General features: G+C 54.7%; 53 protein-coding genes (2 of these 53 running past the window's edge). 46 read left to right on the top strand and 7 right to left on the bottom strand.

Annotated elements, in window-relative coordinates:
- From rsmH to lpxC, 15 genes are all read left to right on the top strand, one after another.
- A protein-coding gene (rsmH, locus tag ACT3T6_RS07350) for a 16S rRNA (cytosine(1402)-N(4))-methyltransferase RsmH (RefSeq protein WP_193053790.1) crosses the window boundary here: on the top strand, positions 1–49 show its final stretch. Its footprint begins 908 nt before the window's first position; the window shows 49 of its 957 coding nt (coding positions 909–957); the start codon falls outside the window, past its left edge; its stop codon occupies positions 47–49.
- Between the two features lie 2 nt (positions 50–51).
- Positions 52–387, top strand: a complete 336-nt coding sequence (ftsL, locus tag ACT3T6_RS07345; RefSeq protein ID WP_172116339.1) for a cell division protein FtsL — start codon at positions 52–54, stop codon at positions 385–387.
- Positions 384–2093 (top strand): peptidoglycan D,D-transpeptidase FtsI family protein, encoded by a 1710-nt coding sequence (locus tag ACT3T6_RS07340; protein ID WP_172116340.1) that lies wholly within the window; start codon positions 384–386, stop codon positions 2091–2093. The genes ftsL and ACT3T6_RS07340 overlap by 4 nt, the downstream gene beginning before the upstream one ends.
- A gap of 19 nt (positions 2094–2112) precedes the next feature.
- Positions 2113–3609 (top strand): UDP-N-acetylmuramoyl-L-alanyl-D-glutamate--2,6-diaminopimelate ligase, encoded by a 1497-nt coding sequence (locus ACT3T6_RS07335; RefSeq protein ID WP_193053789.1) that lies wholly within the window; start codon positions 2113–2115, stop codon positions 3607–3609.
- Entirely contained in the window at positions 3606–4964 is a 1359-nt protein-coding gene (locus ACT3T6_RS07330; protein WP_193053788.1) for a UDP-N-acetylmuramoyl-tripeptide--D-alanyl-D-alanine ligase, read from the top strand. The genes ACT3T6_RS07335 and ACT3T6_RS07330 overlap by 4 nt, the downstream gene beginning before the upstream one ends.
- Positions 4965–4973: 9 nt before the next feature.
- Complete coding sequence (gene mraY, locus ACT3T6_RS07325; RefSeq protein WP_087109356.1) at positions 4974–6056, top strand: phospho-N-acetylmuramoyl-pentapeptide-transferase; 1083 nt, start codon at positions 4974–4976, stop codon at positions 6054–6056.
- 45 nt (positions 6057–6101) lie between these two features.
- Complete coding sequence (gene murD / locus ACT3T6_RS07320) at positions 6102–7481, top strand: UDP-N-acetylmuramoyl-L-alanine--D-glutamate ligase (RefSeq protein WP_193053787.1); 1380 nt, start codon at positions 6102–6104, stop codon at positions 7479–7481.
- Positions 7478–8662, top strand: a complete 1185-nt coding sequence (ftsW, locus tag ACT3T6_RS07315) for a putative lipid II flippase FtsW (protein ID WP_193053786.1) — start codon at positions 7478–7480, stop codon at positions 8660–8662. Before murD ends, ftsW begins: the two co-directional genes overlap by 4 nt.
- 17 nt (positions 8663–8679) lie before the next feature.
- Positions 8680–9777 (top strand): undecaprenyldiphospho-muramoylpentapeptide beta-N-acetylglucosaminyltransferase, encoded by a 1098-nt coding sequence (murG, locus tag ACT3T6_RS07310; protein WP_193053785.1) that lies wholly within the window; start codon positions 8680–8682, stop codon positions 9775–9777.
- 53 nt (positions 9778–9830) lie between these two features.
- Positions 9831–11243 carry a UDP-N-acetylmuramate--L-alanine ligase gene (murC, locus tag ACT3T6_RS07305; RefSeq protein WP_226913474.1) on the top strand — a complete coding sequence of 471 codons (1413 nt, stop codon included), beginning with the start codon at positions 9831–9833 and terminating at the stop codon, positions 11241–11243.
- Positions 11240–12178: a D-alanine--D-alanine ligase gene (locus ACT3T6_RS07300; RefSeq protein ID WP_287077841.1), complete on the top strand. Its 939-nt coding sequence runs from the start codon at positions 11240–11242 to the stop codon at positions 12176–12178. The genes murC and ACT3T6_RS07300 overlap by 4 nt, the downstream gene beginning before the upstream one ends.
- Before the next feature lie 9 nt (positions 12179–12187).
- Positions 12188–12901, top strand: a complete 714-nt coding sequence (locus ACT3T6_RS07295; protein ID WP_193053783.1) for a cell division protein FtsQ/DivIB — start codon at positions 12188–12190, stop codon at positions 12899–12901.
- Between the two features lie 301 nt (positions 12902–13202).
- Positions 13203–14492, top strand: a complete 1290-nt coding sequence (gene ftsA / locus ACT3T6_RS07290) for a cell division protein FtsA (protein WP_193053782.1) — start codon at positions 13203–13205, stop codon at positions 14490–14492.
- Positions 14493–14526: 34 nt separating this feature from the next.
- The gene (gene ftsZ, locus ACT3T6_RS07285) at positions 14527–15705 is read left to right on the top strand and encodes a cell division protein FtsZ (protein ID WP_172116350.1); all 1179 of its coding nucleotides are present in this window, start codon (positions 14527–14529) and stop codon (positions 15703–15705) included.
- 135 nt (positions 15706–15840) lie between these two features.
- Positions 15841–16752, top strand: coding sequence for a UDP-3-O-acyl-N-acetylglucosamine deacetylase (gene lpxC / locus ACT3T6_RS07280; RefSeq protein ID WP_172116351.1), 912 nt, complete (start codon positions 15841–15843; stop codon positions 16750–16752).
- Between the two features lie 157 nt (positions 16753–16909).
- Here lpxC and ACT3T6_RS07275 read toward each other — a convergent pair whose 3' ends face one another.
- On the bottom strand, positions 16910–17365 hold the full coding sequence (locus ACT3T6_RS07275) for a DUF721 domain-containing protein (protein WP_193053781.1): 456 nt from the start codon (positions 17363–17365) through the stop codon (positions 16910–16912).
- A gap of 107 nt (positions 17366–17472) precedes the next feature.
- On the opposite strand from ACT3T6_RS07275, the gene ACT3T6_RS07270 reads away from it, so the two are divergent.
- From ACT3T6_RS07270 to ACT3T6_RS07255, 4 genes are all read left to right on the top strand, one after another.
- Entirely contained in the window at positions 17473–17820 is a 348-nt protein-coding gene (locus ACT3T6_RS07270) for a hypothetical protein (protein WP_172116353.1), read from the top strand.
- A gap of 86 nt (positions 17821–17906) precedes the next feature.
- Positions 17907–20654, top strand: coding sequence for a preprotein translocase subunit SecA (secA, locus tag ACT3T6_RS07265; protein WP_193053780.1), 2748 nt, complete (start codon positions 17907–17909; stop codon positions 20652–20654).
- 36 nt (positions 20655–20690) lie between these two features.
- Positions 20691–21920: a bifunctional glutamate N-acetyltransferase/amino-acid acetyltransferase ArgJ gene (gene argJ / locus ACT3T6_RS07260; protein WP_193053779.1), complete on the top strand. Its 1230-nt coding sequence runs from the start codon at positions 20691–20693 to the stop codon at positions 21918–21920.
- A 109-nt stretch (positions 21921–22029) separates the two neighbouring features.
- Positions 22030–22977: a Nudix family hydrolase gene (locus ACT3T6_RS07255; protein WP_193053778.1), complete on the top strand. Its 948-nt coding sequence runs from the start codon at positions 22030–22032 to the stop codon at positions 22975–22977.
- Between the two features lie 147 nt (positions 22978–23124).
- Here the strand turns inward: ACT3T6_RS07255 and ACT3T6_RS07250 are convergent, their stop codons facing one another.
- Positions 23125–24039 carry a carbon-nitrogen hydrolase gene (locus ACT3T6_RS07250; protein ID WP_193053777.1) on the bottom strand — a complete coding sequence of 305 codons (915 nt, stop codon included), beginning with the start codon at positions 24037–24039 and terminating at the stop codon, positions 23125–23127.
- Positions 24040–24048: 9 nt separating this feature from the next.
- A complete protein-coding gene (locus tag ACT3T6_RS07245; protein ID WP_193053883.1) occupies positions 24049–25101 on the bottom strand; it encodes an agmatine deiminase family protein in 1053 nt (350 codons plus the stop codon).
- Positions 25102–25323: 222 nt separating this feature from the next.
- Between ACT3T6_RS07245 and ACT3T6_RS07240 the strand changes: the two genes are divergently transcribed.
- Complete coding sequence (locus ACT3T6_RS07240) at positions 25324–26565, top strand: lipoprotein-releasing ABC transporter permease subunit (RefSeq protein WP_193053776.1); 1242 nt, start codon at positions 25324–25326, stop codon at positions 26563–26565.
- Between the two features lie 106 nt (positions 26566–26671).
- Positions 26672–27352, top strand: a complete 681-nt coding sequence (locus tag ACT3T6_RS07235) for an ABC transporter ATP-binding protein (protein ID WP_193053882.1) — start codon at positions 26672–26674, stop codon at positions 27350–27352.
- On the opposite strand, the gene ACT3T6_RS07230 is transcribed toward ACT3T6_RS07235, so the two are convergent.
- Positions 27349–27900: a DUF2062 domain-containing protein gene (locus tag ACT3T6_RS07230; protein ID WP_172116359.1), complete on the bottom strand. Its 552-nt coding sequence runs from the start codon at positions 27898–27900 to the stop codon at positions 27349–27351. The two genes, ACT3T6_RS07235 and ACT3T6_RS07230, sit on opposite strands and share 4 nt — an antisense overlap.
- A 97-nt stretch (positions 27901–27997) precedes the next feature.
- Here ACT3T6_RS07230 and ACT3T6_RS07225 point away from each other — a divergent pair, with 97 nt between their 5' ends.
- From ACT3T6_RS07225 to murB, 7 genes are read left to right on the top strand one after another with little or no spacing between them, the layout of a single operon-like run.
- A complete protein-coding gene (locus ACT3T6_RS07225) occupies positions 27998–30280 on the top strand; it encodes a DNA internalization-related competence protein ComEC/Rec2 (RefSeq protein WP_193053775.1) in 2283 nt (760 codons plus the stop codon).
- Positions 30281–30336: 56 nt separating this feature from the next.
- The gene (msbA, locus tag ACT3T6_RS07220) at positions 30337–32070 is read left to right on the top strand and encodes a lipid A export permease/ATP-binding protein MsbA (protein ID WP_193053774.1); all 1734 of its coding nucleotides are present in this window, start codon (positions 30337–30339) and stop codon (positions 32068–32070) included.
- Entirely contained in the window at positions 32070–33095 is a 1026-nt protein-coding gene (gene lpxK, locus ACT3T6_RS07215; protein ID WP_193053773.1) for a tetraacyldisaccharide 4'-kinase, read from the top strand. Before msbA ends, lpxK begins: the two co-directional genes overlap by 1 nt.
- Before the next feature lie 13 nt (positions 33096–33108).
- Entirely contained in the window at positions 33109–33318 is a 210-nt protein-coding gene (locus ACT3T6_RS07210; RefSeq protein ID WP_172116363.1) for a Trm112 family protein, read from the top strand.
- Complete coding sequence (kdsB, locus tag ACT3T6_RS07205) at positions 33318–34088, top strand: 3-deoxy-manno-octulosonate cytidylyltransferase (RefSeq protein WP_193053772.1); 771 nt, start codon at positions 33318–33320, stop codon at positions 34086–34088. The genes ACT3T6_RS07210 and kdsB overlap by 1 nt, the downstream gene beginning before the upstream one ends.
- Before the next feature lie 27 nt (positions 34089–34115).
- Positions 34116–34586, top strand: coding sequence for a low molecular weight protein-tyrosine-phosphatase (locus ACT3T6_RS07200; protein WP_193053771.1), 471 nt, complete (start codon positions 34116–34118; stop codon positions 34584–34586).
- Positions 34583–35620 carry a UDP-N-acetylmuramate dehydrogenase gene (gene murB / locus ACT3T6_RS07195; RefSeq protein ID WP_287077850.1) on the top strand — a complete coding sequence of 346 codons (1038 nt, stop codon included), beginning with the start codon at positions 34583–34585 and terminating at the stop codon, positions 35618–35620. Before ACT3T6_RS07200 ends, murB begins: the two co-directional genes overlap by 4 nt.
- Before the next feature lie 65 nt (positions 35621–35685).
- Here murB and rne read toward each other — a convergent pair whose 3' ends face one another.
- On the bottom strand, positions 35686–38901 hold the full coding sequence (gene rne, locus ACT3T6_RS07190; RefSeq protein ID WP_193053770.1) for a ribonuclease E: 3216 nt from the start codon (positions 38899–38901) through the stop codon (positions 35686–35688).
- Between the two features lie 673 nt (positions 38902–39574).
- Here rne and ACT3T6_RS07185 point away from each other — a divergent pair.
- The 3 genes from ACT3T6_RS07185 (at position 39575) to sppA (ending at position 42387) form a co-directional block, all read left to right on the top strand.
- A complete protein-coding gene (locus tag ACT3T6_RS07185) occupies positions 39575–40516 on the top strand; it encodes an RluA family pseudouridine synthase (RefSeq protein WP_193053769.1) in 942 nt (313 codons plus the stop codon).
- A 32-nt stretch (positions 40517–40548) separates the two neighbouring features.
- On the top strand, positions 40549–41199 hold the full coding sequence (locus ACT3T6_RS07180) for an HAD-IA family hydrolase (RefSeq protein WP_193053768.1): 651 nt from the start codon (positions 40549–40551) through the stop codon (positions 41197–41199).
- Between the two features lie 63 nt (positions 41200–41262).
- Positions 41263–42387 carry a signal peptide peptidase SppA gene (gene sppA / locus ACT3T6_RS07175; RefSeq protein WP_193053767.1) on the top strand — a complete coding sequence of 375 codons (1125 nt, stop codon included), beginning with the start codon at positions 41263–41265 and terminating at the stop codon, positions 42385–42387.
- A gap of 8 nt (positions 42388–42395) precedes the next feature.
- Here the strand turns inward: sppA and ACT3T6_RS07170 are convergent, their stop codons facing one another.
- A complete protein-coding gene (locus ACT3T6_RS07170; RefSeq protein WP_193053766.1) occupies positions 42396–42995 on the bottom strand; it encodes a Maf family protein in 600 nt (199 codons plus the stop codon).
- Between the two features lie 168 nt (positions 42996–43163).
- Here ACT3T6_RS07170 and ACT3T6_RS07165 point away from each other — a divergent pair, with 168 nt between their 5' ends.
- From ACT3T6_RS07165 to ACT3T6_RS07095, 15 genes are all read left to right on the top strand, one after another.
- A complete protein-coding gene (locus tag ACT3T6_RS07165) occupies positions 43164–43694 on the top strand; it encodes a YceD family protein (RefSeq protein ID WP_172116370.1) in 531 nt (176 codons plus the stop codon).
- A 36-nt stretch (positions 43695–43730) separates the two neighbouring features.
- Positions 43731–43901 (top strand): 50S ribosomal protein L32, encoded by a 171-nt coding sequence (gene rpmF, locus ACT3T6_RS07160; protein ID WP_087109291.1) that lies wholly within the window; start codon positions 43731–43733, stop codon positions 43899–43901.
- Between the two features lie 43 nt (positions 43902–43944).
- Positions 43945–44964: a phosphate acyltransferase PlsX gene (plsX, locus tag ACT3T6_RS07155; protein WP_193053765.1), complete on the top strand. Its 1020-nt coding sequence runs from the start codon at positions 43945–43947 to the stop codon at positions 44962–44964.
- Between the two features lie 196 nt (positions 44965–45160).
- Positions 45161–46120, top strand: a complete 960-nt coding sequence (gene fabD, locus ACT3T6_RS07150) for an ACP S-malonyltransferase (RefSeq protein ID WP_193053764.1) — start codon at positions 45161–45163, stop codon at positions 46118–46120.
- Between the two features lie 69 nt (positions 46121–46189).
- On the top strand, positions 46190–46933 hold the full coding sequence (gene fabG / locus ACT3T6_RS07145; RefSeq protein WP_172116373.1) for a 3-oxoacyl-ACP reductase FabG: 744 nt from the start codon (positions 46190–46192) through the stop codon (positions 46931–46933).
- Positions 46934–47057: 124 nt separating this feature from the next.
- On the top strand, positions 47058–47291 hold the full coding sequence (acpP, locus tag ACT3T6_RS07140; protein ID WP_008956801.1) for an acyl carrier protein: 234 nt from the start codon (positions 47058–47060) through the stop codon (positions 47289–47291).
- A gap of 191 nt (positions 47292–47482) precedes the next feature.
- Positions 47483–48721: a beta-ketoacyl-ACP synthase II gene (fabF, locus tag ACT3T6_RS07135; RefSeq protein WP_172116374.1), complete on the top strand. Its 1239-nt coding sequence runs from the start codon at positions 47483–47485 to the stop codon at positions 48719–48721.
- Positions 48722–48727: 6 nt separating this feature from the next.
- Positions 48728–49555: an aminodeoxychorismate lyase gene (pabC, locus tag ACT3T6_RS07130; RefSeq protein WP_172116375.1), complete on the top strand. Its 828-nt coding sequence runs from the start codon at positions 48728–48730 to the stop codon at positions 49553–49555.
- 9 nt (positions 49556–49564) lie between these two features.
- Positions 49565–50569 (top strand): endolytic transglycosylase MltG, encoded by a 1005-nt coding sequence (mltG, locus tag ACT3T6_RS07125; protein ID WP_172116376.1) that lies wholly within the window; start codon positions 49565–49567, stop codon positions 50567–50569.
- Positions 50570–50632: 63 nt separating this feature from the next.
- Entirely contained in the window at positions 50633–51286 is a 654-nt protein-coding gene (tmk, locus tag ACT3T6_RS07120) for a dTMP kinase (RefSeq protein WP_193053763.1), read from the top strand.
- Complete coding sequence (locus ACT3T6_RS07115) at positions 51277–52263, top strand: DNA polymerase III subunit delta' (RefSeq protein ID WP_193053762.1); 987 nt, start codon at positions 51277–51279, stop codon at positions 52261–52263. Before tmk ends, ACT3T6_RS07115 begins: the two co-directional genes overlap by 10 nt.
- A gap of 90 nt (positions 52264–52353) precedes the next feature.
- Positions 52354–52686, top strand: coding sequence for a PilZ domain-containing protein (locus ACT3T6_RS07110; RefSeq protein WP_193053761.1), 333 nt, complete (start codon positions 52354–52356; stop codon positions 52684–52686).
- Between the two features lie 45 nt (positions 52687–52731).
- The gene (locus tag ACT3T6_RS07105) at positions 52732–53571 is read left to right on the top strand and encodes a TatD family hydrolase (RefSeq protein ID WP_193053760.1); all 840 of its coding nucleotides are present in this window, start codon (positions 52732–52734) and stop codon (positions 53569–53571) included.
- A 25-nt stretch (positions 53572–53596) separates the two neighbouring features.
- Entirely contained in the window at positions 53597–54181 is a 585-nt protein-coding gene (locus ACT3T6_RS07100) for a DUF1285 domain-containing protein (RefSeq protein WP_193053759.1), read from the top strand.
- Positions 54178–56385 carry an ATP-dependent helicase gene (locus ACT3T6_RS07095; RefSeq protein ID WP_193053758.1) on the top strand — a complete coding sequence of 736 codons (2208 nt, stop codon included), beginning with the start codon at positions 54178–54180 and terminating at the stop codon, positions 56383–56385. Before ACT3T6_RS07100 ends, ACT3T6_RS07095 begins: the two co-directional genes overlap by 4 nt.
- A gap of 47 nt (positions 56386–56432) precedes the next feature.
- On the opposite strand, the gene ACT3T6_RS07090 is transcribed toward ACT3T6_RS07095, so the two are convergent.
- A protein-coding gene (locus tag ACT3T6_RS07090) for an electron transfer flavoprotein-ubiquinone oxidoreductase (protein WP_192526375.1) crosses the window boundary here: on the bottom strand, positions 56433–57492 show its 3' portion. The gene runs 605 nt beyond the window's last position; 1060 of the gene's 1665 nt are visible here — the last part of the coding sequence; its start codon lies off the right edge, out of view — the gene reads right to left on this strand; it ends in the stop codon at positions 56433–56435.

Raw genomic sequence — 57492 nt, 5'->3', positions numbered from 1 at the left:
TCCACGTGCGCGCAGCGCCGTTATGCGGGCTGCCCGAAAACGAGTATAACCATGAGCATGGATCGGATTGAGCGTTGGAGCTCAACGCTACGCACTGAATGGCCCTTTAAACTACGTTTTCGCACGTGGCCGCTGGTTATTTGCCTGCTTTTTTTTGCCTGCATTGTTAGTGGCTTAGCCACCGTTGTTGTTACTCATTTAACGCGCGTTCAGTATGCTCAGCTGCAACAGCTTGGGCAGGAGAAAAATCAGCTGCAGACCGAATGGGGGCAGCTGCTTTTAGAAGAGGGCGCTTGGTCGACACCCGCTCGTATTGAGCAAATTTCGACGGAGCGCCTGGATATGCGTATTCCTGATGTGCACGATGTTGAGGTGATACGACCATGAGAGGCGAACGTCGGGGAGGGATGCCCCGTCATCTACCTGTTGCCCCCCCGTTAGGTAACGGTCGTTTTTACTTTATATTGATCGTATTTTGCGTAGTGGCATGCATCCTTATTGGGCGCATCACGCTGCTACAGGTGATTGACCGACCCTTTCTACAGAGCCAAGGAGATGCGCGAACACTTCGCCATGAAGCGATCCCTGCGCACCGCGGCATGATCACGGATCGAAACGGCGAGCCGCTCGCGATCTCAACACCGGTTGTTACGCTGTGGGCCAATCCTCAAGAGCTACCCGAAGATGGTATTCAGCGCGTTATGCTGGCGCAGGCGCTAGGCATGTCGCCGGATGACTTTGAGGCGCGGGTTGAACTTTATAGCAGCCGTGAGTTTATGTATCTTCGCCGCCAGATGACGCCTCAAGCGGCCCAGCGGATTCTGGATTTACGCACGCCCGGCGTGTATCCCCAGCGCGAGTACAAGCGTTACTACCCTGCTGGCGAGGTCGCCGCACAGATACTTGGCGTGACCAATGTAGATGATAGGGGGCAGGAGGGGTTGGAACTCTCTTATCAGCCTTTCCTGGCCGGTCACCCTGGCCAGCGCCGCGTCATTAAAGACCGCCGTGGGCGTTTGGTGCGCGAGCTAGGCGTCATACGTGAAGCGCAGCCAGGCGGTGACTTGGTGCTTTCAATTGATCAGCGCATTCAATATATGGCGTACCGGGAGCTTCGAGCGGCGGTGGCTGAGCATGAAGCCGATGGTGGCGTACTTGTCATGATGGATGCCCGCACCGGCGAGGTGTTGGCGATGGCTAACCTGCCTTCTTATAACCCTAATAATCGTACCGGGCTTGATCCACGTGGGTTGCGTAACCAGGCGCTGGTTGATGTGTTTGAGCCAGGCTCTGTTATGAAACCGCTGGCCATGGCTGCCATTCTTGAAAGCGGCATTGTTGATCGCGATGCCGTTGTGAATACGTCGCCTGGCTGGATGCGTCTTGATCAATTTACCATTCGTGACTTTCGCGATTATGGTGAGTTGACGCTTGCTGGTATTTTGGAGCACTCATCCAACGTGGGTATGTCCCGTTTAACGTTGCAGTTAAGCGATACGGCTATGTGGGAAAAATATAACCAACTAGGGCTGGGGCAATCCCCTGGAACGGGTTTTCCTGGGGAGTCAACGGGCAGCCTTCCGGCCCCGGTGCGCTGGTCGCGTAGTGAGCGGGCAGCGCTCTCTTACGGCTATGGTTTGTCTACCTCGGCTGTTCAATTAGCCAGTGCTTATACCGCGCTGGCTAATGGTGGTATGCGCTTACCGCCTTCATTGCTACGCCTTTCTGAACCGCCCCAAGGACTGCCTGCCATTGAGCCCGCCGTCGCCAATGATTTGCTGAGTATTCTGGAGACATCCGTTGCCGCCTATACCGGTGGTCGGCGCGCACGCGTTGAAGGTTATCGTGTGGGAGGCAAAACCGGGACTGTGCGTAAGTCGGGGCAGGGCGGTTATACCACGGATGCTTATCGCAGTGTATTTGCAGGCATTGCGCCTATTTCCGACCCGCGTATTGTGACCGTGGTGATGATTGATCACCCTAAAGCGGGTGAATTTTATGGCGGTGCAGTGGCCGCTCCGGTCTTTTCAAGCGTGACAGGCAACGCATTGCGCTTGTTGGACGTACCGCCAGACCATGAAGTTGACGAGTAAGAATGGCTAAGGAGATGGCATGACGTTGGCTCCCACCGATGTATGGAGTGCGCTGAGCAAAGTATGGCCGGGTGCTTCGTTTGAGCAGCCGCTTCCCGAACTACCCGCGTCTTTACGTCTGACCACCGATTCACGCGCGCTGGAAGTCGGCGATATATTTGTAGCTGTTCCAGGTAGTCAGCGTGACGGGCGCGATTTTATTCGCGCAGTGCTTGAGCAAGGCGCTTCGCTGGTGCTGGCGCATACCACGGAGCGCCATGCGACCTGGGATGGGCGTGTACTCTACTTGCCACATCTGGCTGCCCGCTTGGGAGAGTTGGGTAAACAACTTTTTAATGTTCCGGATGACCTTGAGGTTATTGGCGTCACCGGTACCAATGGTAAAAGCTCCGTTACTCATTACATTGCAGAACTTAGCGAAGCGCTAGGTGTTCCGGCGGGTGTGGTAGGAACGCTGGGTGTAGGCCGCCCAGGCCAGCTAGTGGATACTGGGCTCACCACGCCGGGGCCTTTAGCCCTGCAGGCGGCGTTTGGAGAGCTGGCGCTTCAGGGCATTAAGCGAGTAGCGCTTGAGGCTTCCTCTCATGCCCTTGACCAACATCGTTTAGATGCTGCCAATATAAAGGTGGGCGTGTTTACCAATCTAACGCGAGATCATCTTGATTATCATGGCAGCATGGCGGCTTATGCCGCGGCCAAGGCGAAGCTGTTCAGACGTAGCGAGCTTGAGCTTGCAGTGGTTAATGCCGATGATCCTCTGGCGCGATTGATGCTGGCTGGTTGTGATCAAAGCGTTCGCGTATTGGCGGTCGGTCAGGATGAGGCCGTAACGCTACGGGTGATGGACGTTCAGACAAGCGAAACAGGCCAGCAAGCACTTATTGCCACGCCCGAAGGCGAGCGCATGTTAGTGCTGGGTCTGGTCGGGCGCTTCAACCTGGATAATGTGTTGTTGGCCATGGCGACGCTTTATGGATGGGGCCATTCGATTAACTCACTTTTCGAGGCTGCCGCTGCGCTTACCCCGGTACCTGGCCGTATGGCGCTTTATCACGCAAAAGGCGTTCCGGGTGTGGTGATTGACTATGCCCATACTCCTGATGCGTTACACAATGCGCTCACAGCGCTGCGCGCCCATTTAAGCAAGGCGGGCAAGCTGTGGTGTGTGTTTGGCTGTGGCGGTGAGCGCGACACAGGCAAGCGCGCAGAAATGGCAAAAGCGGCGGAGGCGCTGGCGGATGTGGTCGTGGTGACTGACGATAATCCACGGGGCGAGTCAGCAGCGCAGATTCGTCAGCACATTATTGCCGGGCTCGCCTCAACGGCAACACTGCTCGAAATAGCGGACCGTCGTCACGCGCTCAGTCAAGTAATTCAGCAGGCAGCTCAAAATGATGTGATTCTGGTCGCAGGGAAAGGCCACGAGGCCTATCAGGAGATCAACGGCGTCCGCCACGCTTATAACGATGAAGATGAAGTCATGAAGGCGTTTGCATTGCGGGGTAGTGCACAATGAACTGGACACTGGCCGATGCCGCCAGAGTGCTGGGGATTATGGTGCCCGCCAGCGATGCATCGCGCGCATTTACCTCCATTGTGACGGACACTCGGCAGATTGTGCCTGGCTGCTTATTCATCGCGCTTAAAGGGCCGCGGTTTGATGGTCATGATTTTATCGAACAGGCCCGCGACAAAGGCGCGGCGGCAGCACTGGTTGAGTCCGTTGTTGAAAGTCCACTGACTCAGTTGGTATGCCCTGATACACGCCTGGGGCTTGGGCTTTTAGCGGGCGCGTGGCGCTGTCAGTGCGGGATTCCGTTAGTCGGTATCACGGGAAATAGTGGCAAAACGACGGTGAAGGAGATGACGGCTGCGCTGTTATCGCCGTTGGGTAACGTGTTGGCCACCAAAGCCAATCTTAATAATGATATTGGCGTACCTCTCACGCTTTTACGCTTAGCGCCCGAGCATCAAGCAGGCGTGATTGAGCTAGGCGCAAATCACTTGGGCGAAATCGCCTGGTCCAGTCGATTAACCGTACCGGATGTAGCGGTGATCACCAACGTAACGGGCGCGCATGTTGGCGAGTTTGGAGGTATGGGGCATATTGCCCAAGCCAAAAGCGAGCTGCTGAGCGGTCTAAGTGAGCAGGGCATCGCGGTGCTCAATCGCGATGATCGTTACTACCCCTTTTGGGCTGCCTGTGCGTCGCCGCGCCGTGTGATCAGTTTTGGGTTTGATAGTACTGCGGATGTTCATGCCTCGGCGCTTTCCTGTGACTCTCAGGGGCGGTATGCTTTCACGCTTGTTCAACATGGCAAACCGCTGGGCGATGTGCAGCTTGCCATGCCAGGTAAGCACAACGTGAGCAATGCGCTGGCCGCGGCTGCGGCCGCATTAGCGATAGGCGTCACGCCCACGGATGTGATTGAAGGTCTGCAGACCCTACGCGCGTTGAAGGGAAGGCTAAGTATCGTTTCGGGGCTTAATGGTGCCACGCTGTTAGACGATACGTATAATGCCAACCCAGGGGCGGTCAAAGCCGCTATGGAGACGTTAATGCGTTTCCCCGCGCCGCGTTGGTGCGCGCTGGGCGCCATGGGTGAGCTGGGAGACGAAACGGAAAAACTGCATGCTGAGATGGGCCGCTATGCGGCTGAGCTTGGCATCGACGGGCTGTTGACGTTGGGTGATAACGCGCGTCCAGCTTGTGACGCCTTCGGTCGCGGGCAGCATTTTGACGACCACGAGACGCTAGTGCGTCATGTCATTAATACTTTGCCGCCCAATGCCACGTTGTTGGTTAAAGGGTCGCGTAGCGCCGGTATGGAAAAGATCATTACTGCGCTGTGCTCGGATGAAATAAGGTAAACGCCGTTCATGTTACTTTACTTGGCGAATTTTTTAGCTCAGTACTATACGGGCTTTCAGGTTTTTAACTATCTCACCCTGCGCGTCATTCTTGCCGCGTTAACGTCATTAATGCTTTGCCTTTGGCTAGGGCCGTGGGTTATTCGCCGGCTTGTGGAAGGCCAGATAGGCCAGGCCGTGCGTGATGATGGCCCGCAGTCACATCTTTCAAAAGCGGGCACCCCTACTATGGGAGGGGTGATGATCCTGCTGGCCATCGGCATCAGCACCATCATATGGGGTGATTTAACCAACCGCTACGTGTGGGTGGTCTTGGCCGTTACGCTGGGCTTCGGCGCGATAGGCTGGGTCGATGATTACCGGAAAGTGGTAGAAAAGAACCCGCGAGGCCTGCCGGCACGCTGGAAATACTTTTGGCAGTCGGTGGTAGGCCTTGGCGCTGCGTTAGTGCTGTTTTTCACCGCAACCACGCCCGTTGAAACCAGCTTGTTGGTGCCGCTGTTTAAAGACGTCGCACTGCCGCTTGGCGTGTTCTATATCGTATTAACCTACCTGGTGATTGTGGGTAGTTCTAACGCCGTGAATTTAACCGACGGGCTGGATGGCTTGGCCATTATGCCAACCGTGCTGGTAGCGATGGGATTGTCGGTGTTTGCCTACGCTAGCGGTAATGCAGTGTTCGCCAACTACTTGCATATCCCGTTTATAAACGGCACCGGTGAGCTGGCTATTTTCTGCGCCACGATTGCAGGTGCGGGTCTCGGCTTTTTATGGTTTAACACGTACCCCGCCCAGGTGTTTATGGGAGATGTAGGTGCGCTTGCCCTGGGGGCGGCGCTTGGGGTTGTGGCGGTCATCGTTCGCCAGGAGATCGTCCTGTTTATTATGGGCGGTATCTTTGTAGTGGAGACGTTGTCGGTGATCCTGCAAGTAGGGTCTTACAAACTGACGGGGCGACGTATTTTCCGTATGGCGCCGCTGCATCACCACTTCGAGTTAAAAGGTTGGCCTGAGCCACGCGTTATTGTGCGCTTCTGGATCATTACCGTTGTGCTGGTGCTGCTGGGCCTCGCGACGCTCAAGGTTCGTTAATCGGTAGCGTTATCGCCTTAAGCGTAAACCGCAAAGGAGCCAGAGATGGTGCGAGTACCCAAGGGTGTCACGGTGGTCGTTGGCTTGGGCCTTTCAGGTCGAGCAATATGCCGCCACCTGGCACGCACGCATACGCCGTTTATGGTCGTCGATACGCGCAGCGAGCCGCCGGGGCTTGACGCTTTTTATGCAGCCCATCCAAACGTTGACGTCATCTGCGGCCCTCTGACGTCGCTCGATTTTACGGACGCTTATGAAGTAGTGCTTAGCCCTGGCGTTGGCCCTGATTCGCCGGGTCTTGAAAGCCTGGCTGGGCGCGTTAACCCGCATACTGGCGAACCTGTGCTGATTGGTGAAACGGCGCTATTTGTTCGCGCGACCCAGGTCCCCATTGCGGCTATCACGGGATCAAACGCGAAATCCACGGTGACCACTCTACTGGGTGAGATGGCCAGGGCGGCTGGTTTGCGAGTGGCGGTTGGCGGCAACCTGGGAACGCCCGCACTGGATTTATTGGCCGAGCAGCCGGATGCAGAGCTGTATGTTCTTGAGCTTTCCAGTTTTCAGCTTGAAACCACGCCTGTCTTGGGTGCGAAAGTCGCGGCTTTCTTGAATCTGAGCGAAGATCATTTGGATAGGCATGGTGATATGTCGGCCTATCGTTTGGCAAAACAACGCATTTTTAACGGCGCGCAGTATGCGGTTGTCAATCAGGACGACCCCCTGACTTGGCCTTTTCAAGCAGGGCCAGGCATTGTCAGCTTTTCAGCGAACCCGCCCACAGACAGCAGCTGGGGGCTGGTATGGCAAGGGGCCGAGCTTATGCTCATGCAGGGGCAGACGTCATGGGTTTCGGCAAGTGAATTGAAAATGGCTGGCCAGCACAACTATACGAATGCATTAGCGGCACTGGCAATGGGGCAGGCGTTGGCGCTTGATGCATTTGCCATGGTAGAAGCCTTAAAAGCCTTTACGGGGTTGCCTCACCGGAGCGAAACAGTGGCCTGTATTAATGGGGTGACGTGGATAAACGACTCGAAAGGCACCAATGTTGGGGCAACATTGGCCGCTATTGAAGGGTTGGGCGCTACGTTAACGGGCCGCTTGATTTGGTTGGCGGGTGGTGTAGGTAAAGGCGCTGACTTTTCGCCGTTAGCGGTGCCGTTGGCGCGCTGCGCGCGGCTGGCACTGCTATTTGGTGCTGATAGTGATCGAATTTCAGACGCGGTAGCAGCGCATGTGCCGGTCCAGCAGGTAAACGACTTAACGCAGGCAATGGAGGCCGCATTTAGCCAGGCAGAGCCTGGCGACTGTGTGTTGCTGTCACCTGCCTGTGCAAGCCTGGACCAGTTTCCCAACTACCAGGTTCGAGGTGATGCTTTTCGTCACTGGGTGGAAAGCAGTGCGGCGAGAGTATCCTTATGAGCCGATTAAAGCGCTTGCACACTGTATTAACGACGCGAAACTTCCCCTGTGATATCTGGCTCATTGCAGCCGCTGTGGCGCTTGCAGGCATTGGCTGGGTGATGGTCAGCTCGGCCTCAATAGGACTTCTGGAGAATAGCTTCTACTACTTTCGGCAGCATGGGGTTTTCTTGCTCATTTCAACGTTAGGCTGCTTGTTTATGCTTAGCGTACCCCTTGAAGTATGGCGCCAGAATGCGGCACTGATTTTTTTAATAAGCATAGCACTGTTGGTAGGCGTGTTGCTGTTTGGTCAGGAAATTAACGGCAGTAAGCGCTGGATAGCGCTGCCGGGCCCGCTGCCTAGTCTTCAAGTATCTGAGCTTGGTAAAATAGGCCTTATCTTTTACATGGCGATGTTTATGTCGCGTTTTACCTATGATTTACGCCGTCGTGTTTTTACCATGTGGCGCCCCATTGCGGTGTTGGCGCTACCAGCAGGACTGCTGTTTTTAGCGCCCGACTTTGGCGGCATGGTGGTCTACACCACGTGTGTCATTGGCATGTTAATGATGAGTGGTGCATCGCTCGTGTTACTTATTGGCAGTGGTACTGTTTTGGGATTTGGTGCGGTCATGATGGTGGCGCTGGAGCCTTACCGTCTGGCGCGTTGGACCAGTTTTTTGGACCCGTGGGCAGACCAGTTCGCAACCGGCTATCAGTTGACCCAAGCGCTGATTGCCTTTGGTCGTGGGCATGTTACAGGCACCGGATTAGGTAATAGTGTCCAGAAACTGCACTATTTACCCGAGGCGCATACCGATTTTATCTTTGCCGTTATTGCCGAAGAGCTAGGCATGATTGGCGCTATTGCGATTATCCTGCTGTTTACCCTATTGATTAGTCGCGCCATGTGGATTGGCCGGAAGGCTGAACTTGCGGGCCATCTTTTTGGTGCTTACGTAAGTTACGGTATCTGTTTTGTTATTGCCTCTCAGGCATTTATCAATATGGCGGTAAGCTCGGGGCTACTGCCCACCAAGGGGCTGACCTTGCCTTTGATAAGTTATGGTGGTTCGAGCTTATTGGTTATTGGCATGATGATTGGTCTGCTTTTGCGGGTTGACGCAGAAACACGACAGCGGCCGAGCCGTGCGCCAACCCCCTATAAACCGCGCCATGAGCCGCGGTTATCGAAATAATTTTCAAGGAGTCGTTTGTGACGGTGAACGCACATCGGCGTGTTTTAATCATGGCAGGAGGAACGGGCGGGCATGTGATCCCCGCGCTTTCCCTTGCGCGTGCGCTTATGGCGCAAAACATTGACGTTGAGTGGTTGGGTAGCCCCAGAGGTATTGAAAACCGGCTGGTGCCTGAGGCCGGTATAAAGCTGCATACCATTGCCGTGAGCGGGTTGCGCGGTAATGGTATGGCAGGCTGGCTTAAAGCGCCTGTGAACCTTAGCCGCGCTATTTGGCAAGCACGTGACGTCATAAAAAGCTTTAAGCCGCAGTTGGTGGTTGGCCTCGGTGGTTTTGCCAGTGGCCCAGGCGGGCTTGCTGCGTGGCTATCGGGTATTCCGCTGGTCGTTCATGAGCAAAATGCAGTTGCCGGCTTAACCAACCGCGTGCTTTCTCGCTTGGCGACGCGCAGCTATGCTGCCTTTTCTGAAGCGTTCGGTACGCGGGCAGACGTCATTGGCAACCCCGTGCGTGAAGATATAGCGACACTTGGCCAAGTGCCGCGTACGATCGAGGCATTACAGGGGCGCCCGCTGCGCTTGTTAGTGGTGGGGGGGTCATTAGGAGCTGTGGCATTAAATGAACGCTTGCCCCAAGCGATTGCTGCGCTACCACCCGGTAAGCGCCCGGAAATACGCCACCAGGCCGGGAAGTCGCGGGACGCTCAAACGGCACAAGGGTACGCCGAACATGGCATACAGGCCGATGTTTCCGCGTTTATTGATGATATGGCCGCAGCGTATGATTGGGCTGATTTGGTGGTTTGTCGAGCGGGGGCGTTAACGGTTGCAGAGCTGGCGGCTGCGGCAAAGCCCTCGCTTCTTGTTCCGTTTCCTTTTGCGGTCGATGATCACCAGCGAGTCAATGCCAATGTACTGGTTAATGCGGGTGCTGCGCTATGCGTTGTGCAATCCGCGCTGACGCCTGAGCGTTTAACGCACTATTTAAATGACCTGTTAGAGCCCGCTACGCTGGCGCTGATGGCTTCCCGCGCACGCCAGGCTGCGCACCTGGATGCCACAGAGCGATTAGCCGAAGGATGCCTAGCGATACTACACAAAGGAGAAAACGTGTGACCGACTCAGTAACCCCATCGTCGCTGCAACGCATAAGCTCAAGCGGCCCGGGTATGCGCCGTATTCAGCATATTCATTTCGTCGGTATCGGTGGCGCGGGCATGTGTGGTATTGCCGAAGTATTGGCCAATCAAGGTTACAGCGTCAGTGGCAGCGATATGAAAGCCTCTTCGGTTATTGAGCGGCTTCGCGTGTGTGGTGTTCGGGTTGAGATTGGCCATGCCGAGGAGAATGTCGAAGGGGCCGACGTTGTGGTTGTTTCAAGCGCCGTTGATACGACCAACCCTGAAATTCGCTGGGCACATGAGCACCGTGTCCCCGTGGTGCGTCGTGCCGAGATGCTGGCAGAGTTAATGCGATTTCGTCACGGGATTGCGGTTGCCGGTACCCATGGAAAAACAACCACGACCAGCTTAACGGCGACGCTGTTAGCCGAAGGCGGCCTGGACCCGACCTTTGTCATTGGTGGGAAGTTGACCAGTGCCGGTACCAATGCGCGCTTGGGTGAAGGGGATTATCTGGTTGCAGAGGCTGATGAGTCTGACGCTTCATTCCTGCATTTGCAGCCAATGGTGTCGATAGTTACCAATATTGATGCTGACCATATGAGCACCTATGGTGGCGATTTCGAACGGTTAAAAGATACCTTTATCGAATTTCTACACAACCTGCCGTTCTACGGGTTGGCTATATTGTGTATCGATGACCCGCATGTACGGGCACTGCGAACTCAGATTAAGCGCCAGTTCGTTACCTACGGTTTTGCAGAAGATGCCGATTATCGGATTACCGATTTTGTGCAGCAAAGTGGTGAAGTTTCCTTTACGGCTTTGCGGCCTGGTCAGGCTGCGCCCTTAAACGTGCGGCTTGCCATGCCTGGTCAGCACAATGCGCTTAATGCGATGGCAGCGATTGTTGTTGCTACGGATGCAGGCGTGAGTGACGAGGCGATTTTGCGCGGTCTGGCGGGGTTTGCTGGGGTAGGGCGGCGCTTTCAAGTGCATGGCCATTTCCCTGCGCCTAAAGCGCCCGGCAAGATTATGTTAGTGGATGATTATGGCCATCATCCGCGCGAAGTGGATATGGTCATCAGAGCAGTCCGCGCTGGCTGGCCTGAGCGTCGTTTAGTGATGCTTTATCAGCCCCACCGCTACAGCCGGACTCGGGATCTCTATGAAGATTTCGTTCGAGTACTGTCCCAGGTAGATACGCTGGTACTTTTAGACGTATACAGCGCGGGCGAGGCGGTTATCCCTGGCGCTGAAGGGCGCACGCTTGCAGGTTCGATTCGTCAGCGCGGTGAGGTAGACCCGCTTTTTGTTGAACATAAGCAGGAGCTGCCAGCGCTATTGGCCAATGTACTGAGACCCGACGACATCCTAATTACTCAGGGGGCGGGCGACGTAGGTGGTATCTCGCTCAGCTTGGCCAAGGCGAAGCTGCAAATGAGTGAGGTGGAACTGTGAGCCTGAAAGACGTCAATATTGATTGCTCACGTGTGGTGGTGGTTTACGGCGGTTCTTCTGCTGAGCGTGAGGTTTCCCTTAAAAGTGGTGCCGCTGTACTTGAGGCGCTAAAACGCCAAAAGATTAACGCAGAAGGCTATGACTTACGCGATAAGGGGTTAGCCGGACTTGAGGCTATGGCGCCATCGGCGATATTTGTCGCTCTGCATGGTCGTGGTGGTGAAGACGGTACGCTGCAGGGCGCGCTTGAGCTCTTGGGTATTCCCTATACCGGTAGTGGCGTTATGGCGTCAGCACTGGGAATGGATAAGCAGCGCACCAAGCAGGTTTGGCAAGCCATTGGGCTGCCCACGCCGGAAAGCATTATGCTGACGGCTGATGCAGACTGGGCCGGAGTGGTCGCCACGCTTGGGTTGCCGATGATGGTTAAGCCAGTACATGAAGGCTCCACGCTTGGGATCAGTATAGTTAAAAGCCAGGAGGCGCTTGAGGCCGCCTATCGCGAAGCGGCACAATTTGATGCCCGAGTGATGGCCGAGCGCTTTGTGGTCGGTGAGGAGTACACGGTGGCGCTGCTGGATGAGCGTGTATTGCCCGCTATTCGGGTCGAAGTGCCTGGCGGATTCTACGACTATGAAGCCAAATACGTTTCCAATACGACCCAGTACCATCTTCCTTGTGGGCTTACCGCAGAAGAGGAAGCGCAGCTGGCAACGCTGTGCCAGCACGCGTTTGCGGCCATTGGTTGTGAAGGCTGGGGGCGTGTGGACGTGATGCGGGATGCCAATGGCCAGTTCTGGCTATTGGAAGTCAATACCGTGCCTGGCATGACCGATCACAGTTTGGTGCCTCAAGCCGCTGCCTATGCGGGCATCGAATTTGATGACCTGGTGGTGCAGATACTCCACTCTGCCGGAAAGCAGAACGCATCATGATGAGGCCTTATGAAAAGGCGTAATGCCTGGTTTGGTATCCTGCTTCTGGCGTTACTGTTAGTGGCAGGAGGGCGCGCGCTATGGCTATGGCTGGATCGGCCCATCGAGCGTGTTTCCATCCGTGGGGAGTGGGATTACGTAAGCGCAGACTACCTACGCACTCAGCTTGCCCCTTTGGTTCAAGGTGCCACTTGGTTATCGGCTGATTTAGGCGTGCTGCGTAACCGGGCCCTGGAGATTGGCTGGCTTAAAGAAGTACGTATTTCTCGTGAGTGGCCGAATGCGCTGGTGTTTGAACTGGCGGAACAAGTGCCCGTTGCGCGCTGGAATGATGACTTTTTGCTTAACCCGAAAGGCGAGCCCTTTGCTTTTGCACCTCTGGCGGTGCCTTCAGGTCTTCCTGATCTTGCGGGCCCCAGCGGAAGCAGTGAAGAGGTGCTAAATTACTATCATCGCCTAACACCTTATTTCGCAAACTTGTCGTTGGCACTTACTCAGTTTCGATTAGAGCCGCGCGGTGCATGGCGTGTACAGCTAAGTAACGGTACCTGGATTATGCTGGGCCGGCGCGAGCATGAAGTGCGTTTGGCACGCTTAGCGGCCTCCTGGCAGCGCGAATTATCAAGGTATAGTGAGCATATTCGTTATATTGATCTGCGCTATCCTAACGGTGTCGCTGTTGCCTGGCATGGCCAGAGCGATTTTGAGGCATCAGAAGACTAACTCAAGTTTTAATTAACGCGCTTTAGCCATGATAAGTCGCCGACAGCGCGTAAAAACGCATTAATGGGGTTTAAATTACACTTCAAGCCCATTATTGTGGGCTTGGGCTGGTCGTATTATGCCAATTGTTTCTATACTATGGGATATCGGTGATTTTGTAGATTTAAACTTCACATCAGCGTACAGCGCTATTGAGCTATCAGCGCTTACCGGTTGCAAGTTATAATAGGCAAAGAATAAGTTGGTTTAAGTATCCCTATTTATTTTAATTTAAAAAGTTTACAAGGAGAATTCCCGACTCATGGCAGGCTCACCCAATGCATCGAATATGGTGGTCGGGCTGGACATTGGAACGTCCAAGGTCGTCGCAATTGTCGGTCAACCTACCGATGATGGCGGCATTGAAATTGCTGGTATCGGCTCGCATCCGTCACGGGGTATGAAGCGAGGCGTTGTCATTAATATTGAATCAACCGTTCAATCTATTCAGCGCGCTGTGGAAGAAGCCGAGCTTATGGCTGGCTGCGATATTCACTCGGTATATGTGGGCATTGCGGGTAGTCATATTAGCTCGATGAATTCAGATGGCGTGGTCGCTATTAAAGAGCGTGAAGTTACTCCTTCTGATATTGATCGCGTTATTGATTCAGCGAGGGCAAGGGCGGTTTCAGAAGGTCAGCGCGTTTTACATGTACTGCCCCAGGAATTTGCAATTGATGCACAAGGCGGTATTCGCGAGCCCTTGGGCATGTCCGGTGTACGTTTAGAAGCGCAAGTTCATCTGGTAACGGCAGCACTCAACGCGGTACAGAATATTGAGAAATGTGTTCGACGCTGTGGTTTGGACGTCGACTCAATTATCCTGGAGCAGCTGGCATCCAGCATGGCAGTGTTGACCGAAGACGAGCGTGAATTAGGCGTTTGCATGGTGGATATCGGTGGTGGAACCACTGATATGGCCATCTTTACTGAAGGTGCCATTCGACATACGGCCGTTATACCAATTGCTGGTGATCAGGTCACCAACGATATTGCCATGGCGCTACGTACACCGACGCAGCACGCAGAAGAGATCAAGGTTAAATACGCTTGTGCCTTAACGCAATTGGCCGCAAGCGATGAAATGATTAAGGTTCCTAGCGTGGGTGATCGTCCGTCACGCGACTTGTCGCGTCAGGCGCTCGCAGAAGTGGTCGAACCACGCTATGAAGAGCTATTTACACTGGTTAGAGACGAATTACGTCGCAGTGGCTATGAAGACATGGTTGCCGCTGGTGTTGTGCTCACTGGTGGCACCTCACGTATGGAAGGGGTCGGCGAACTGGCGGAAGAGATATTCCACATGCCGGTTCGTATTGCTTGTCCGCAAAACGTTAAAGGTTTAGCGGATGTCGTGCGAAACCCCATTTATGCGACAGGTGTCGGCTTATTGCACTATGCACTGCAAGAAGCGCGGCATGGGCAGGGTCTAGAAAGCCACGGGGGAGTCATTGCACCTCACAAAGGTCGCAACGAGCTCTCTCGACGTGATATCAAGGAAGACCATTCGGCGCTGGCCAGAATCAAGGGCTGGTTCAAAGGAAATTTCTGACAGGGCCGCAAGCGCGGTTCAGGAGACGGGGCTTATGTTCGAATTAGTAGATAACGCACCCTCAAGTAGTGCGGTCATAAAAGTAGTCGGTGTTGGTGGTGGTGGCGGCAATGCCGTCAATCACATGGTTGAAAGTAACATTGAAGGCGTTGAATTTATTTGCGCCAATACCGATGCCCAAGCGCTTAAACGCGTATCCGCAAAAACAGTATTACAGCTAGGTGGTGAAATCACCAAGGGGCTCGGTGCTGGCGCCAACCCTGAGGTAGGTCGCCAGGCCGCGATGGAAGATCGTGACCGAATCGCTGAGCTGCTTGAAGGCGCCGATATGGTCTTTATTACCGCTGGTATGGGCGGTGGTACAGGCACTGGCGGCGCGCCAGTGGTTGCGCAAGTTGCCAAAGAACTGGGTATTTTAACGGTCGCTGTCGTTACGCGGCCTTTCCCGTTTGAAGGCCCCAAGCGTATGCGCGCTGCCGAAGAGGGAATGAAAGAGCTCTCTCAGCATGTTGATTCGCTGATCACCATACCCAACGAAAAGCTTTTATCCGTACTGGGTAAAAGCGCGACGCTGTTAACTGCGTTTAGCGCTGCTAATGATGTATTGCTTGGCGCTGTTCAAGGTATTGCCGAGCTGATCACAAGCCCTGGTATTATCAACGTCGACTTTGCTGATGTGCGTACTGTTATGTCTGAAATGGGCATGGCAATGATGGGTACGGGCGGAGCTACCGGCGAGAACCGCGCCCGTGAAGCAGCCGAAAAAGCTATCCGTAGCCCGCTTCTGGAAGATATCGATCTGCATGGCGCGCGAGGCATTCTGGTCAATATTACGGCAGGCCCGGATCTGTCGATTGGCGAGTTCAACGATGTAGGTGCCACCGTTCAAGAGTTTGCTTCACAAGAAGCGACCATTGTCGTGGGAACTTCCATCGATATGGAAATGTCGGATGAGTTGCGTGTTACTGTTGTTGCTGCTGGATTAGATGGCGCGAAAGCTGCCAAAGCGACGACACGTGAACCTGCACGCCGCTCTTCTGCTGACTCTTCTGATTACCGTAAGCTACAGCAGCCTACCGTAATGCGTCAGCAAGCAACTGCCCGTGCAGAGGCGCCTGAACACGCGCCCAAACCGCGTCCGGAAAAGAGTCGCTCAGCCGATGCTGACGACTATCTGGACATACCTGCTTTCTTGCGCCGTCAGGCCGATTGATTGTTTCTATAGGTTTACCGGGCCAGCAAACGAGTGTTTTATTGGTTAAAACGCTCGTTTGCTGTTAAAGTGAACACTGTTTGATAACTTTCCTTCCCCTACGGTACTACCGTCATTAGAGTTCGACCACTGCCCATGATCAGACAACGCACCCTACAAAACGTCATCCGCGCCACTGGAGTGGGTCTGCACTCCGGCAAAAAAGTCCACATGGCTTTGCGTCCGGCGCCGACAAACACCGGGATTGTGTTTGTTAGAACCGATCTGGAGCCTGTGGTACATATACCCGCACGCGCAGAGTTAGTGGAAGACACAACACTTTGCACTGCACTTTCACTCGAAGGTGTGAAAGTGGCAACGGTTGAGCATTTGATGTCAGCGTTTGCAGGACTAGGCATCGATAATGCTTACGTTGACCTAAGTGCTCCCGAAGTACCGATTATGGACGGTAGTGCCAGCCCGTTTGTGTTTTTAATCCAATCGGCGGGTATTCTTGAGCAGGATGCAGCAAAGAAATTTATACGTATCAAGCGTCGCGTCGCGGTTAAAGATGGCGATAAAGAAGCCGTTTTCCTTCCGCACCAAGGGTTCAAGGTCTCGTTCGCCATTGACTTCGACCACCCGGTTTTCGAACAGCAGAAACAAACCGCGCTTATCGATTTTTCGACGACCTCTTTTGTGAAAGAGGTTTCTCGGGCGCGCACCTTTGGGTTTATGAAGGATTTGGAGTTTTTGCGCTCTAATAACCTGGCCCTGGGGGGAAGCCTGGATAATGCGATCGTGGTTGATGATTATCGCATCGTCAATGAAGGCGGTTTGCGTTACGAAGATGAGTTCGTCAAGCACAAGGTGCTGGATGCGATCGGCGATTTGTATCAGTTAGGCTACAGCCTGATTGGTGAGTTTCACGGTACAAAATCTGGCCATGCGCTGAATAACCAGCTTTGCCGCGAATTGATGGCACAGCCTGATGCTTATGAAATCGTAACGTTTGAAGATGAAAAAGCTGTTGCGCCTATTTCGTACGCAGCGCCTGCAATGGCCTAATTGCCAAGCAGGAGTGTCAGATATTAACTATGACGCGCTATCCAGGTTCCCCCCTTTGATAGTGCTCAAGCTCACTGGTCTTGATGAAAAAAAGCACCGCTCAGGCGGTGCTTTTGCGTTTCTGGCATTTGAGAAATGTGCAATGCGCGCGGCATGCTTATTTTGGTGCGTGAGCCGCAAGGCGCTCTAACGCTTTACGCAGCGCAGGATTGTGTGTGTCGCTTGCGCACTCGCTGAGCGTTTTTCCCGCGCTGGCGGATAAGTGTCGGGTATTACGCAAAGGTGCTTCAACTGGGCGGACGGGGCGTACTTTAAAGGTAAAGCCGTTCACAGCCTCAAAGCCTGGCAGTTGATGTAGCAGCGTCAACAGCCGCTGCTGTTCAAAGCGCAACCATGTCAGCCAGCTTGCCTGCCCACTGATCAGGGTTAAGCGCCCATCGCGAAAGCCGCCGACAAAGATATGTGGGCGCATCTCTTCTGGCAGGTGGGCTCTTAAATGACACTGGGCCTGATCTATCAAGCGAGACTGGCGCATTAATTGGCCAATATCCCCTGACTTGTTTAGCAGACGGGCGATGGGCTGTGCGCGAGAACGCTTAACCTTTATACTCATACGCTTGAATCCTGGGGTAACCCCTCAATATATAACCAAGTAGCGGCATCTACACGGATGCATTACTTATTTGCAGAGCCTAACACGCTCAGGAGCCAATCCACAGCATGTCCTCCACGCTTAACACCTTTTCTGCTTTGCCGCGACGTAACCGTCGCTATGGCTTGGCGCGTTGGTGGCTGGCGGGGCTCCTGGTAAGCTGCTTGTTGCCCAATAGTTTAGTGCCTTTTGATGCCATGCGGGGGGCTGAGCGTAACGTCTGCGTGTGTTTGTGGGTGCCGGCTATTTTACGTGCTCAATCGCATTGGATCGCCAAAAGGCGACGCGCATTGCGCGGTTGGCAGCAGCGATTTAAACGTATCGCGGTGCAGCGCCACTTTTTACCTGTTTATGTCTTTATAAAGCGCCGGGTAGCCGCACACGATGTGCTTACCCAGCGCGGTCCGCCCGCTTAACTCACGGTTTTCTACAACGTACTTTACTTGCCTTATACGGAACAGGGCGAAACCCATTGGTTCGCTCAAGATGATTTGGAAATTTCATGATTAATAATTTGTTACGCAAGGTTGTTGGCTCCAAGAACGACCGTGAAGTAAAGCGCATGCACAAAAACGTTCGCAGTGTGAACGTGCTCGAAGCTGAGCTTGAAGGATTAAGCGATGCTGAATTACAAGGTAAGACAGCGGAGCTGCGTTTGCGCCTGGAAAATGGCGAGGCGCTGGATAGTTTGTTGCCTTCTGCGTTTGCGATTGTGCGAGAGGCCAGCAAGCGCGTCATGGGTATGCGGCATTTTGATGTACAGATGGTGGGGGGCATGACCCTGCACCGTGGTCGTATTGCTGAAATGAAAACCGGCGAAGGTAAAACGCTGGTAGCAACACTGGCCGTTTATCTCAATGCGCTGCCTGCAAAGGGCGTACACGTTGTTACCGTCAATGACTACCTTGCCCGCCGTGATGCCGAGTGGATGCGCCCGCTGTATGAGTTTTTAGGGCTTTCTGTTGGGGTTATCTTTTCCGGTCAAACCGGGGAGGAGAAACGCCATGCATATCGGTGTGATATTACCTACGGTACCAATAACGAATTTGGCTTTGACTACCTGCGCGACAACATGGCGTTCTCTTTGGAGGATAAGGTGCAGCGTGGCCTGCACTATGCCATTGTCGATGAGGTGGACTCTATCCTGATTGATGAGGCGCGTACGCCGTTGATCATATCAGGTGCGGTGGATGAAAATACCAATCTTTATAACGTCGTTAATCAGCTTGCCCAGCAGTTGGAAGAGGGTGAGGTCTCGGAAGATGACGACCAGCCTGCAACCGGCGATTTTGTGCTGGAGGAGAAGCAAAAGCAGGTTGAGCTGACCGAGCAGGGGCATAACAGGGTTGAAGAGCTGATGCAGGCGGAAGGCCTTCTTAAAGAGGGTGAATCGCTTTACGCCGCTCAAAACCTGAATTTACTTCAGCACATGCATTCTGCGCTCCGGGCACGGCATCTCTACAATAAGGATGTTGATTACATCGTAGTGGAAGACCAGGTGGTCATCGTTGATGAGCATACTGGACGGACGATGCCTGGCCGCCGTTGGTCGGAAGGGCTTCACCAGGCTGTTGAAGCCAAGGAAGGGGTCACCGTTCAGCGCGAGAGCCAGACGCTGGCATCCACCACCTTCCAGAACTATTTCCGCTTGTATGAAAAACTGGCAGGCATGACCGGCACTGCTGATACGGAAGCCTTTGAGTTCCGTCAGATTTATGGGCTTGATGTTATCGTCATTCCCACCAATCGCCCGTTAGCCCGTAAAGACCTTAACGACCTGGTCTACCTTAGCTCCGAGGAGAAGTACGAGGCGATTATTAAGGACGTTCAGGCCGAAACAGAGGCAGGCCGCCCGGTGTTGGTAGGTACGGCGTCCATCGAGACGTCTGAGTACCTGGCGCACTTAATGCGCGAAGCGGGGCTGAAGTTCAATGTCCTGAATGCCAAGCAGCACCAGAGTGAAGCTGAGATTATTGCTCAGGCAGGGCGTCCTGGCGCGATCACTATTGCCACCAACATGGCCGGTCGAGGTACCGATATTATGTTGGGGGGCAACTGGGAGGCTGACGTTGCCAAGCTGCAAAACCCAAGTCAGGCGCAGATTGATGCATTAAAAGCCGAGTGGAAGCAGCGTCACGATGGTGTGCTGGAAGCCGGTGGCCTGCACGTTATTGGTTCGGAACGCCATGAGTCTCGGCGCATTGATAACCAGTTGCGTGGGCGTTCTGGCCGTCAGGGCGATCCAGGTTCAACGCGGTTCTTCCTGTCGTTGGAAGATAGTCTGATGCGGCTATTTGGTTCTGACCGCGTTAAGCGTCTCATGCAGGCATTGGGCCTGGAGCGCGGCGAAGCCATTGAGCACAAAATGGTATCTAACGCCGTTGAGCGTGCCCAGAAAAAAGTGGAAGGGCGTAACTTCGATATTCGTAAGCAGTTGCTTGAATATGATGACGTGGCAAACGACCAACGCCGGGTTATTTACGAGCAGCGCAATGAGGTTCTGGCCTCTGATGACATTTCAGAAGCTGTCGTGGGTATTCGTGAAGAAGTCATGGAAGACACTATTAACGACTTCGTTCCGCCGCAGAGTTTAGCCGAGCAGTGGGATCTGGCTGGGCTTGAAATGCACCTTAAGACAGAATTCAACCTGGATGCCCCGGTGGTCCAGTGGGCCGCTGATGATGAGCGCTTTAGCGAAGAGAAGCTGCGTGAGCGTCTGCAAGACATGCACCGTGACGCTTATGCGGCCAAGGTGGATGCCGCAGGCGCGACCCTGATTCGTCGTTTTGAGAAGCAGGTCATGCTTCAGGTTCTGGATACGCGTTGGAAAGAGCACTTGCAGTCCATGGATCACCTGCGTCGGGGCATCCATTTACGCGGCTACGCACAAAAGAACCCCAAGCAAGAGTACAAGCGTGAATCGTTTGAATTGTTCCAGCACCTGCTGACCAATATTAAAGCGGATGTCACCCGTATTCTGAGCCATGTTCAGGTACGTCAGCCTGAAGAAGTTGATGCGCTGGAGCAAAAGCGGCGTGAAGAGCTGGCCCGCGAAAAAGCCGCGGCCGCGAATCGTCACGATGATGCTTCTTCCAGTGAAAGCGGATTAAGCGGTGAAAACAGTGATGTAGAAAGCACTGAACAGGACGCACGCCCTGTCCGTCGCGAAGGGCCGAAAGTTGGCCGAAACGACCCGTGTGTGTGTGGTTCAGGTAAGAAGTACAAGCAGTGCTGCGGCAAATTAAGCTAATCAGAAGCGGTCTGGATTTAGGTAGAGGAGACGATCATGGCGGTGGGAAATAGTCCCTTTCCGGTGATGCCCCCCTTGGCTGGGGTGCGCTTGGGAAGTGCAATGGCGGGTATTAAAAAGCCGGGTCGTCGTGACATGGTAGTTATTGAGCTACCCGCCTCGGCAACCGTGTCTGGTGTGTTCACGCGAAATGCCTTCTGCGCTGCCCCGGTGTCGGTTGCCAAGGCGCATATTGAGCGTTGCCGCGAGCAGGGCCAAGCACCGTGTTACTGGCTAATTAATACCGGTAATGCGAATGCGGGCACTGGCAAGCAGGGGCTTCATGATGCCTACGCCAGCTGTAAAGCGGTAGCAGAGCAAGCTGGCGTTGCCGAGCATCAGGTACTGCCTTTCTCAACGGGGGTTATAGGTGAACCACTTCCCATGGAGCGCCTTTTAGCCGGTATCACGCCAGCGCTTGCGTCAGGTGCTGACAATAGTCAGGCGTGGCAACATGCCGGTGAAGGGATTTTAACCACCGACACCCGAGCCAAAGGTGCCAGCGTTACCGTGAAGGTTAGTGACGGGTCAGTTACTATCAATGGCATCACTAAAGGCTCAGGCATGATTAAACCCAACATGGCGACCATGTTGGGCTTTGTCGTCACGGATGCTGCTATTGAACAGTCATTACTGGATCGCTTGTTACGCGAGACGGTGGATACCTCGTTTAACTGCATTACCGTGGATAGCGACACTTCAACCAATGATGCGTGCATGCTTGCAGCGACAGGTACGGGAACGGCGATTGAAGACGACGAGGATATCGCTGTCTTCCGTGATGCATTGCAGCAGGTAATGACGAGCTTGGCTCAGGCGATCATCCGTGATGGTGAGGGCGCGACAAAGTTTGTGACGCTCCAGGTTGATGGCGCAGAAAGTCGTCAGGAAGCGCTGGATGTCGCATTTACCGTCGCCCACTCACCCTTGGTGAAAACAGCGCTTTACGCCTCTGATGCTAACTGGGGGCGTATTCTGGCCGCAGTAGGGCGAGCGCCTGTGGCTGATTTTGACGTGGACCGCATTGTCATTGACCTGGCAGATGTTCGCCTGGTTGAAGAAGGTGGTCGTGCGGCTGGGTATACGGAAGCCGCAGGCAGTGCCGTCATGGCGCAAGACGAAATTACGATTCGCATCAGTTTAGGGCGCGGTCAGGAGAGTGCCACCGTATGGACCTCTGATCTTTCCCATGACTATGTGTCGATCAACGCAGACTATCGTAGCTAGTTAGCCAGTCACCGACTGGGTTTGGCAGTCATAAAGGGCTCACGCAGCGAGTAAGCGCCGGCACTGATCCGCCGGTGCGCACACAGTGGATAAAGACGTAATGAATGTAATGGTAAAACGACGAGTTCATGTTGCGGCAGCAGCCATCATTAGTGCCGATCAGAAGCAAGTGCTGATTGCACGTCGGCCCTCGAATGTCGATCAGGGTGGCTTGTGGGAGTTTCCGGGTGGGAAACTCGCGCCTTATGAAACAGGACTTGAGGGCCTTAAGCGCGAGCTGCACGAAGAGCTTGGTGTTGAGATTGTACGTGCGCAGCCCTTGATCCGTGTGCATCACGAATATCCTGACAAGCATATTTTGTTAGATGTTTGGCAGGTTCATGAGTTTGCTGGCGAGCCTTTTGGTCGCGAAGGCCAAGCCGTGCGTTGGGTGCCGATGGAGGAGTTGGCTAATTATCCGTTCCCGGCGGCCAACCTGCCGATCCTGCGTGCTGTGATGCTGCCCACTGAATATCTGATTACAAAAGAAGAGGCTGACGAGGCGCGTTTTGATACGCTCCTGGAGCGGGCCTTGAAAGAAGACAACATTCGCTTGGTGCAGCTGCGTGCCAAGCAGCTTGATGAAGCCGCTTATCTTAAGCGCGCTGAACGCGCTTTGCGCATGTGTCATGAGTATGGCGCCAAGCTTCTACTCAACGGCGAGCCTGCGCTGCTTGAACATGTGGATGCCGATGGTATTCATTTAACCAGCGAGCGCTTGATGCAGCTGGATCGACGTCCGATTGCCGAGCAAAAGTGGCTCTCTGCCTCGACACATGACCAAACTCAGCTCTCCAAAGCGGCGCTGCTGGGGTGTGATTTTGTGACGCTGTCACCGCTTCGCACTACGCCTTCACATCCGGAAGTAGCGCCGATGGGCTGGCATGATTTTCAACAACTGGTTGAGCGTGCCGGAATGCCGGTCTTTGCGCTGGGTGGAATGACACGCTTTGATGCCAATCACGCCCGCGCCGTAGGCGCCCAAGGCATCGCCTCGATTCGCGATTTCTGGAAGTGATAAGTTTGTTACTGCTGACGTAATGGCGTAAGTCAGCGCTGCGGTACGTGCAGAAATAGGTACTAGAAAAAACGCCTGCCAGATGATTTTGGCAGGCGTTTTCCGTCAAAGACCGCTACGTTAAACTGGCCTATAGATCGATAACGCCTAGTCGCGAAAGCGGCGGGTTAGATCGCTATAGGCATCGATACGGCGATCACGCAGGTAAGGCCAGATACGGCGAGTATTTTCGCAGCGCGCCATATCAATGGTCACAACCAGTTGTTCAGCTTCTTCACCGGCATGGGCAAGTAGCTCGCCCTGAGGCCCACAAATAAAGCTGCCTCCCCAAAACTGAATGCCATCGCCCACGCCTGAATGGTCGGTTTCAAATCCCACGCGGTTGGCAACAATCACCGGTAAGCCATTGGCGACGCCATGCGAGCGCTGGATTAACGTCCAGGCATCTTTTTGGCGGGTTTGTTCCGCAATATCATCGTTAGGATCCCACCCAATCGCCGTGGGGTAGAGCAGCAAGTCTGCTCCGGCCAAGGCCATCAGGCGAGCCGCTTCCGGGTACCACTGATCCCAGCACACCAGCACGCCCAAACGGCCAAGCGAAGTATCAATTGGTGTAAAGCCTTCTGCACGGCTCGCATCGTGGTCACCAGGGGTGAAGTAAAACTTCTCATAAAAGCCTGGGTCATCAGGGATGTGCATTTTCCGATACTGACCCACCCGGCCTTTATCTCGGTCGTATACCACCGCCGTGTTGTGATAAAGCCCTGGTGCGCGCCGCTCAAACAGCGAGCCGACCAGCACGATATCCAATTCGCGAGCAAGTGCGGCCAGGTGCTGTCCGGTCGGGCCATCCAGCGGTTCGGCCAGGTCGAACAGGGCCGGATCTTCATACTGGCAGAAGTAGTGGGTAGCATGCAGCTCTTGCAGCATGACAAGCTGAGCGCCACGTTCTACGGCATCACGAATGCCCGCTTCACTGGCTGCCAGGCTCTGCGCTTTATCGGGCCAGGCAAACTGTTGCACTATGCCAACCGTTAGGTCAGAGGTTACCTTGATAGACATCCTGGCTCCTTACTGATGAAAAGAGGTGGTGAGCGTGCCCTTGGGCAACTGCATGGTCAGGCAGTGTAAGCTGCCATGTTGACGAATAACGCTCGAGCACTCAATGGGAATGAGCGCATGGTTGGGGAACGCTTCGGCCAGCGCACTGAGTGCTAACGCATCAGCCGGGTCGCCGTAGGTTGGCACCAGTACTGCTTCATTAATAATCAAAAAGTTGGCATAAGTGGCTGGCAGCCGATGGCCGTCTTCAGGGTCAAAGCATGCTTGTGGCCAAGGCAGCGGGACAAGCTGGTAGGGCTCGCCGTTGCGTTGTCGAAATGCCTTTAACTCTTGCTCCATGGTGTGTAGGGCTGTGTAGTGCGGGTCTTGTAGGTCATCACAGCGCACATAAGCAATGGTCGATGGATTACAGAATCGCGCCAATGTATCAACGTGGCTGTCGGTATCATCACCTTCCAGATGCCCATTGGTTAACCAAAGCACCCGGTCGACGCCGAAATCATCGCCTATCAAGGCTTCAACGTCCTGGCGTGTTAAATGCGGGTTGCGATTAGGGTTGAGTAAGCAGGCTTCGGTCGTCAGCAGCGTACCCGCGCCATCGGTTTCGATAGCCCCGCCTTCCAATACCATATCGCGTGAAGCCACTGGGCATGCCCAGACGCCTGCATCGGCTAACGCCTGCGTCAGCCGATTATCGTTGCTGGCAGGGAATTTTCCGCCCCAGCCGGTGAAGGTGTAATCCAACAGTAGCGGCTGGCCTTCATCATCAACAACGCTAATCGGGCCGTGGTCACGCGCCCAGGTATCATCGGTAGGCGCTATGATCAGCAATAGCTTATGAGCAGGCACACCATAGGCATCGAACGTTTTGCGTACGCGGTCACAGGTGGCTTGATCTGGCATGCTGATCACTACCTGCTGGTAACGAACGGTTGCCAGCACGATGCGCTCAAGCGTTGCTTCTATACGCGATAGAAGCGATGCCCAATCGCCATCAGGGCGTGGCCAGGTCAGCTGTAGACCATCCTGGGGGTGCCATTCCGGCAGCAAGCGATATGTCATATTGGCCAAGGTTAGGAAGTCTCTTGGTAACGTTATTTGAAGTAAAGCGCTCACCGATTTAGCCAGCGCAAATGGGCGCAATGTAGGGCGTCGTCGAAGAACTTGCAAGCGTTACGTGGTTTCAGGGAACGGGCCTGGGGTCTGTTACTCTAATGCCCGTTTGCACATGCAGTATGGCTAAAAAAACCGTACCATGAGCGCTTATTAATAAGGAATGACGCCATGCTTGATCGTTTGCCTTTTCTGGTGGGGCTGCGCTACGTGCGCGCCAAACGCCGGAACCACTTTATTTCTTTTATTTCACTAACATCGATGCTGGGCCTAATGCTGGGTGTGGCGGTACTCATCCTGGTGTTATCGGTTATGAATGGTTTTGACCATGAGCTGCGTACCCGTATTTTAGGAATGGTGCCGCACACTAAAATTGAAGCAACCGATGGCCTGGTGGAGTGGGAGGCGCTGGCAGACCGATTGACGCAGCGTGAACACGTGATGGGGGCTGCACCGTATGTTGAGCAGCAGGGCATGTTTTCCGCGGGTGGCCGCAACCAGGGAGCCATGGTCAACGGTATTGATCCCGATTGGGAAGACCAGGTCTCGATTATTGGTCAGCATATGCGCCAAGGCACGTTGGCTGAATTAGTGCCAGATGAGTGGAATGTGGTGCTTGGCTCTATGCTTGCTCGTCAGCTGGGGGTGGGTGTAGGCGATCGAGTGACGCTGCTGGTGCCGGAAGCTTCTATCACCCCAGCGGGTGTCTTCCCGCGGTTAAAGCGCTTTACCGTTAGCGGTATTTTCAGCGTGGGCGCCGATTTGGACGCCAATCTCGCTTACGCCAATATCGAAGATATGAAAACCCTCGCGCGCCTTGGCGACGCGGTAGGTGGTTTGCGCCTTGAGCTTGATGATCTGTTTATTGCGGGCAGCGAGACCCAGGCCATTGTGAACGACCTGGGACCAGGCTACCGCGGCACCGATTGGACGTACTCGCATGGCAACCTTTTCCAGGCCATTCAGATGGAAAAGCGCATGATTGCACTGCTGCTAACGGTGATCATTGCCGTTGCGGCGTTCAATATTGTTTCTACTCTGGTCATGGTGGTCACCGACAAGCGTGCCGATATCGCTATTTTGCGTACCATTGGTGCTACGCCACGCTCGATCATGGGCATCTTTATCGTACAAGGCATGGCCATTGGTTTGATTGGTATTGCGATTGGCGTTGCTGTGGGCATACTGCTGGCGCTGACAGTATCTGATCTGATCGGTTGGTTTGAAGCGGCCTTTGGGATTAAGTTTCTGGATGCAGGCGTTTACTTTATCAGCGATTTGCCGTCCCAGCTTAGGTGGGATGACGTGCGCAATATTGTGTTGGCGGCCTTCGGTCTAACGTTTTTGTCCACGCTGTACCCAGCATGGCGCGCTGCTCGCGTTCAACCGGCGGATGTTCTGCGCTATGAATAAGGATGCTTCCATGTCTACTACTGGGCCGTTAACGTCTATGCAGTCAACTTCCACGCCGTCCAACGCTACGCCAGCCGCAGCAGGGGGAGCGAACGAGCCGCCTGTTATGTTGGATTGCCAAGGTTTAACGCGGGTATATAGCGAAGGACCACAAGACCTGACCGTGCTTGATAAGCTTGAACTTTCCGTTCGTGCGGGCGAACGGGTGGCGATTGTGGGTAGTTCTGGGTCGGGTAAAACCACGCTTTTAAACTTGCTGGGCGGTCTGGATCGCCCAAGCGATGGTCGGGTGGTGATCGCTGGTGAGCCACTTTCCAACTTAAACGAAGCGGCCTTAGGGACGTTTCGTAATCGCTACATTGGGTTTGTTTACCAGTTTCACCATTTGCTGGCAGAATTTACCGCCGTTGAGAATGCAGCGTTACCGTTAATTATCCGTGGTCAGTCGAAAAAAACCGCTGAAAAACGCGCTATGCAGATTCTTGAGCGTGTAGGGATGAAGGCGCGGGCTGATCATAAGCCTGGCGAGCTTTCCGGTGGTGAGCGCCAGCGGGTCGCCATTGCGCGTGCCTTGGTAACAGACCCAAGCCTGGTGCTAATGGATGAGCCTACCGGTAACCTGGATCAAACGACGGCAGCCACGATTCTAGCCCTGATGGATGAGTTGGCCAAAGAGAGTGCGTGTGCGTTTGTTATCGTGACGCATGACGTGGGGCTGGCTGCACATCAGGACAGGGTGCTTAAACTGGACGCGGGCAAGTTGGTTGAGCAGCCTCGCATGCCTTAATCATCGAACTCGGATTCGATACATGCCCGACGCCGCTGCCTATTTAGGCGGCGGCGTTTCCAATTATGAGAGACATGCCAGCGCCAAATAAGGCGAATGCCGATATTGGCGGCCACTGCTAGCACAATAGCCGTAATAAATGAGCCAACAATCAGTGGCGGTACGATATCGTGCATTTGTTCGGCAATCCAGCGCGTTGAAATACGCGTAGGTGCTTCACGTACCGGGGCTCCAAGCATAAATGTGCCAATTCGATAGTTAAAATAAAAAATCAGCGGCATGGTGAGTGGGTTGGTAATCCAGACAAGGCCTACCGAAAGTGCTAAATTACAACGGCTTAGGCGAGCGCCCACGGCAGCGACTACCATTTGAAATGGAATCGGTAGCATGGCGCAAAACAAGCCAACGCTAAAGGCGTTGGCAACGCTTCGCCGAGTTAAAAGCCACAGCCCGGGGTCGGCAATTAGCGGTGCTATAAAGCGTAGCGACCGCTGTCGCCGTAGCGTGTCGGGTCTGGGCATGTAGCGCTGCAGGAACCGGCGCGGCATGTCAGGTACTCTTGCCTATTAGTGCACCCTATTATCCATATCGCGTAGCGCTTCGGCTATGCCAAGTAGATGAAGTTCTTAAGCCAAGGAGAGTCGTATGCCGTTTGGCATGGCGATACCGGCAGCGCTAGCGGCACTGTTAGGGGCAGTAATCGCGGGATTAAGCGGTATAACGGGGGCAATGAACCCTTTTGTTGGCGTTAGCTTATTGGGCGTGCTGCTACTGATGGCCTGGCGCGCCAAGGCGGCTTTCTGGCTATTACTGGGTGGCTGGGTAATGGTTGGCATTCATCAGGAGTGGGGCAGTCGCTTGCCCGAAGGTCTCAACGGCGAAGATGTCGTTGTAAAAGCAAGGGTGCTGAGCGTAACCCCGTTGGGTGATGCACAGCGGTTACTGTTAGCGGTAAAAACCTGTGAAGGACCTACTCATCACCCCGCTTGCGATACGCTTAACAAGGTCCGTGTAACGGCGTATAACGCGCCGACTTACTATGCGGGAGAGCAGTGGCGAATGACGCTACGCCTGCGCCCGCCTCGCGGATTTGCCAACCCTGGTACGTTTGATTTTGAACAGTGGCTCTGGCGAGAAGGCATTCATGCAACGGGGTATGTACGCCAGGAGCCAGCGCCGACGCAATTGGCCACGGCTGGGTTTTCTGTACGAAAGCTGGCGCTTGATGTGCTGGAGAGGCAGCCACTCGGTGAACGAACGCGCCGCTGGCTCGCAGCCTTAACGCTGGGGGAGGGCAGCCAGCTAACCCAGGAGGACTGGTCGCTACTCAATGCCACGGGAACGACGCATCTGGTGGTTATTTCAGGCTTGCATGTGGGGCTGGTGGCCGGGTTTGCGCTATTGCTGGCAAAGCTCATCGCACGGCTAACAACGCCTTTGAACTGGCGAATGCGCGTGTGGCCCTGGTGGGTGGCCGCGCTGGTCACCATCGGTTATGCCTATCTGGCCGGTATGGAACCGCCCGCCATGCGCGCCATGGTCATGACGCTGGTAGGGCTGTGGGTGCTCAGTGGTCGACACTCCCCAGCCACTTGGCAGGCCTGGTGGCTGGCACTTGCCATTATTCTGCTGCTTGATCCGCTCTCTTTATGGCGCCCTGGGCTCTGGCTATCGTTTGTGGCTGTTGCCTGGTTGATCATTATTTGGCAAGGGCGCACGCGTCCAAAAGGGGTTAAAGGCTGGTGCTGGGCGTTGCTGCGTTCCCAGCTGTTACTGGCCCCGCTAATGGCCGCCGCCGTGCTGATCGCATTTGGACGTATGGCGCCGGGCGCGCCCATTATTAATATAATCGCCGTGCCCTGGGTAAGTTCAATCATGGTGCCGTTGGCGCTGCTGGGCTGGATATTTTCACCTCTGCCGTGGCTGGGCATGGGCATGTGGTGGTTGTTTGAGCAAGCGCTGTCGGTTTTTTACGTTTTTCTGACCGTTACGTCAGAACGATGGCCGCTGTGGGAACCTGATCATGCGCTAGTGTACCCATTAAGCGGCGCTCTTCTTTTGTTGGCTTTGTGCTGGGGTCTGCCTGGCGTGGTGTCCTGGTTGAAAGTGGGGGCTACGTGCCTAGTGGTATCGCTTGCCTGGTGGCTTCCGTTGGAGCAAATACCTAAAGGCACGTTGCGCGTAACGGTGCATGATGTGGGCCAAGGTCAGCTTATCGAGCTACGCAGCCAGCAGTACCGGCTTTTATACGATACTGGGCCACGTTTTCAGGCAGGCTTTATGCCTCTGCAAACATTGTGGTCGCCAGGCCAGCGTTTTGATGAGGTGATTGTTAGCCATGCCGACAGTGACCATGCAGGTGGTATAGGCGCGCTACTGGAGAGCCATGCAGTCACGCACTGGCGTGCGCCTCTAGGTGAAGCTCTACCGGTAACGGCCACCCCGTGCGAGCGTGGCCAGCAGTGGCAGCGCGATGGAATTACGTATCGGTTTTTATGGCCGCCTGCCGGGTCCAATGATTACTCGGCCAATGACCGCTCCTGCGTGCTGGAAGTCAGCGCGGGAGAGCATCAATTATTAATTACCGGGGATGTCAGCCGTGATATAGAGCGGCGTTTTCTAAAAGATATTGATGTGCCGCTCAGCGTATTGGTCGCCGGACATCACGGTAGCCGCACAAGTTCAGGTGTTCAGTTTGTCCAACATACGACGCCTTTGCATGTGATCTTTAGTGCAGGTCGCAATAATGCTTTCCAGCATCCGGTCGATGATGTGGTACGCCGCTTCCGAGCGTATAAGAGTTGCCTGTGGAGTACCGGGCACGATGGGGCACTGCGGTTTTGGCTTCAAAAAGATCATCCTGTGTCTATTACACCAATGCGTTGGCCATCCGGCAGTGTTCAACATGGTGGCGTTAAGCGGTGTTGATGCGCCTCGCCATAAGGTAGAATCCAGCGCATTGCACACTATTGCCAGGAGCGCGTGTGACCGATTCAAGTTGGGTTATTTATAAACGGCTACTTAGCTACGTAAAACCACACTGGCAAGCATTTGGCTTGGCCGCTGTTGGGTTTGTGGTATATGCCGCATCAAGTACGGCACTTGCTGAGATGATGAAGCGGTTAATCGACGGTATCCAAAACCCTGATGCTGCTTTTCGGCTGTTTCTTCCGCTGTTTGTTATTTTGATGTTTGCTTCGCGTGGTGTAGGCACTTTTCTAAGCACCTACTATATGGCGTATGTAGGACGCTATGTGATCCACACGCTGCGCTGCGACGTTTTTGCCCACATGCTGCATCTGCCTGGACGGTTTTTTGACCAGCACTCAAGCGGTCACCTTGTTTCGCGCGTGACCTACCATGTAGAGCAAGTGGCGGGCGCTGCAACGAACGCTGTCACCGTTATTTTGCGTGAAGGCCTGTTTGTTGTGGGATTGGTGGGTTATTTGTTCTGGACGAACTGGATGCTAACCCTACTGTTTTTAGGGGTTACCCCCATTATTGGCGTGGTGGTGAGCTATGTCAGTAAGCGCTTTCGGCGTATTTCAAAACGCATACAAAGCTCGATGGGTGATGTCACTCATGTCGCTTCCGAAGGCTTGTCAGGCTACCGCGTTGTGCGCACCTACGGCGCTGAGGATTATGAAAAGCAACGGTTTGCACGGGTAAGCGAAGAGAACCGTAAACAGAGTATGAAAGAGTCAATGACGCGGGCGATAAGCTCCCCGGTTATTCTTATGCTGGTAGCGATATCCATGGCGCTGCTGGTGTGGCTGGCCATGGCGCCGGCGATAATGGCCAATATGACGCCAGGTGAGTTTGTTGCGTTTATTACCGCAGCGGCCTTGATGATCAAGCCGGTACGCCAGCTCACTGAAATTAACAGTGAAATTCAAAAAGGACTTGCCGCCGCTTCAGAGCTCTTTGGGTTGATGGATACAGCACCGGAACAAGACACCGGCCAGCGTGTGCCCAAGCGTCTAACGGGCGAGCTGATGCTCGAAAATGTTGGCTTTCGCTATGCCGACGACCAGCCAAACGTGCTGCATGACATCAATTTGCACGTCTCGCCTGGTGAGATGGTGGCGATTGTGGGTCGCTCAGGCAGCGGAAAATCAACCCTCGTTAGCCTATTACCACGCTTTTATCGTCTTAATGAAGGACGCATTTTAATCGATGGTGTGGATATTAATGAGTATGCGTTAGGCCCATTGCGTCAGCAGATTGGCTTGGTCACACAGCAAGTGACGCTCTTTAACGCCACGGTGGCCGATAATATTGCTTATGGCACGGCGAACCCTGATCGTCAGGCCGTTGAAGCTGCTGCCAAGGCGGCGTATGCCAGCGAATTTATCGATAAGCTGCCACAAGGTTATGAAACGGTGGTGGGTGAAAACGGGGTCATGCTATCGGGTGGGCAACGTCAGCGTCTGGCGATCGCCCGGGCGATTTTCAAAGATAGCCCAATATTGATTTTGGACGAGGCAACCTCCGCTCTGGATACCGAGTCTGAACGTTACATCCAAAAAGCGCTGGAGCACGTCTGCCAGGGACGCACGACACTCGTCATTGCCCATCGTCTGTCCACGATTGAGCGTGCAGATCGAATCCTGGTGATGGACCAGGGGCGTATTATTGAGCAAGGAGCGCACCAGGAGCTTCTGGACAAAGGTGGTGCCTACTCTGCGCTGTATCAACTTCAGTTTCAGGAAGCATAATGACGCTGGCGCAGCGCTGGCTTGAAGCGGGCTATCACAATAGCCCATGGCTATTGCCGCTAAGGCCATTGGGCGCACTTTATAAGTATGCCATGGCGCGTCGTGAAGCCGCGTATGTGAGTGGCCAAAAGGCCACATGGCGTGCGCCAGTGCCGGTCATCGTGGTGGGTAATATCACCCTGGGTGGAACCGGGAAATCGCCATTAGTGGCCTGGTTAAGCCGCTGGTTGGTCACACAAGGTTGGACGCCGGGTATTGTCACGCGTGGCTATGGCGGTAAAGCTGAGCACTACCCGCTCCAGGTAACGCCATCGACGGATCCCGCGCAAAGCGGTGACGAGCCGGTTATGTTGGCCCAGCAAACCTTGTTACCCGTGGTAGCAGACCCCAAGCGTGCGCGTGGCGCTCAAGCGTTGGTCGATCTCGGTTGCGATATTATTTTGAGTGACGACGGGCTGCAGCATCTGGCGCTTGAGCGAGACATTGAGATCGTGGTGATTGATGGGGCGCGAGGGTTGGGTAATCGTCGCTGCCTGCCTGCGGGGCCACTGCGTGAGTCGCCCGAACGTTTAGCGCGTGTAGATGCGGTGGTTGTTAATGGTGAAATAGTGAATGGTGAAATAGCGAAGGGAGACATGCGCCAATCACTTTCGGTGAGCGCCACTTCCATGCAGCTAATGCCGATAAGTTGGCGGCGCCTAAATGATGGCAAGCGCTTTCCGCTGACACCGCTACCTTTTAGCGTGCCGGTGTTTGGCGTGGCCGGTATCGGACACCCCGCGCGCTTTTTTACTACATTGCGTGATTTAGGCGTAAACGGTGAGATGCTGGCGTTGGCAGACCATCAGCGTTTTAGTGCGGATATATTTACTCCGGCGAAACAGCGGCCCGTGGTCATGACCGCCAAAGATGCGGTGAAATGCATGGGAATTGCGCCACCCAATAGCTGGATATTAGAAGTGGAGGCAACGCTTCCATTAGAATTTGAACATTGGCTGGCAGCCAGGCTGTCAGCCCTGTCCTGAAGGGGATGCATAAATGGATAAGGAACTGCTGGCAATGCTGGTTTGCCCGTTATGTAACGGCAAGCTTAAGTACGACCGCGAAGCGCAGGAACTGGTTTGTCTTTATGACGGTCTAGCGTATCCGATACAAGAAGGTATCCCGGTTATGCTGCCTGAGGAAGCCCGGGTAATGGACGCTGACGAAAAGCTCCCAACCTCGCCAGGTCGCACGGGAGACCTGTAATGGCGTTTCCTGCATTTATAGCCGTTGTGCCTGCCCGCTATGGTTCAACCCGGTTGCCAGGTAAGCCACTGCTGGATATTGCTGGTGAGCCTATGGTCGCCCATGTGTGGCGGCGTGCCTGTCAAAGCCAGGCGGCTCGTGTCGTTGTTGCGACCGATGATGAACGTATCCGTGATGCGATGCTGCCGTATGGGGCTGAGGTCGTCATGACGCGCGATGATCACGCCTCGGGAACGGATCGGCTTGCCGAAGTTGCCCAGAGCCTTTCTTTGGGTGAAGACGAGCTAGTGGTGAATGTGCAGGGTGACGAGCCGCTCATTCCGCCCGCGTTAATTGATCAGGTGGCACTGCGCTTAGCTGATGACGCAGAAGCCTCCATTGCGACGTTGGCTGAGCCGATTAACGATGTAGCATCACTCTTTAATCCCAACGTGGTCAAAGTAGTGCGCTCATTGCAGGGGCGGGCGCTGTATTTCTCACGTGCGCCCATCCCCTGGGATCGTGAGCAGTTCAAGCAGCAGCCTGCACTGCTTGAAACGGATGCATGGCTGCGCCATATCGGGATTTATGCCTACCGCGCGAGCTTTCTAGCCGCCTATCGGGACTGGCCAGCCTCAATGCTGGAGCAGTTAGAGCAGCTTGAACAGCTGCGCGCTTTGCAGCATGGCCATTTAATTCAGGTGGCATTGGCGTGCGAGGTTAACCCAGCAGGTGTCGACACGGCGGAAGATTTAGCGCGTGTTCGCGCGCTGTTAGCGCCATCTGGTTAATACTTTTCAACGTACAGGGAGCGCGTTGTGACGCGGGTACTTTTTGTCTGTTTAGGAAATATTTGTCGCTCGCCCACTGCCGAGGGCATTTTTCGACGTGCGCTGGAAAACGCAGGTATGAGTGAACGTGTCAGTATTGACTCTTGCGGAGTAGGTGCTTGGCACATCGGGAAAGCACCCGATTCGCGCGCTCAAGCAGCAGCCAAGCGGCGAGGTATTGACCTGAGCCAGCTATGTGCCCGGCAGCTGACCGCAGAAGATTTTCTGACATTCGATTATGTACTGGGCATGGATAACGACAATCTGCGGGCAATGCATGCCTTGAAACCTGCCGAAAGCAACGCTTATGTCGGGCTTTTTCTGGAGTTCTCTGGAACGCCGGGAGCAGAGGTTCCAGACCCTTACTATGGCGGTGAGCAGGGATTTGAAGACGTGCTTGATATGATCGAAACGGCGTCACAGGGGTTAATCCAGCACCTGAAAAGTGACCGCGTGTGACAGCTTCAGCCCTTAAAAACTCGGCTTGTCTCATTAACGAACACGTGGATCTGTCATCGTCCAATACGTTACGTTTGCCCTGCGTGGCTGATTATTACGCTGAACCCACCACGCTAGACGCCTTACGTGCGACGCTTGCTATCGCCCAGCATCAGCGCTGGCCGGTAACGCTTTTGGGCGGAGGGAGCAACGTGCTTTTGCCGCCGCGCTTAACAGGGATTGCGATACGCCCGGCACTACGGCAGTGGTGGCTGACCTCGGCGGGTAATAATGTGTTGGCGCATGTGGGGGCTGGTGTTAACTGGCATACGCTGGTGCTCAATATGGCGGCCCGAGGGTTCTGGGGAATTGAAAACCTGGCGCTGATTCCGGGTGATTGTGGCGCGGCCCCCGTGCAAAACATCGGCGCCTATGGCGTTGAGCTTGCCGATAGCCTTCAGGCCGTGCAGGTCATGGAGATTGCGACAGGAAGCACGCGCTGGCTTGAGAATGCTGAGTGTGCGTTTGGCTACCGCGATAGCCTTTTCAAGGGTGCGCTGTGTGATCGTGTCGTGATTACTCGGCTGGTATTGCGCCTTTCCAGGCAGCCCGCACCGAAGGTTCACTATGGCGATCTTGCCTCGCGCTTGCCGAATACGCCCACCCCGTTGGATGTTGCAGAGGCAGTGGCAGCTATTCGCCAGGAAAAATTGCCAGACCCGGGGCAGCTTGCCAATGCAGGCAGTTTTTTCAAGAATCCCATTGTTTCAGATCAGCAAGGGCAGGCGCTATTGGCCCGCTATCCTGACATGCCACATTTCCCTTTAGGCGAAGGAAAGACCAAATTGGCGGCCGGTTGGTTGATTGATCAGTGCGGTCTTAAAGGTGTATGTGAGGGCGAATTTGGCGTGCATGACCGCCAGGCATTAGTGTTGGTTCATTTTGGCGGCGGCGACCGTAAGGGATTGCTGCGCTTTGCAGGCAAGATTATCGACCGTGTGCAGGCTCGTTTTAATGTACGGCTGGAGCCAGAGCCACGCTTGGTTCAAGGTTGATAAATACATGAGCACTAACGCATAAAAAAACCCCGCCAGGCGGGGTTTTTTACGCAGTCAGCAAATTACTCTTTGCTGGCTTCTTGTGCCTGCTTGCGTAGCTCACGAGGGTCGTTATGCGCACGGGTGCGGCGACGACGCGGCTTGGGCACTTCTTCAGCCACTTCTTCGGCGACAGGTGCGTCTACCGGTTTAGCGGCGTGTGGCGCAACGTCAACGTTAGTGGTGTCAGGCTGCACATCTTCCTGGGCAAGCGATTTGTCGGCAGGTGCGTTATCCGCAGGTGTGCTGCTTTCTACAGGTTCCTGAACAGGTGTAGCGTCTGCCAACGCATTGACCGGTGCCAACTGTTGGGGGTCATCGGCTACGCCGCTTTCGGCCAATTCAGTGGGCGATGGCGCGAGCGTAGTATCGACGTCGCTACTTGCGTCGGTTTCGAGCTTTTCATCGGTCTGCTGCGGAAGAGATATGACATCGTCACTCTTCGCTTCATCTGCCGTTTTCGGCTCATCTTCCGAGACCGGTGCGCTTTCAGGCTCGGCAGCTGCGGGCGTCTCTTGCTGGGCCGGTGCTGTTGCTTCAGCTGACGCAACGTCATGCTCGGCGACTTTCGGAGAGGGCTGTTCCGCTTTAAGTGTTTCGGCGGGTTCAACTGCCGCTACCGGAGTCGTTTCGTCAGCAGCGCTAACGCCGGTATTTTCCGCGTCTTGAGGCTTGGGACTTTCCTGAGCTGGTGCTTGAGATGGTGCTTGAGAAAGTTCCTGAACGGTTTCCTGAGTGTTTTCCTCAGCGGTCGCTTGATGCGATTGGCTGTCAGCGTGATTGCTATCTGCAATGCTGCTGGCAGGCGAAGCTTCGGCTTGCGTTTCAGGCAACTGTGCAGAGGCTTCAGAAAGGCTTTCGTGAGCGACTTCCTGTTTCGGTGCTGCAGCTTCGGGCGTTTCCGCCACTGGGGCTGTAGCGTCTGAGTGCGTTGCCTCTTCGGCTGCCTGGGCCTGCAGCTTTAACTGCTCGGCTTCCGCCTGAGGGCTGACTGCCTGCTTGCGTGAACGGTTGCGCGGGTTGTTGCGTGTACGCTTCGGTTTGCCATCATCCTGGGGAGTCGGCTGTTCTGCGTTGTTTTGCGCAGCTTCTTTTGCCGGTTTATTGTCGCGTTGAGCCTCTCGACGTGACTCTTTTTGAGGCGCTTTCTTCGATGTATCCAGACTTTCGTCTTTTGCGGGAGAGGTCTCTTTCTGATTCTGGCGGCTGTTTTTGCTGCCACTCTCCTGCGTTTTAGTATCGTCCTGCTGCTGGTTCCGGCGACGATTGCGAGTGCGAGAAGGGCCGCTGCGCTTATCGTTGGCTTCTTCGCTGGCATCGACATTGGCATTTCGCGACGGGGTCTGCCGCTGATCTGCCTTGCTGTTTTCGGTGCGCTCGCTACGGGCAGGACGCTGTTTCGTCTCACTGCCTAATGGGGCCGGTTTCTGTTGGCTGCGCTCGGCTTGTTTACGTGGCGTAGGCGCTTCTGGCTTGCTAACAGGGGCTTCGGCTGGGCTGTTGTCATCGCTGCCCAGTAGCTTTGCAAGCCCACGGATAAAGCGCCCAATAACGCTGGGTTGCTCATCGTTGGTGGCAGGCGCGGTGGCCTTGGCTGCTGCTGGCTCGTCCGTCTGTAGCGAGGCGGGTGCGGGTGCATTATGAGCAATGCTCTTAACTGCCGCTTCAGCGCGCTGTGTGGGCGGTGCGAAGTTGGGGTTGGGCTCTTTGCCTACTTCGGTATCGGTAGATAGCTCGAAGCTTGACAGTGTTTGTGTGTCATCTTCATCTAAATGGTCATCGCGTAAACGCTGCACGTCATAATGAGGCGTATGCATTTCCGGATTGGGTAGCAGTACGACGCGTACCTCTTGGCGCGACTCAATATCGGCCAATACGCTACGTTTTTCATTGAGCAGGTAGGTAGCAACAGGTACGGGCAGAATCGCACGAATTTGTGCGCTACGCTCTTTCATGGCCTCTTCTTCGATAAGGCGCATGATCGAGAGCGAGAGCGAACGGACATCGCGGATGGTGCCTTGGCCGATACAGCGCGGGCAGACCACGCCGCTGGTTTCGCCCAGCGAAGGGCGCAGGCGCTGGCGAGACATCTCCATCAAGCCAAAGCGTGAAATGCGACCAATCTGTACCCGTGCGCGGTCAAGCTTCAAAGCGTCGCGCATGCGGTTTTCGACTTCGCGCTGATTGCGTGCCGGGCCCATGTCGATAAAGTCAATCACCACCAAGCCGCCAATATCCCGAAGGCGCAGCTGGCGGGCGATTTCATCGGCCGCTTCAGAATTGGTCTGAAGGGCGGTTTCTTCAATATCGCTGCCGCGGGTCGCTCGGGCGGAGTTGATGTCGATTGAAACCAGTGCTTCGGTATGGTCGATAACGATTGAGCCACCAGACGGGAGTTTGACCTCGCGCTGATAGGCTGTTTCGATCTGTGACTCAATTTGAAAGCGCGAGAAGAGCGGCACTTCATCCGCATAGAGTTTAATTTTTTGCTGGTATGACGGCATTACCTGGCGGATAAAGCCCAGCGCTTCAGCATGAATCTCAGGGCTATCAATGAGCACTTCGCCGATATCCTGGCGCAGGTAATCCCGCATGGCTCGGATAATAACGTTGGACTCGCGGTAAATCAGGAACGGAGCAGGGCGCTTGGCGGCCTCTGTGGTGATTGATTCCCACACCTGAGCCAGATAATCCAGGTCCCACTGAAGTTCTTCGGGATTACGGCCAATGCCCGCCGTACGCACGATGAGACCCATCTTGTCAGGTACGGTGAGCTGACCCATGGCGTCTTTTAGCTGACTGCGCTCTTCGCCCTCAATGCGGCGAGAAATACCGCCTGCACGAGGGTTGTTGGGCATAAGCACCAAAAAGCGGCCTGCCAGGCTAATAAAGGTCGTTAAGGCTGCGCCTTTGTTGCCGCGCTCTTCCTTGTCCACCTGCACGATAACTTCCTGACCCTCTTTCAGTACCTCTTTAATACTGGGACGGCCAGATACGTCTTTAAGAAAGTATTCGCGGGAGATCTCCTTGAGCGGTAGAAAACCGTGGCGTTCTGCGCCAAAGTCAACGAAGGCCGCTTCAAGGGAGGGTTCAACGCGGGTAATCTTGCCGCGATAAATATTGGCTTTTTTCTGCTCTCGTGCACCTGATTCAATATCCAAATCGTACAGGCGTTGTCCATCAACCAGCGCGACCCGAAGCTCTTCGGGTTGGGTCGCATTGATAAGCATCCGTTTCATGTTGTCTCGCATAGCGTTGCGCGCCGACGGACCGTCTAAGGAGTGACGTAGACGAATCGGTGGGTGCTGCGTGCTTGTGCTCGGCGCATGGTTATGCTGACGCGGCAAGCCAGGAAGGTTTTAACCGACCCGGCTGACAGGTTGAGTACGTGGCGGAGGCAGGACGTGTTTCGGTGGCTGTCACGTCCATCCGGCCCTGCTGACACCGCCTACACCTAGCATTCATCGATTCGTCAACGCCGGCCGTCGGCACAGCGTTGAACTTGTCGCCCAGAAGTGACCAGCGCCTTGTGACGAAAAGACGGGGCAGTTCTGGGCGTGGCGTTTTATTCAGCATTCGCTTGCCGTTTTGGGCTAAGCGTTAGCAAATCTGTCGACATCATACGGGCGACAGAGTGACTGCATTTTAATACGTTAAGATTCGGGCAATGCGTACACTGGCGCCGCTTCTTGTGCTCAGGCCTGCGTGTTAGTCGGGCAGGCGCTTTTAGCTAAACGTGGTAGTAGCACTTGTGAAAACTGTAATACTCGACAAGCTGCCCACGCTTAGTAGTGAACGATTTGGAATATAACAGTAAAGACAACTACCAGCAATTGACGCAATGCCCTTGGGTCTACGTTAGAATGCCGTTTTTAGCCTGGCATCATAGAGACACAGCAGGAGTGCGCGGCAATGGCCGAAGGGCGTGAAGTACAGTGGGTGGATATCGCCCCTGAACAGGCAGGTCAAAGAATTGACAATTTTTTGATGACTCGCCTGAAAGGTGCTCCTAGAGCATTGATATACCGCATCGTGCGTAAAGGTGAAGTGCGGGTTAATAAAAAGCGCGTCAAGGTGGACTACCGTCTCCAGGCGGGTGACCTGGTCCGGGTGCCGCCATTACGTTTGGCGCCGCGTGAGGCGGTGAAGGAAGTCAGCGATAATTTGCGTGACGTGTTAGTAGGTAGCGTCATTATGGAAGGCCCTGACTGGATGGTGCTTAATAAGCCTTCTGGCTTGGCGGTGCATGGGGGAAGCGGGGTTAAAATCGGGTTGATTGAAGCACTGCGTCAGGTGCGGGATGATTTGAGCTTTTTGGAGCTTGTTCATCGGCTTGATCGCGATACCTCTGGCTGCTTGTTGCTGGCAAAGTCTCGTGATGCCTTGGTGACACTTAACGAGTCGTTAAAAAAACATGGCATGGACAAGCGTTATCTGGCACTTGTGAGCGGTCGCTGGCCTGCACGTAAAACCTATGAAAGCGCGCGTCTTGACCGATTCGACGCAGGTAACGGTGAGCGTAGAGTGCGGGTAGATCCAAACGGCAAGGTATCGCGCACTCATTTTGCGGTTGTTGAAACCTTTGAGAAAGCCACGCTGATTGAAGCCGAGCCGGTGACCGGACGAACACATCAAATTCGCGTTCATGCGACTCATGCGGGGCATGCGCTGCTTGGGGATGATAAGTACTCGACACGTGAAAGTGCGCACTTGACGAAACAGCTAGGCGTTAGCCGCTTGTTTCTGCATGCCCGCTCGCTAACGTTTCCAGAGCCTACCAACGGCCGCCCAGTGACCGTAAAGGCGCCGTTGCCAGACGTTCTGGAAGACGTGCTCAAGCGTGCTCGGCAATAAATGTACGGGCAGTGAAGTAATAAGGGGCGGTAATGCGTTACGAGCTGATTATTTTTGATTGGGACGGCACCCTGATGGATTCGGTGTCGAAAATTGTTGCCTGTATGCAGGTAGCGGCCCAGGAGGCTGAGTGGGGCGAGCTGGACGTCGCGGCCATTAGAGATATTATCGGCCTGGGGCTCCCTGAAGCCATCGCCACGCTGTGTCCGGGCATCGGTCCTGCTCAGGCCGAACGCTTGCGTCAGCGCTATGCACATCAGTTTGTGCATGGAAACACAACGCCCATGCCGTTTTTTAATGGGGTCGAGGCGCACGTAGCGCGACTTCGCGAGCGCGAACAGCAGCGTTTGGCCGTTGCCACGGGTAAAAGCCGCCGTGGCCTTGATCGGGTTTTCACTGAAACGGGAAGTGGGGGCTGGTTTCATGCTAGTCGCACTGCAGATGAAACACGTTCAAAGCCACACCCACAAATGCTGAATGAGTTGCTTCTAGAACTTGACGTTCCCGTGGAGCGTGCAGTGATGGTAGGCGATACGGAATATGACCTGGAAATGGCGCGGGCCATCGGCATGGATCGTGTGGCAGTAACGTACGGTGTTCATACGCCAGCGCGGCTAGCGGCAAGCCAGCCCAAGTGGGTCGCTCATAACGTTGAAGATCTTTTTGGCTGGCTGCATGGATAGAGGATGCGACGCTGGGTGGATGGTCCATCATCTGGCGTCCCTAAACTCAAAAAAGGATGATATATGAGTGATGATTGGCGCCGCAGTGATGCCAGCGGATACCAACAGCCTGAGGACAACCCTACGCCTGATCGTTCAAGTCAGGATCGCTGGACGCAGGGTCCTGACGTGGCGGCTTATAAAGATGAGGCTGCTCCGGTGGGGGCGGCAGGCGATGATGCTGAAACGCTGCGTGAGCGGCAGCGCTTGGCGCAGGTTGAAATGATGGATCGCTGGATTGGCGGCGTGTTAACAGAGCAGCGTCGTACACGGCGTTGGAAGTTGTTTTTCCGTTTTATGACGCTCTTTTTGATACTGGCGTTAGTCGCGACCGTTGTATATAACGCTTTTTGGGCCGCAACGGGTGATGCGTCTACCCTGCAGCGTCACTTGGGCATCGTAGACGTTAATGGCGTTATTGCCAGTGATGCTCCAGCGAACGCCGAGCGTATCATTCAGGGATTAAATCGCGCTTGGGAATCAGATAATACCGAAGCCGTTGTACTGCATATTGATAGTCCTGGTGGCAGCCCGGTTCAATCGCAGCGTATTTACGCGGAAATCATGCGCCTGCGCGAACAGGGTGATAAGCCGATTCTGGCGGTTATCGAGGATATCGGTGCGAGTGGGGCGTATTATATCGCCTCGGCAGCCGATGAAATCATTGCTTCACCGGCAAGCCTGGTGGGCTCGATTGGGGTTATTTATGCAGGGTTTGGCTTTCAGGATGCGATCAGCCAGATAGGCGTAGAGCGCCGTGTGTTAACGGCGGGCGAGAACAAGGCGTTTTTGGACCCGTTTCAGCCGCTTGATGAAGAGGCGCAGGCATTCTGGCAGAGTGTGTTGACGCAAACACATCAGCAATTTATGAATGATGTTCGTGCTGGGCGAGGCGATCGGCTAAGCGACCAGCCAGATATATTCTCTGGGCTTATCTGGAGCGGCGAGCAGGCGCTTGAGCTTGGCTTGGTGGACCAGTTGGCAAGCCTGGAAGAAGTGGCGCGCGATCAGGTGGGGGAGGCGAGTTGGGAAGATTATACGCCGCGCCTTGACCCGTTCGATCGGTTGACGCGACGCTTTTCCCAAGTGGCGGCGGAGGTGCTTGGCCTTAAAGCGGCTCACTCGCCGCTACGCTATCAGGCACAATAAGCTCGAGCTTAACCGTCAAGTGGGTCCATGCCCACTTGGCGTAGCATATTACACAGCGCAATAAGCGGAAGCCCAATCAGGGCGTTCGGATCACGCCCTTCTAGCGCCTCAAATAGCGTGATGCCCAGTCTTTCCATTCGAAAGCTGCCAGCGCTGTCCAGTGGCTGCTCAAGGGTGACGTAGCGCTCAATTTCGCGTGTGGTCAGCTGCCGAAAGATAACGTCGAAAGGCTCTATGTGGGTGTAGTGGCGTTGCCTTTGGGTATCAAGCAGCGCTAACCCGGTTAAAAAAGTAACGCGCTGACCTGAAAAACGCGCCAGGTTGGCGCAGGCGCGTTCCTGGGTGTGAGGCTTGCCCAGTATGTCGCCTTCAAAGAGTGCTACCTGGTCTGAGCCGATGATGTAGTGATTGGGGAAGTGGGGCGCCACGGCGTTGGCTTTGCTGAGCGCTAAACGATGTACAAGTGCCCTGGGGGACTCATTGGCACGAGGTGTTTCGTCAATATCAGGCGAATAGCACTGATAGGGAAGCTGTAAGCGTTCCAACAGCTCTCGTCGCCAGCGCGAGCTTGAGCCCAGCACCAGCGATGCGTTTTGAGTAAGCGGCACGCCATTTCTCCTAAGCGATTTGGAATAAAAGGGGAGTGTAGCGAAAGCCAGCGGGCGTGCCTAATTTGCGGGTGTGGGCGATAAGTCATGGGGAAATGTGCGATAAACCATGAAGAATTGAGTTGAAGCTTTGACACCAGCGGGGGGAGTGCCTATCATTGCGCGCCTATGTTGACCTCACAACTCCCCAGCCGGGTTGAGCCTTATAAGCTTGCAGCCCGCCGCGAACGACTAGAAGGCGTAGTGGCACTGAATTCGTTGCCACGGCTTGCCGAAGAGGCAGGTGACCAAACGGGCGACTGTCATGTTGTCCTTGAGTTTGGTGTGGATGCCCAAGGTCGTCGTGAAATTCGTGGCCATTTGCAAGCGATACTGGCATTGCCATGTCGTCGTTGCCTGGTGCCGCTGAGCCAAGACGTGTCCAGTGACTTCCTGCTTGGAATGATCAGTGACGAGGCCTTGGCCGCCGAGCTGCCTGCCAGTCATGAACCGGTGCTGGTGGAAAAAGAACAGCTGGATCTACTAACGGTAGTTGAGGATGAGCTTATTCTCAGTCTGCCGCAGGTGGTCTATCACGATGAGACCGAATGCCATGTCTCGGCGGAGCAGCTGGTCAGCAAGACAGACGGCACGTCAGAAGAAGCGACGCCGGCCACGAACCCTTTCGCAGTGCTTAATGCCTTAAAGGGCAAAAAGTAAGCGTTATTTACCCTACACACCCTGGAGTAAACACCCATGGCAGTTCAAAAGAACCGTAAGACTCGTTCCAAGCGCGGTATGCGTCGTAGCCACGACGCGCTGAGTGCGCCGACGCTGTCTCAGGACAAAGAAACCGGTACGACGCACCTGCGTCACCATGTCGCTGCAGATGGTTTCTATCGTGGTCGCAAGGTGGTTGAGGTATAAGCCTTAACTATCTTGTTAAGCGGCCAAATAGAGTGGGTGCTGCATGCGCCTAGCGATTGATGTGATGGGAGGCGATCAAGGCTCCCATGCGGTTATCGAAGGCTCTGCAAGAGCAGTGATTGAACATCCTGGTCTTGAATTGACTCTGTTTGGTCCGCGTCAGCATATTATTGCTGAGCTTTCACGCTTGCCGCAGCCTCTGGCTGCGGCAGCGTCACGTTTAGCGGTTAGTGATGCCCCTTTAAGCATCTCTCAGGCCTCCAGTGCTGCCTGGGCGCTTCGTCATGGCCAGGCAAGCAGTATGGCGTGTATGTTGCGGAGTCTTCGGTTGGGCGAGTCAGTCGCTGGCGTAAGCGCGGGCAATACGGCTGCGTTGGTCGCGCTTGCTCGTCGTGAGCTGGGAACGCTTAAAGGTATTTCACGGCCTGCTATTAGTACTGCGATTCCGGCCCGCTATGGCCGCCGCTGCTATTTACTGGATTTGGGCGCGAACGTGGATTCGCCCGCGCACCGGTTGGTTGATTTTGCCGTCATGGGTGCTGCCATGGCGCAGTGCGTTGATAATGTAAGCCTGCCCCGTGTCGCGCTGCTTAATGTGGGGGCGGAAGCTACCAAGGGGAGTGCGAATGTGCGCGAAGCAGACCGGCTTCTGCGCGAATATCCTGATGCGTCCGCCTTTGCCTATCAGGGGTATGCCGAAGGTGGTGATCTTTTTGAAGGCAAGCTTGATGTGGTGGTGTGTGATGGCTTTGTCGGGAATGCCGTACTCAAAGCAAGCGAAGGTTTGACTCGTATGCTGGTTGAGCGTGTCCAAATGGCGTTTGAATCGCGCCTAAGCGGTCGTTTGGCAAGCCTACTGGCCAAGCCTGTGTTGCGCTATCTAAAGCAAGAATTAAACCCTGTGCGCTACAATGGAGCAAGCCTGCTTGGTTTGAAGGGCATCGTGGTGAAAAGCCATGGTGGTACCCAAGCGGAGGGTTTTTATTATGCGATCCAGCGTGCTGTACATGAGGTGGAGCATAATCTACCCGCGCGTATGGCAGGGCGTTGGGAGCGCCGTTAATACCATTTTCAGTCATTAAGGAAGGCGCTTATGTGTACACCATGGTGTAGGGTATGGGCGCAGAGTGCTACTAGGTAAAGTGCTCGATAATAAAAGGTTAGAACTTATTTTGCGGGCTATGGGTGACAGCAGGATGTAGCCATAGCCACGCTTATCGCTCAAATGAGCAAATGCCTAAAGAGCAAAGGTGAACGACATGTCTCAACCCCTTGCCCTCATTTTTCCCGGGCAAGGCTCTCAGCAGCTTGGAATGCTGCGTGAGCTAGCCGAACGCTATAGTGTAGTGGGAACAACATTTGAGGAAGCTTCGGATGCACTTGGTTACGACTTGTGGAAAGTCGTCCAGGAAGGCCCCGAGGCCGCGCTAAACGCGACCGCTTGCACGCAGCCTGCGCTGCTTTCTGCTAGTGTTGCAATTTGGCGGGTGTGGCAGGAGCTTGAAGGGCCTCGGCCTACTGTCATGGCCGGGCACAGCCTAGGTGAATATAGCGCCATGGTGTGTGCGGGTGTGATGAGCTTTGCTGAAGGCGTTCAGTTGGTTCGCCTTCGCGGCGAAGCCATGCAGGACGCTGTACCGGTCGGTGAGGGCGGTATGGCGGCTATTCTCGGCTTGGAAGATAGTGCGGTTGAAGCCGCTTGCGCCAGTGCTGCGCAGGGGGATATTGTTTCGGCCGTTAATTATAATTCGCCGGGCCAGGTCGTGATTGCCGGAAGTGCCGCTGCGGTTGAGCGGGCGATTGTGGCGTGTCAGGAGGCGGGTGCCAAGCGTGCAATGGCGCTGCCGGTTTCGGTGCCTTCGCATTGTGAACTGATGCGTCCAGCAGCCGAGCGTTTGGCCGCCGCTATGGAAAGTGTCGAATTTCGAGCGCCACGTTACACGGTTATTCAGAACGTAGATGCGCAGGCGCATGCCGACATTGATACGCTGCGTACGCGGTTGATCGAACAGCTTTATCAGCCGGTGCGTTGGGCGGCATGCGTTGAAGCCATGGCTGCTCAGTCTGTTAATGTGTTTATTGAGTGTGGCCCAGGTAAAGTGCTGACAGGGCTTAACAAGCGCATTGTCCGTGGCGCTAAAGGGTTGGCAGTCAATGACCCTGACAGTCTGGATGCGGCGCTTGAACTGGCACGTGAAGCGCAGGCTAGTGACGCCTAGTTCGCTGAGATTTTCGCTATCCTTGCTTATTTACGTGGTTAAAAAGCCAATAGTTAAAGGCAAAAAATTATGACGCAAGAACGCCGAGTTGCGCTTGTTACTGGTGCCAGTCGTGGTATTGGTCGAGCGATTGCTCACGAGCTGGGCCGTCAGGGCCGTATCGTGATCGGAACCGCGACCAGTGAGTCCGGGGCACAAAAAATTGATGCCGATTTGCAGCAAAACGGCATTGAGGGTGCTGGCCTTTGCCTTAATGTGACGGACCAGGCAAGCATTGATGACGTGCTTAAGGTCATCACGGAGCGCTTTGGTGCGCCGACAATTTTAGTTAATAACGCCGGTATTACGCGTGATAATTTATTGATGCGCATGAAAGAGGATGAGTGGGATTCGGTGATGGATACCAATCTCAAGTCCGTCTATCGTGTAAGCAAGGCGTGCCTACGAGGCATGACCAAAGCGCGTTTTGGACGTATCGTGTCCATCAGCTCTGTAGTGGCGACCATGGGTAACCTTGGCCAGACTAACTATGCGGCTGCAAAAGCGGGTATGGAGGGTTTTAGCCGTGCGTTGGCACGTGAAGTGGCTTCACGTGCAATTACCGTTAATGCGGTAGCACCAGGCTTCATTGCCACCGATATGACCGAAGCGTTGCCGGAAGCACAGCATGAAATGCTGCTGAAGCAAATTCCGTTGGCTCGTCTGGGCGGCCCGGAAGAGATAGCCGCCGCTGTCGGTTTTCTTACCAGTGATGCTGCAGGTTACATTACCGGTGAGACGCTGCATGTGAATGGCGGCATGAATATGCGTTGATGGCCTTAGGCTTAGCGGTTGCGTCTGCCTAAGGGCGTCTATAAACTACCCCGCAGCTTTTGGCTTGCGGTTTCCAAATAGCTGGTTATCCAAAACGGCTAATGTGAACGACTGGAGTACGTTAATGAGTACTATTGAAGAGCGCGTTAAGAAAGTTGTGGCAGAGCGCCTGAACGTTAAAGAAGAAGACATCCAGAACAGCTCTTCTTTCACTGAAGACTTGGGTGCTGACTCGCTTGACACTGTTGAGCTGGTAATGGCTTTGGAAGAGGAATTCGATACTGAAATTCCTGATGAAGAGGCGGAAAAAATTACGACAGTTCAGGAAGCCATCGACTACGTAAACGCCCACCAGTAAGGGCAAGTTGGTGCATCAAACGAGGGTGTGGTGCTAGCACCCCCCTTAAAAGCCGCCCTTTTAACGGGCGGCTTTTTTGCTTTGTGCTTCACCGTAAACATAACGTTCAATCTCCGTTATACTAGGCACCTAATTTCTGCTGAAAATGACCCGGATGGGTCGAGTCACCATGGATGCCTGGAGGAAAGCTAATGGCGCGAAGAAGGGTAGTGGTAACTGGGTTAGGCCTGGTGACCCCAGTGGGCAATAGCGTGGATGAAACGTGGGCGAATATTACGGCCGGTAAGAGCGGCATAGCGCCCATTGAGCACTTTGATACAAGTAGCTTCAATACACGCTTTGGTGGTTCGGTTAAGAATTTTGATATTAGCCCTTATCTGAATCCCAAAGAAGCCCGCAAAATGGACCTGTTCATTCAGTACGGCATGGCGGCTGGCGCGCAGGCAATTCAGGATGCTGGTATTACCTGTACAGAAGAGAATGCACCGCGTATCGGGGTGGCCATGGGGTCAGGCATTGGTGGCCTGCCCATGATCGAGCATAACCACAATGCGCTTAATAAGGGCGGCGCTCGTCGCGTATCACCTTTTTTCGTGCCGGGCTCCATCATCAATATGATCTCGGGCAATTTGGCGATTCAACATGGCTTTCAAGGCCCTAACATCGCTATTACCACCGCATGTACCAGCGGTACGCACAATATTGGCTATAGTGCACGTACGATTGCCTATGGTGATGCGGATGTCATGATCTGCGGTGGTGCTGAAATGGCAACGACGCCACTTGGCCTAGGAGGCTTCTCTGCCGCCCGAGCGCTTTCAACGCGTAATGATAATCCCGAAGCAGCAAGCCGTCCTTGGGATAAAGATCGCGATGGCTTTGTTCTCTCGGATGGTGCCGGTGTACTGGTACTCGAAGAGTACGAGCATGCCAAGGCACGTGGCGCGAATATCTATGCCGAGCTTGTCGGGTTTGGTATGAGTGATGATGCCTATCACATGACGGCACCGCCTGAAGATGGTCGCGGGGCTGCGCTTTCCATGAGCAATGCGATTAAAGATGCTCAAATGGACCCTTCCGAGGTGCACTATATTAACGCGCATGGAACCTCCACGGCCGCTGGCGACCTTGCAGAAAGCCGTGCTGTTGAACGGGTGATGGGCAGTGCCGCTCAGGATGTGGCGGTAAGTTCTACCAAGTCCATGATTGGCCATTTGTTAGGAGCTGCTGGCGCTGTTGAAGCGGTGTTTAGCATCCTGGCCATTCGTGATCAGGTGGCACCTCCAACCATTAACCTGGATAACCCTCAGGAAGGCTGCAATCTGGATTATGTGCCGCACACGGCGCGTAACATGCGCATTGATGTTGCCTTGTCCAACTCGTTTGGGTTCGGCGGCACCAACGGCTCGCTGCTGTTTAAAAAGGTATAACGCAAGATGACCCTGCCTCAGGTGCCGTTTGATGATCGCGGGCTGGCGTATGGGGACGGCGTGTTCGAAACGGTGCTGCTGCGTAACGGTAAACCGGTGCTGTGGGCATACCACGTAGCGCGGTTGGTGAAGGGGTGTCAGCGGCTCGGCATTCCAGTTCCCTGCCAAGAGGAGATTGATGCCACTTGGCAGGGAAACGCCACGGCACCGCTTGAAGTATTAAAACTGATTGTTACACGGGGTAGTGGTGGAAGGGGGTATGCATTACCTGATACACCAACACCCCGTTTGCTAAGTCGGCGGACTTCTTTCGCCCCTATGGTTGAGCGCTGGAAAAGCGGCGTGACGGTGCGTATCTGCCGCATACGCTTGGCTCACCAACCGGCTTTAGCTGGTATCAAGCATTTAAACCGCCTCGAAAATGTAATGGCACGACAAGAGTGGCAGGATGTGTCGATTGCCGAAGGTTTGCTGGCGGACGCTCAGGGGCAGTTGATCGAGGCGACCAGCATGAACCTGTTTTGGCAGCAACACGGTGAGCTGTTTACGCCGCCACTCGATACATGTGGCGTGGCCGGTACATTGCGTGCCGCGTTAATTGCTGAAGGCGCTGTGCGCGAAGCCAATCTAACCCTTGAAGCCTTACCCGCCGTTGAGCGCGCTTGGGTGGCGAACTCCGTACAGGGGGTATGGCCAGTGGCGACGTTATTGTCTGAAGATGCGGATTGTCTGCAGCGTTGGCCGATTAATCAGCCCGATAAGTTCCAAACACAGGCGCATCGTCTGCTTGGCTATGCGTCAACTTATACCGCAAGCCCTGACCTATTTTGTTGAGGTGATACGTTGAAACGGTTACTGGCCGCTGTTGGAATTATTCTGGTATTGGGCGTCGTTGGCGTCGCAGGCAGCTATTTTTATTGGCAAAGCCGATTAGACGCTCCTCTTGCTTTAGAAGCCCCTGTTTTATATCAGGTGCCTGCTGGAGCAGGCTTTAATCAGGTGGTTGCGCAGTTGGAGGCGCAAGGGATTCTTGAGGATGCCTGGGCTTTTCAAGTATTGGCTCGGGTTCATCCGGAACGTATTCCCCGTCTTCGGGTGGGCGAATATGAGTTAACGCCCGGTATGAATGGGCTTGAAATGCTGGCGCTGTTAGGCAGTAACCGAGTGGTGACGTATCCGTTGACGCTTCCAGAAGGACGCTCATTCAGTCAACTACGCGACCTACTCAATAACGCGCCCAAGCTGGAGCATCGCACGGCGGAGTTGAGCGATGAAGAAATAATGACCTTGCTGGATAGAGAAGGCACCTTTCCAGAAGGCTGGTTTTTCCCCGATACGTACCGCTACCACCTGGGTATGAGTGACGTCGATATTTTGCGCCAAGCGTTGGTGCGGATGGAAAACATTTTAGAAGAAGTATGGGCCGCACGCTCCGATGACCTGACTATTGAGACGCCTTATGAGGCGCTTATTATGGCATCGCTGATTGAGCGTGAAACAGGCGCGCCTGAAGAGCGGCGTGAGATCGCCGGTGTCTTTAAGCGCCGGACGGAGCAGGGCATGCGCCTACAAACTGATCCGACCGTGATTTACGGTATGGGCGACCGGTATCAAGGGCGCATTACCTATGCCGACCTGCGTGAAGCCACGCCTTACAATACCTATGTGATTGATGGCATGCCGCCCACGCCAATTGCCATGCCGGGGCGAGCGTCGCTTGAAGCAGCGGTTGATCCTCTGCCTGGCGAGACGCTCTACTTCGTATCCAAGGGGGACGGCACACACCACTTTTCGCGTACGCTGCGTGAGCACAATAATGCAGTTAATCGCTATATTCGCAACCGCTGACCCAAAGTGTCGGTTTTTCATGAAGTTAATCTCAACGATGCACGCGTTGATTAAGGGATGGCAATGACCAAGCGGGGACGCTTTATTACGCTTGAAGGCGGTGAGGGCGTAGGTAAATCCACCAATATGGCTTTTGTGGTCGCAGCGCTGGAAGCGCAAGGTCTTGACGTGGTGAGTACCCGCGAACCAGGGGGGACGCCGCGCGCCGAGGCGATCCGCGCGCTACTGCTGGACCCTGCTCCCCAGGAGCCATTGCACGCCGATGCTGAGCTGTTACTCATGTTTGCCGCGCGAGCGCAGCATCTGGCCGAAAAAATAGTGCCTGCATTGGAGCGCGGTGCATGGGTGGTATGCGACCGTTTTACTGACGCGACCTTTGCCTACCAGGGCGGCGGGCGCGGTATGTCGGTTGAGCGCATTGCCAAGCTTGAAGCCTTTGTGCAGAAAGGGCTAACGCCAGACCTGACGTTACTGCTTGATATGCCGTTAACGGCGGCGCAGTCGCGCCTGGAGTCACGGCTTAACAGTCAAAATGAGCAGCGTGACCGCTTTGAGCAAGAGCGGGGCGAGTTCTTTCAAGCTGTCCGTGACGCCTACCTGGAGCGTGCCAGTGCTGAGCCTAAGCGCTTTGCGCTCATTAATGCCCATCAGTCGCTGGTTAGCGTACAAGCCGATATTCAGGATGTGCTCGCCGAACGGATAGCGCTATGGCGTTAAGTGGTCTACTGCCTTGGCATGAGGCCACATGGCAGCAGTTGGTGCGGCTGTCAGATGAGGGGCGTATGCCCCATGCCATTTTGTTAAGTGGCGCTCACGGTGTGGGTAAGCAGCAGCTGGCAGAGGCGCTAATTGCCCGCACGTTGTGCGCAAGCCCGAATGTGCTGGCATGCGGCCAGTGTCATAGCTGTTCCATGCTGGCGTCGGGTTATCATCCGGACCTGTTGCGGGTTTCGCCGGAAGAAGGCAAGCGCCAGATACGTATTGACCCTATTCGCGAGGTTAATCGGTTTGTCTCACAGACCGCCCAACAGGGCGGTTATCGTGTGATTGTTCTTTCACCGGCCGAGAGCATGAACATCGCCGCGGCCAATGCGTTGCTTAAAAGCCTGGAAGAGCCTGGCGCTAAAACGCTGTTTATTCTGCTTTCTGATGTGCCATCTCGCATGTTGGCGACTATTCGTTCCCGGTGCCAGCAGTGGTCGTTTCCCAGTGTGCCTTTTACTGCGTGTCGCAGTTGGTTAATCGAACAGTTGGGCGGTGAGGAAGAGGCGTATTTTTGGTGGCGGGTGTCGGGTGGTTTGCCGCTTTTGGCGGCTGAATTAGCTTCGCCTGAAGAGCGGGCATTACGCCACCAGATTCATGACTGCTTTGAGCAATTGGTGCGAGGCGCTGAGCCGGTATCGGAGGCCGCACGGCTGGACCGCCAAGCGATTGACGCTATCTTGTGGTACGGTATCGCATGGCTTGAAGACTTAATTCGCTTGGGTATTTCAGGTGAAGCAAGCGTACTGCACAATCCCGATTTAGAACCCCTTTACCGCCAAGCGGTCAAAAATGGCCGTGCGCAGGATTGGTTTCGTTTGCTGGATTACGCCCGAGAACAGCGGCGCCTGTTAGCGGTTGGAGCCAATCCAAACCCGCAACTGGTGCTTGAAGCATGGCTAGTGCGTTGGGCAGCGCTGCTGCGCTCATAGCGTTATTGCGTTGGCTATGGATTTCAACCATCACCTTCTAGTCATGTCGTTACGATGGTGGTCATGGATTTACCGGCGAGCGAGGTTGATATGAGTATTCAAAAAGCCCTTGCCCTCACCGTGCCTGATGCGTCTACGCTATTTTCAGCTTATATGCCGTTTTTGGAGCGTGGAGGTCTATTTGTACCGACTAAAACGCCCTATGCGCTGGGTGATCAGGTCACTTTATTGCTCACGTTGCCAGGTGAGTGTGAGCGCCTGACGGTTTTGGGTGATGTCGTATGGGTATCGCCTGACGAGATAAGTAGTCAGCGCGTTGCGGGAATTGGCGTTCACTTTAGCTTTAAGGATAGCGCTCTGCGCGAGCACATCGAAATGCTGCTGGAAGCTGATGATCATACGGCTCCTTCATTGACGCTTTAGCGTTATCCCGCCTTTTTATTTCTCTTTTTGGTTGATGAGACGTTCATGTTTGTTGATTCGCACTGTCATTTGGATCGTTTGTCGGAGCACACGCATGGTGGTGATATCGCCGCCACGCTAAACGCGGCTAGAGCTGCAAACGTTAGCCAGTTTTTGGCGATTTCAGTGAGCCTTGAGGATATGCCAGGGCTCGCTGCGATTGCTCGTGAGCATAGCGACGTCGCTATTTCTGCGGGCCTTCATCCGCTGCATACGCCTGTGCAAGAGCCAGTGGCGAGTGATATTCAAGAAGCCGCAGAGCAGTACGGCGCCATTGCCATTGGTGAAACCGGGCTAGATTATCACTATCGGGAAAGCGTGCCGGTTGCGGTGCAGTATGAGCGCTTTAAGCAGCACTTGATCGCTGCCCGCGAGCTTGAGTTGCCCGTTATCGTGCATACCCGGGAAGCCAAGGAAGACACGCTTGCCTTGTTGCGAGAATATAGCGATCCACGCGTCGGTGGTGTGCTCCACTGCTTTACGGAAGACTTGGACATGGCGCGTGAAGCGGTGCGGCTTGGCTTCTATATTTCGTTGTCCGGTATTATTACCTTTAATAACGCGGCGTCGCTGCGTGAATTGGCCCGCCAACTGCCGCTGGATCGTCTGCTTATTGAAACCGATAGTCCTTACTTGGCCCCTGTGCCTTACCGTGGCAAACCCAACGAACCTGCGTGGGTTGTTGAGGTGGCAGAGTGCATCGCCAAAGCGCGGGGCATCAGCGTCGATGAAGTGGCCATGCAAGCGACGGCCAACTTCTTTCAGCTGTTTAAAGCAGCCGTGCCCGATGCGCCTGCGCATGTTAAACAGGCCCTGGCGCAGTCTGGGCTCGTGTCTTCACGTTAAGCGGTATTAGCGCAAGGCGGATGCAATGAATATTGATCGACTCCTGCAGCAGCGTCAAAGTGTGGCCACTATTCCGCCTGTGGATCAATGGCAGCCAGCGCTGTCTGGCGATATCAATATTGTGATTCAAGCAGACGGCACCTGGTTACACGAAGGGCAGCCGTTTGCCCGCCCTGATGTTGCGCGTTTGCTATCCTCGCTGTTGCGCCACGACCCGGAAGGCTACTGCCTGGTGACGCCTGTTGAGCGCTGGTGTCTCCAGGTGGACGATTTGCCTTTTGTGGCTGTTGAGGCCGACTTTCATGAGGATGCCTGGTGGTTTACGACCCAGTTTGAAGATGTCGTGCGCCTTGACGCGACACACCCTCTAGCGTTCAGCGAGACTCAAGGTGGCGAGATGCTGCCGGAAATTGCTGTCCGGTATGGGTTATCCGCCCGATTACATCGCCATGTGTTTTATCAACTGGTTGATGCAGCAAGTATGAAAACACTGGCTAATGGCCAGTGTGAAGTCGGTGTGTGGAGTGCCGGTGAGTGGTTTCCACTCGGCTGTGTGGATGCTGAGGACGCCGCTGGCGGCGATAATGGCGCACCGAGTGAGGCTTTGTGAAGTTAACCGCAGAACAACACGCTGTTGTCCATCATGAAAACGGCCATGCCAGAGTAGCGGCAGTCGCCGGTGCGGGTAAAACCACCACCATGGCAGCCCGAGTGCTGCATCTGCTGGCCGGTGGGGTTGCGCCCAAGCGGATGCTGATACTGATGTTTAACCGCTCAGCACGGGATGATTTTCATCAACGCTTGGTAAGCATGTCCCCCTCCGGGCAGGCGCTGCCTGCGGTGCGTACTTTTCACTCGCTGGGGCATCGATTAACCCAAAGTCTGTGCCGTTGGGGAGTGCTGGCACCACGCCGATTGCTGTCGGCTGACTGGCAGTTGGAGCGCTTGCTTCGCCAGGCCAGTTTACATGTGCTGCGTGAAAGCGTTGAGCGGCGCGATGCGGCCATTGAGGGCGAGCGCCTGGAGGCGCTGGCGCATTTTTGTAATCTGGTCAAAGCAGAAATGGCCGAACCTCAAGCACTTTATGAGCGGCTTAACTACGAGCCGGACACTGATTACTTCCCCAGCGCGTTTAACGAAGCAGAGCGAATGCTCGCGGATGAAGGTCTTATGACCTACGCCGATTTGCTGTATCGGCCGCTCCAGGCGCTGGAAGCTGACGCTACGCTACGCCAGCGCGTGGAAGGCTTTTTGGACCACGTCATTATTGATGAGTATCAGGATATCAACGCGGCGCAGCAACGCCTCCTTGCGGTATTGGCGGGTAGCACGGCGGCGGTTATGGCGGTAGGGGATGCTAATCAGTGCATTTACGAGTGGCGTGGTGCGCGGCCGGACACCATGCTGGAGGATTTTACCGCGACCTTCGGGCGGCCCACCGATTACCCACTATCAACGACGTTTCGCCATGGGCATGCGCTGGCGTTAACCGCGAATCATGCGATTGTTGCCAATCAACGACGCCCCGATCAGCTCTGTTTGGCGGCGGCAAATAATCCGCATACGCGGGTATCGGTCGGGCAGGGAAGTGCTGTCCTGCTGGATACCTTGATGGATTGGAGTGCGCAGGGGCGCGCTTTTCACCAGGTCAGCCTGTTAGTGCGCAGTTGGGCACTTTCCGTACCGTTCCAGCTGGCGTTATTGCAGGCCGGCATCCCCTTTCGCTTACTGCGTGAAGATCGTTTTGTTTTTCGCTTACCGTTGGTGCAGGCGTTAGTGGGTTACTTAAAGCTATCTCGCCGTCCTGAGCTTCTCCACGACCCAGAACACTTGCTGTTACTGCTCTCTCAGCCAACGCCTTTTGTCGCGCGGGAACGGCTACAGCGCTTGGCCTACCAGTTGGCCACTACGCAAGAGTGGCCAGAACGGCATGACCCCGTGCTTACTGAGCTAAAGCCGCTTCAACGGCGTACGTTAAAAAAACGCTGGGCGTTATTGTGTGAGCTTCCCCGGCTACGTGCATGGCCATCCGCTAAATTACTTAGCCATGTGGTGGAAAGCATCGACGCTGAAAAAACGCTAAAGCGTGCCGCAGCCCGGCGGGATAAAGGCGAAGAGGACGTCCGCCTTTTGGATGTGCTGATCGAACAGGCTCAAAGCGTGCCTGATCCGGACGCCTTTATAGCGTTATTAGAGCGTCCGGTTGAAAACCAGGCCGGGGGTGTCCTGATTTCAACCGTGCATGGTGCCAAAGGGTTGGAGTGGCCGCTTGTGGTAGTCGCCGGCGTCAATGAGGAAGACTTCCCGCATTATAGCCGGGATACGCCACTGAGCGATGAGCGCCTTGAAGAAGAACGCCGACTCTTTTATGTCGCGATTACTCGCGCAGAAGAGCAGCTTCTGGTTATGCACGATGGTGGCTCGCATCGTCCAAGTCGCTTTATTGCTGAAAGCGCATGGCAGGACAGCATGCAGGTTGCCGAGTGTCTAGCGAAGAGCGAGCCCACAAGCGCTGTGTTACGGGCGGCTTCGCCAGCGATTGTACAACGCTATCTTGAGCGGTTAGGGCGTGACGATATTACGTTAACGGCGCCCGAGGTGAAGGAGCCCCAGGCCGCTTATGCGCCAGGGGAGCACTTTTACCCCGGACAGCGGCTGCATCACGCCGTTTTTGGTGAGGGAGAGATTGCCTCGGTAGAAGGTAATCCCTCTGATCCGGTCATTGATGTGCGTTTTGTTCAAGCAGGCAGGCGACGTTTAATTGCTCGCCGCGCACCCATTGAGCGATTAGAGCCACCTGTGCAATCCGCCTAACGGTTAGGCGGTGCAAGTGGCTCTGTTTGGCGCCTGCTGTTTACAGCTTACATATTGGGATAGTTGGGCCCGCCGCCGCCTTCAGGCGCTACCCAGGTAATATTCTGGGCCGGGTCCTTAATGTCACAGGTTTTGCAGTGCACGCAGTTCTGGAAGTTGATCTGAAAACGTGGCTGCCCAGCATCATCCTCTACCACTTCATACACGCCTGCAGGGCAGTAACGCTGGGCCGGCTCGGCATACTTGGGTAAGTTGTGCTTAATCGGAATGTCAGGATCGTCCAGGTGCAGGTGGCACGGCTGGTCCTCTTCGTGATTGGTGTTGGAGAGAAACACCGAAGAGGACTTATCAAACGAGAGCTTTCCGTCCGGCTTGGGGTAATTGATTTTTTCAAACTCAGCCGCCGGTTTTAGAGCGCCGTAATCAGTGGTCGTGTCGTGAACATTGGGCAGCTTGTTGCCCAGCAACTGATTAACAAAGTTGTAAGCGCCGCCACCCACGGTGCCGTACTTATGCATGGCGGGTCCAAAGCTTGCGCTTTCTTTAAGCTCTTCGTAAGCCCAGCTGGCTTCCCACTTTTGGGTAAAGCTAGCCAGTTCTTGCGCGCCTTCATCACCTGCTTTTAGGGCTTCAAAAACGCTTTCAGCGGCCACCAGGCCTGACTTCATGGCGGTATGCAGGCCTTTGATTTTGGAGAAATTAAGGGTTCCTGCATCACAGCCAATTAGTAGGCCGCCTGCAAACGTCATTTTAGGCAGGCAGTTAAAACCTCCTTTGGTGAGCGCTCGGGCGCCGTAAGCTACACGCTTACCGCCTTCCAGATATTGGCTAAGCGCCGGGTGATGCTTCATGCGCTGAAATTCATCAAACGGCGAAAGCCAGGGGTTCTGATAGGAAAGATCCATAATCAGGCCAACCACTACCTGCTGGTTTTCAGCGTGATACAGGAACCAGCCCCCAGAGGTATCTTTATCCAGCGGCCAGCCAGAACCGTGAACCACAAGCCCGGGTTCATGCTTGTCAGCGGGAACGTCCCAGAGCTCTTTTAGGCCAATGCCGTAGTGTTGCGGGTCGCGTCCAGCATCAAGGGAAAAATGCTTGATTAAG

The sequence above is a fragment of the Halomonas sp. 72 genome, assembly GCF_052379785.1.
GTDB lineage: Bacteria > Pseudomonadota > Gammaproteobacteria > Pseudomonadales > Halomonadaceae > Vreelandella > Vreelandella citrativorans.
This window is presented reverse-complemented; position numbering and strand designations above follow the sequence as displayed.

What these genes read in the sequence shown, in the direction of transcription:
- plsX (WP_193053765.1), top strand. Translation starts at nt 43,945, where the DNA reads ATGCGCCTAGCGATTGATGTGATGGGAGGCGATCAAGGCTCCCATGCG.
- ACT3T6_RS07230 (WP_172116359.1), bottom strand. Translation starts at nt 27,900, where the DNA reads ATGCCGCGCCGGTTCCTGCAGCGCTACATGCCCAGACCCGACACGCTA.
- ACT3T6_RS07210 (WP_172116363.1), top strand. Translation starts at nt 33,109, where the DNA reads ATGGATAAGGAACTGCTGGCAATGCTGGTTTGCCCGTTATGTAACGGC.
- ACT3T6_RS07245 (WP_193053883.1), bottom strand. Translation starts at nt 25,101, where the DNA reads ATGACATATCGCTTGCTGCCGGAATGGCACCCCCAGGATGGTCTACAG.
- ftsW (WP_193053786.1), top strand. Translation starts at nt 7,478, where the DNA reads ATGAGCCGATTAAAGCGCTTGCACACTGTATTAACGACGCGAAACTTC.
- murD (WP_193053787.1), top strand. Translation starts at nt 6,102, where the DNA reads ATGGTGCGAGTACCCAAGGGTGTCACGGTGGTCGTTGGCTTGGGCCTT.
- lpxC (WP_172116351.1), top strand. Translation starts at nt 15,841, where the DNA reads ATGATCAGACAACGCACCCTACAAAACGTCATCCGCGCCACTGGAGTG.
- ftsA (WP_193053782.1), top strand. Translation starts at nt 13,203, where the DNA reads ATGGCAGGCTCACCCAATGCATCGAATATGGTGGTCGGGCTGGACATT.
- mraY (WP_087109356.1), top strand. Translation starts at nt 4,974, where the DNA reads ATGTTACTTTACTTGGCGAATTTTTTAGCTCAGTACTATACGGGCTTT.
- rpmF (WP_087109291.1), top strand. Translation starts at nt 43,731, where the DNA reads ATGGCAGTTCAAAAGAACCGTAAGACTCGTTCCAAGCGCGGTATGCGT.
- fabG (WP_172116373.1), top strand. Translation starts at nt 46,190, where the DNA reads ATGACGCAAGAACGCCGAGTTGCGCTTGTTACTGGTGCCAGTCGTGGT.
- ACT3T6_RS07240 (WP_193053776.1), top strand. Translation starts at nt 25,324, where the DNA reads ATGCTTGATCGTTTGCCTTTTCTGGTGGGGCTGCGCTACGTGCGCGCC.
- ACT3T6_RS07115 (WP_193053762.1), top strand. Translation starts at nt 51,277, where the DNA reads ATGGCGTTAAGTGGTCTACTGCCTTGGCATGAGGCCACATGGCAGCAG.
- sppA (WP_193053767.1), top strand. Translation starts at nt 41,263, where the DNA reads ATGAGTGATGATTGGCGCCGCAGTGATGCCAGCGGATACCAACAGCCT.
- lpxK (WP_193053773.1), top strand. Translation starts at nt 32,070, where the DNA reads ATGACGCTGGCGCAGCGCTGGCTTGAAGCGGGCTATCACAATAGCCCA.
- ACT3T6_RS07270 (WP_172116353.1), top strand. Translation starts at nt 17,473, where the DNA reads ATGTCCTCCACGCTTAACACCTTTTCTGCTTTGCCGCGACGTAACCGT.
- ACT3T6_RS07185 (WP_193053769.1), top strand. Translation starts at nt 39,575, where the DNA reads ATGGCCGAAGGGCGTGAAGTACAGTGGGTGGATATCGCCCCTGAACAG.
- ACT3T6_RS07250 (WP_193053777.1), bottom strand. Translation starts at nt 24,039, where the DNA reads ATGTCTATCAAGGTAACCTCTGACCTAACGGTTGGCATAGTGCAACAG.
- ftsL (WP_172116339.1), top strand. Translation starts at nt 52, where the DNA reads ATGAGCATGGATCGGATTGAGCGTTGGAGCTCAACGCTACGCACTGAA.
- ACT3T6_RS07275 (WP_193053781.1), bottom strand. Translation starts at nt 17,365, where the DNA reads ATGAGTATAAAGGTTAAGCGTTCTCGCGCACAGCCCATCGCCCGTCTG.
- ACT3T6_RS07340 (WP_172116340.1), top strand. Translation starts at nt 384, where the DNA reads ATGAGAGGCGAACGTCGGGGAGGGATGCCCCGTCATCTACCTGTTGCC.
- ACT3T6_RS07165 (WP_172116370.1), top strand. Translation starts at nt 43,164, where the DNA reads ATGTTGACCTCACAACTCCCCAGCCGGGTTGAGCCTTATAAGCTTGCA.
- ACT3T6_RS07100 (WP_193053759.1), top strand. Translation starts at nt 53,597, where the DNA reads ATGAATATTGATCGACTCCTGCAGCAGCGTCAAAGTGTGGCCACTATT.
- kdsB (WP_193053772.1), top strand. Translation starts at nt 33,318, where the DNA reads ATGGCGTTTCCTGCATTTATAGCCGTTGTGCCTGCCCGCTATGGTTCA.
- ftsZ (WP_172116350.1), top strand. Translation starts at nt 14,527, where the DNA reads ATGTTCGAATTAGTAGATAACGCACCCTCAAGTAGTGCGGTCATAAAA.
- tmk (WP_193053763.1), top strand. Translation starts at nt 50,633, where the DNA reads ATGACCAAGCGGGGACGCTTTATTACGCTTGAAGGCGGTGAGGGCGTA.
- ACT3T6_RS07110 (WP_193053761.1), top strand. Translation starts at nt 52,354, where the DNA reads ATGAGTATTCAAAAAGCCCTTGCCCTCACCGTGCCTGATGCGTCTACG.
- ACT3T6_RS07180 (WP_193053768.1), top strand. Translation starts at nt 40,549, where the DNA reads ATGCGTTACGAGCTGATTATTTTTGATTGGGACGGCACCCTGATGGAT.
- ACT3T6_RS07105 (WP_193053760.1), top strand. Translation starts at nt 52,732, where the DNA reads ATGTTTGTTGATTCGCACTGTCATTTGGATCGTTTGTCGGAGCACACG.
- ACT3T6_RS07225 (WP_193053775.1), top strand. Translation starts at nt 27,998, where the DNA reads ATGCCGTTTGGCATGGCGATACCGGCAGCGCTAGCGGCACTGTTAGGG.
- secA (WP_193053780.1), top strand. Translation starts at nt 17,907, where the DNA reads ATGATTAATAATTTGTTACGCAAGGTTGTTGGCTCCAAGAACGACCGT.
- fabD (WP_193053764.1), top strand. Translation starts at nt 45,161, where the DNA reads ATGTCTCAACCCCTTGCCCTCATTTTTCCCGGGCAAGGCTCTCAGCAG.
- rne (WP_193053770.1), bottom strand. Translation starts at nt 38,901, where the DNA reads ATGAAACGGATGCTTATCAATGCGACCCAACCCGAAGAGCTTCGGGTC.
- ACT3T6_RS07235 (WP_193053882.1), top strand. Translation starts at nt 26,672, where the DNA reads ATGTTGGATTGCCAAGGTTTAACGCGGGTATATAGCGAAGGACCACAA.
- acpP (WP_008956801.1), top strand. Translation starts at nt 47,058, where the DNA reads ATGAGTACTATTGAAGAGCGCGTTAAGAAAGTTGTGGCAGAGCGCCTG.
- pabC (WP_172116375.1), top strand. Translation starts at nt 48,728, where the DNA reads ATGACCCTGCCTCAGGTGCCGTTTGATGATCGCGGGCTGGCGTATGGG.
- ACT3T6_RS07330 (WP_193053788.1), top strand. Translation starts at nt 3,606, where the DNA reads ATGAACTGGACACTGGCCGATGCCGCCAGAGTGCTGGGGATTATGGTG.
- ACT3T6_RS07335 (WP_193053789.1), top strand. Translation starts at nt 2,113, where the DNA reads ATGACGTTGGCTCCCACCGATGTATGGAGTGCGCTGAGCAAAGTATGG.
- fabF (WP_172116374.1), top strand. Translation starts at nt 47,483, where the DNA reads ATGGCGCGAAGAAGGGTAGTGGTAACTGGGTTAGGCCTGGTGACCCCA.
- ACT3T6_RS07255 (WP_193053778.1), top strand. Translation starts at nt 22,030, where the DNA reads ATGGTAAAACGACGAGTTCATGTTGCGGCAGCAGCCATCATTAGTGCC.
- argJ (WP_193053779.1), top strand. Translation starts at nt 20,691, where the DNA reads ATGGCGGTGGGAAATAGTCCCTTTCCGGTGATGCCCCCCTTGGCTGGG.
- ACT3T6_RS07295 (WP_193053783.1), top strand. Translation starts at nt 12,188, where the DNA reads ATGAAAAGGCGTAATGCCTGGTTTGGTATCCTGCTTCTGGCGTTACTG.
- murC (WP_226913474.1), top strand. Translation starts at nt 9,831, where the DNA reads ATGCGCCGTATTCAGCATATTCATTTCGTCGGTATCGGTGGCGCGGGC.